Consider the following 56,207-nt stretch of genomic DNA (forward strand, 5'->3'; position numbering starts at 1 on the left):
CGCCTTCGTGCTTGGTCACGACGGTTTCGATCTCGGGCACATCGACCAGCGCATCAAGCACATCGAGATAGCTTTCGCCGGGAACGCAGAAGATGCGTTCCACGCCTTGCAGCCGCAGCGCGTCTACAAGGACGCGTCCGCCCGAGCGTGGCGCCGGAGTTCCGCCGGCCAGGATAGGTTTCATTGCATGGGTGTCGGGATGGTTCATAAGTAGGCAGTAGAAAGTTGGCTGTGAGGGTTTGGGTACGGGCCGGACAGGTAGCGATAGCGTACTCCGCTGTCCGCATTGTTGCAAAAACCGGCAGCAGCTAGTGACTGCATTCCTGCATTTCTGCTATGTGAAAGATGCATGGCGGCGCTTGTCTTACAACATCGCATTTGGCGTATATTTTCTCCATTCCGGGCCACGATACCGGCGACTATAAAACTGGAGACACAATCATGAAGACAAGCAAGTATTTGTCGGCTTGGGCATGCGGCATCTTCTTGGCGGCTACGGCCTTGAATGCGTCGGCGCAGGAGAAATGGCCGTCCAGGAACATCTCGTATGTCGTTCCCTTCGCCGCCGGCGGCACAACCGACGTGCTGGGCCGCCTGATTGCCAGCAAACTGGGCCCGGCGCTCGGCACGGTGGTGGTTGTCGAAAACCGGCCTGGTGCCGGCGGCAACATCGGTTCGGATTTCGTTGCAAAGGCGGCACCCGATGGCCATACGCTGGTCGGCGGTACCATCAGCTCGCATTCGATCAATACCAGCCTGTATTCCAAGATGCCCTACGATCCGGTAAAGCACTTCCAGCCGGTAACGCTGATCGGCACCTTGCCGAATGTACTGGTGGTCAATGCCAACAGCCCGCATCGCAGCGTGCAGGACGTGATAGCTGCGGCCAAGGCCAAACCGGAATCCGTCAACTATGGGTCATCCGGCAACGGCACCTCCCAGCATCTGTCAGGCGCACTGTTCCAGTCCATTACCGGCACCAAGATGGTCCACGTGCCTTATAAAGGCAGCGCACCTGCGATGCAGGCGCTGATGGGCGGAGAAGTCGACCTGGTTTTCGAAAACATTCTCGCCGCCGTGCCGCTGATCCAGTCCGGCAAGATCCGGGCGCTCGGGGTCACTTCGGCCAAGCGGGCGTCGCAACTCCCCGATACGCCGGCGCTCGCGGAAGCTGGCGTGCCCGGCTATGAAATCGTGTCCTGGCAAGCGGTATTCGCGCCGGCCGGCACGCCGCAGCCGGTGGTGCAGCGCCTGTCCACGGAAATCGGGAAGATCATCCAGGACCCGGAGATCAAGGCCAGGCTGTCGGCGCTGGGCGTCGAGCCGTCGGGCGCGGGTCCGGCGGAACTTGGCAGCTTCCAGAAATCCGAAGTCGCCAAGTGGGCGCAACTCATCAAGAGCGCCAACATCAAGACGGAATGAACAGGAAGGAATCAACAAGGCGCGTGCCTCAAGTGCGCGTCGCATCCCCATCTAACGAATGAAGTTTATCCATGAGTGAATGTCTGATTCCAACCCCGGCACTGAGGCAATGGGTCATCGACCTCTGGCTGGCCGCCGGCTCGAGCCGGCAGGAAGCCGAACTGACGGCCGCGCACCTGGTCGGCGCCAATCTTGCCGGCCATGACTCCCACGGCGTCGGCATGGTGCCGCGCTACGTGAATTCCTGGCTGGCCAACGAGCTGCAGCTCAACCAGCATGCCGAGACCGTCACCGACGGCGGCACCATGCTGATGCTGGATGGCAGGCGCGGCATGGGCCAGGCAGTGACCCACGAAGCAATGGAACTGGCCATTGCCCGTGCGCGCGAACACGGCGTCTGCGTGATGGGCCTGCGCAATTCGCACCATCTGGGCAGGGTAGGGCACTGGGCGGAGCAGGCGGTGGCGGCGGGCATGATCTCGGTGCATTTCACCAACGCGGTGAGCAAGCCGATCGTCGCTCCGCATGGGGGCACGCAAGGCCGCTTCGTCACCAATCCGTTTACGGTCGGCGTGCCGGTCAAGGGCCGCGAGCCGGTGGTCCTCGATTTCGCCACCAGCGCCATCGCGCTGGGCAAGGTGCGCGTGGCGCACAACAAGAAAGTCAGCGTGCCGCCGGCATCCCTGCTCGACGCGCAAGGCCTGCCTACCGACGATCCCGGCGTGATGTTTCCGGCCGCCGGCGCGGCGCCGGGTGCGTTGCTGCCGTTCGGCGGCCACAAGGGCTATGCGCTGGCAATGGTGTGCGAACTGCTGGGCGCCGCGCTGGTCGGCGGCGAAACCACCCGTCCGCAGCACCTGACGATGAAGCATGCAATCTGGAACAACATGCTTGCCATCGTGTTCGATCCCGCCAGGATGGGGACCGGAGAAGTGTTCGGCGATGAATTCAATGCGTTCGTCGAATGGGTGAAGTCGGCGCCGCTGCAGCAGGGCAGCGATGCCATCCTGATGCCGGGCGAGCCGGAGAAAGCCATGCGCGCTGCGCGCGCGGATGCCGTGCCGATGGATGCGGAAACGCTCGCGCAGATGGATCAGTCCGCCGCCCTGGTGCGGGCACATCGCGGCACTGCGCCGGGACCGCTGTCCGAAATCGCAATGCGCTGAACCTTGCTCATTGATGGGTCTTAAGGAGGATCATCCGGCTGGAACGTCGAAGTGGAGCGGGATGCCTCGGCAAGTTCGGCGGAATGGATCAGCTCTGCGTCAGGCCAGTCTCCGGCAGTCACGCAGTCGACCACTTCGCCGCGTATGGTCTGGATGACGTTCCAGAGCTGCGCCACCGGCGGCCTGTTCTTGGCGGTCGCGATCGCGACGTCGCGCACTACTTCCGGATTGACGAGCCGCGCGGTGCGCAGGCGGCCCTGGGCCACCTCGGCGGCGACGGCGGCCAGCGGCAGGATGGTGCAGCCGCAACGCTCTTCCACCAGGCGCTTGGTGACGCTGGTCGAGCCGTCGCATTCAAGCGCGATGTTCAGCACGGCGCCGGCCCTGGATGCCAGTGATTCCGCCAGCAGGCGCAGGCCGTGCGGCGTGCTCGGCAAAATTAGCGGCAGCTCGCCCAGGCGGGCGGTATCGAAGGTGTCTCCTTCGTTCGCGTAATGCGCCGGCATGACCAGCCGCACCGGTTCCCGCAGCAGCATGTCTACCTTCAGGCCGCCGGCATGCGCGGGCATGTAGAGAATGGCGATGTCGATTTCACCGCTGGCAAGCCATTCAAGGATATGCGTGCCCAGTCCCTCCACGAAGCGTACCCGCGTCTCCGGGAACTGCGCCTTCAATGCGCGCCCCACGCGCCCGAACGACATCCGGGCAATCGTCGGCTGCGCAGCGATCACGACCTGGCGCGGCCCCTTCGACGCGAATCCATGCAAGGCATGGCGCGCCTGCTGCAGGCTGGCAGCCACCTGCCTGGCCTGTTCCAGCAGCACCATGCCTGCTTCCGTCAGAACCACTCCCCGCCCGCTGCGATGGAACAGTCGCGCATGATAGGCGCCTTCCAGACGCGCCATGTGCCGGCTCAGCGTCGAAGGATCGGTACCGAGTTCCAGCGCGGCGCGCGAAAAACTGCCGGTCGAGGCGACGCGGATGAAGTACTCAAGATCGTCGGAATTGATAGTCATGGAGCGTGCGGCATGGCGGCAATGGACAGGCACCATGATAGCCTGCATTGCCGCTCCGCTGCGCCTCACGCGGCATCAGCTTTCCACGCCGGCCGCTTCAGCTGCTTCAGTTGCTTGAGCGGCTTCAGACATGGCCGGAACCGGACGGGAAGATACTAGCTCCAGCGCAATATCGGAACGGGAATGAAAACGCCCATCCTTGTCGAGTCTCTTGACGGTCTCGTAGACCTTGTTCCTGCAGTCGTCGGCATTGGATGCAAATCCTGTCACGCACGCCAGGCGACCCGGGCCGCTGCCGATGCCATGGTCCTTCGATGTCCTTAAAATCGATCCGAAGCACATCACGTCTTCGCCCTGCGGGAAGGGAAAGTGCGCCGGCGTTTCGATCACGGTTTCGGGATAGCCTGGAGGCGCTACCGCAATGCTGATGGCGCATCCTTCACGCCATTTCAATCGCAAATCCTTCAAGCTGCCCTTCGCGGCTCGATTGACCACGTCCGAAAAATCGTCGTCGAGCAGCATGAGTATGGTTTCCGCTTCAGTGTCGCCCATGCGCGTGTTGTACTCGAGTACCCACGGGTCGCCCTGTCGGTCAACCATGATGCCGATATAAAGGAACCCGCGATACTGCAAGCCTTCCGCTTGCAAGCCGCGCATCGTCGGCAGCACGATCTGGTCCTTGATCTTGTTTTCAATGTCCGCGGTAAGCCACGGTACCGGGGAATAACTCCCCATGCCGCCGGTGTTCGGGCCTTCGTCGTTGTCGCGCACCCGCTTGTAATCCCTGACGGCGGCCAATGGAACCCAATCGGTTCCATCCATGAGAATGGTATAGCTGACCTCCCTGCCTGCAACAAATTCTTCAAGCACGACAGGCGGGCATTCTATGTCCTTTGCTCTCTGCGCAAGAAAGATGTCGGCGTACGCACTTGCGGCATCGATCTTGTTCATGGACACCACGGCGCTCTTGTCGCTCGAGATACGCAGGTCGGACTTGAGAACGACAGGGTAACTGGCGTCTTCCAGATACTTCTGGCACTCCAACGGGCTGGCACAGACAGAATGGCGCGGAGTGCGAATTCCATGCCTATGCATGAAGCTTTTGCCGAACAGCTTCGATCCTTCCAGAGCGGCAGCCGCCTGGGATGCGCCAAGAATCGCCAGTCCACTTTTCAAGAAGAGATCTGCGATTCCGGATTCCATGAACGAAGTGTCGCCCACGATGGTGCAATCTATCTGGTGGTCGAAGGCAAACTGCGCGAGCTCTTCATACGACCGTTCTGAAACGAAATGCACCTTTTCCGAAGCTCCCATGGCGACGTTGCCGGTATGGACGTATACCGCGTCCACCTTGGGCGATTGTGCAAGCTTCCATACAATCGCATGATCTCTGGCTTCATAGCCCACAATAAGATACCGTCTTGACATTGGTCTCGCTCTCATTTGATTTTTCGACGGGCAATCCCTCTCGCTGTCCGAATCGCATCAGGAAGCGGACCCGAGATTGGAAATCGTCTTGTTCAGGAGTAGCCGGCGGACGTCCGTCATGCCGCCAGCCATCTCGGTTTTTCGTTTTTAGACAGGTACTTGCGGAGGGGCTCCTTGCGGATCGCCAATCTTATCCGGGCTGATGCTCTGGCTGGAGGGATCATTACCTCCTCCCAAAGCCGCCTTCAGTTTTTGCTCTTCCTCCGGCGTCAGCGGCTCTCCTTTAGCAAGCTTTTCCAGGATCTTCTTCAGGTCCTCATCCAGGGAACTGCTTCCGGTTGATGAAGGCTTTTCCGCGCCGCCGGCCTTCTCGCCCTTCTCGGCCCCCTTTTCGCCTTTCTCGCCCTTCTCGCCCTTCTCGCCTTTCTCAGGTCCGCCTCCTAAACGTTCAGTGAGTTCGGCAACGGCATTTTTCTTGTCGATATCCGAGCCTGTCTTGGAAAGGTTGACAAGCTGATCGTTGCTCATCTTGTCGATCGCCTGCTGGCTCATCGAGCCGCCTTCCTGGAATCCTGGCACCTGACCGTTGCCGGTGCCTTGTACGCTAGGTGTACCCATATTCTTTTCCTTTCAAATCACAATTGGAATTGCTGCTCCTGCGCATGTTGGCAGTGACTATGGGTGGCGACGTGAAAGAAAATGGTTCCCGGGGAGAATAGGGCGGTACGGGAGACAACTCTGGCGTCGGCTTGAGGCAGGTTGTACGCGCCAATAAAAAAGGCGGCCCAAGGGCCGCCAAACTGCTTTCAGGAGTGTATTTTTGACCGGCTCAGTCCGGATCAGCGCTGCTGGATGCCTGCGCGGTTGCCGCTGCCGACCTGGTTGATGTAAGCCTGATGGCCATAGTTGCGCTGCGAAACAGAGGCGACATTGCGATCGTAACCGGTGCCGATCTGGTTGACATAGGCCAGGTGGCTATTGCCGGTCTGGCTTACCAGTGCGTAGTCGTTGAAACCGGCCTGGGTCACGTAAGCCTGATTGCCGCTGCCGTCCTGGCGAACGATGGCTTCCTGGTTATAGCCGGTCTGGAAGGTGATGGCATTGTTGTGCGAACCGTCCTGGGTGATGGATGCCGACAGGTTGCGGCCATATTGCTGCATCGCGGTCGCGCTGTTGTTGTTGCCTTCCTGGGACACGGTGGCACTGGACATGTCGGCATTTGCCTGCAGGACGCCCGCGCGGTTCTGGCTGCCGATCTGCGTCACGCTCGCAACGCTGGACTCGCTGCGCTGGATCTGCTCGATCATCGCGCTGTTGCTTGTGCCGAACTGATATACGTTAGCGTTGACATAGCTGCTGTTGTCCTGGCGCACGCGTGCATAGTTGTTGTCGATATCCTGGTGAATCGTTGCGCTCGAATAGCGGACGTCATCCTGTGTAATGGCGCCGTCGTTGCCCGAACCATGCTGCAGCACGGTGCCGGTCGTGCTGCGCGAATCGGTCTGGGTCAGCGCGGCGAGGTTGTTCGAGCCGATCTGTTCGATATAGGCCGTCACGTTGGTGTTGTCTTCCTGGCGGATGCCGCCGGTGCCATTTGCCTGATTGCCGGCGCGGTTGCCGTTGCCGACCTGGTTGGTGGTGGCAATTGCGCCGCTGTTGTCGATCTGCGAGGTGAAGGCGTTGTTGTCGACGCCTGTCTGGTTGATCGTTGCCACATCTGCGTGGGCTGCTGTAGTGCCGAAGGCGAGGGCGATGGCGAAGGCTGCGGATGTCATTGTGAATTTCATTGTAATTACCCTTTCGTTTTTGTGATGGGGGAGGCGAGTGTATGACTGAGTCAGCGCCCCTTATCGCTGGCTCATTGATGCATTCATGTTGTTCCCGTTAAGAGAGATGGATCCTTTCAGGCCGTTGCCCGCCTGCTGGATTTCCGCCTTGTTGTTGGCGCCGGATTGACTGACGAAGGCATTGTTTCCACTGCCGGCCTGCAGGATCACGGAGTCGTTCTGCCGGCCGTTCTGCGCGGCGGCGGCCAGATTGTTCGAGCCGCTCTGCATGATCAATGCGTTGTTGTCCATCCCCTGCTGCCAGAGCGATGCCTGATTACCCCGTCCCTGCTGATCGATGCGGGCATTGTTGGCGACTTCGCTCTGGCGTATCAATGCGCTGTTGGCGAGGCCGGACTGTGAAATGCCGGCGGTATTGCGGCTACCGGCCTGGTTGATGCCTGCGATGCTGCCGGCCGCGCCGGACAGGTCGAAATCCCCCCGTGGAAATTCACTGCCGGCAAGATCGCTCGCGGCGACCGCAAGCAGGGGAAGCAGGCAGGCAAGCGCGGCATAGATGTTGAACGGTTTCATTTCAGCGATTTCCTCTGTGATGCCGCCACGGCCACTCTGGCCGGCTCGACCCGTTCGCCCGCCCAGTCGGCGTCGCCACTCGAAGCTTCCACCAGTTCCATGTCTTTCGGGCTGAGGCGATGTTCCTGTTCAGCCAGATACTTCGCGAGCACCGGATTCGACATCTCGCCTTCGCTCTTGAGCGCCCAGGATTTGCTCTTGATCCCATTGGCGATCAGGTGAAGCACCGCCGCTTCGATCGCTTCGGCCACGCACATCTGGGCGGGTTCGTTGCGGGTCATGCCGGCTTCTATCTCCACCAGGTCCTTCACGTTGACGAACTTGAAGATGCTGGGACGGATCTCGTACGAATAAATGGTCTTGGTGGTGGAGATGCTGTGCAGGATCTCTCCGTTACGGCTATCGACCGTGCGAAGATTCACGGTGACCTGGTCGACACGGTACTGGGTCGACAAGCCGATGCCGAGATACTTCGCCCCCGCGCCGCCGGTGCGCACATTGCTCTCGTAAGCAACGACGCCGCCCTCGATCAGCAGGGATGCCGACAGCAGCGCGGGAACATTCGCCCTTGGCGTCTCGGCGGGCTGCGGCGTTTCGAGCGCGCGTATGATCTTGCGCTCGGTCAGCAGATTCTGAAGATTCTCGCGCTCCACCGGGATGAACCAGCCTGAATCCTTCAGAGTCTTGATGAGCAGCGAGGTGCTGCCCTGCGTCACTGCCGTGGAAAACGAGCTGTCAGGCGAGGGCTTGTACTGTCCGGTCTGATCCCGGAAGCCGTACACCGCGACGGCAATCTTGCCGGCAGGCGCGGGAAGGCGCGCCAGGTCGCGCGACATCGGCGTCGCGGGAGTCAGCTGCGCTTCGGCAGTCACGCCGGACGGCGGATGGCTGACGGCACAGCCGGATAACAGCAGCATGGCGGCGGCACAGATCGGGCCCACCAGGGTTTTGCGCGCACTCATTTGCCCACCATGAAGGAAGACGAGGCGCCGGTAACCTTGTCGGTCGTGGTCACGGTCAGGGAGCCGCCGCCCGAGTCGACCACATTGATACGAAAGTTGCCGGTCTCTATGGCGCCGGGCACGAGCTGGCCGTTGACAAGAATCTTCGAGGTTGCCGAGGAAGCCAGCTGGCTTAATACGGCCCGCTCCAGCGTTTCATTGAATTGCTTTAATGGATCCTGGCCCGCACCGCCAAGCCCGGAGGAATCCGCTTCCTTGTGCTTGGTGGTGGCCTGCGCCGATCCAAGCAGAACGCTTCCATAAAGGGGGCTTCCGCCGAACGACGGATTGATGGGAACGTAAACGAGTTCGGTGGCTTGTGCCGTAAGAGTGGAAAGGGCGGCAAGCGCGCAGCCGATCCCCACCATGCCTTTAATGCATGTCGGTTTCATGACTTCTCCCTGGTGATGCTTTTAAGCTTTTAGATTTCTTCTTTTGCAAGGTCGATGTCGACCAGTGTGGCTTGTTCTACTTCTGCATTGACAACTGCTTCCTGAACCACGGATGCGGCATCGTTGCCCATCCTCTTAATGTTTTCCCGCGACGGCGGAAGATTAGCCTGGAATACTTTCTTCTGACTGAATTCAATCCACACCAGGTTTCCCAGTCGTGCGGATGGCTGCTCCCTGACAATAACGATGACTCTCTCACTAAGCGGCGAATCGCGCCATGCGGAAGAAAAGTGGCGGAAGAAATCCTGTCCGCCTACCGTTACAGTCTGGTTAAGAACGACTCCCGAGCTCGGGTCCTGCGCGGGTTTCGCGGCGTCGGCGGCCTGCACCAGACACGGCCATGCTGCTGCAAATGCAATGGCGACGGCCTGTAGGCCAGCTCCTGCGCTGCGGATCATCACGCCTCCCTTGCGTTCTTAGTTATATCTCGTAACTTAAATTTACAATTAGTTACTTAGGTGATCCGTATAGTCACATTTCCAGCTGTAACCAAATTGACGAAAATCAGATCGGTTTCGTTTTCTAAAAGACAATTTTTTATTGCCTCAAGGCAAAATATTTAATAAATAATTACCTGGTTGAAATAGTGTATTAAAGCAATGCTTCATTCGGGATGGAGATCCAAAAGATATAAATAAAATTAATAATTAGGCTGAAATTCAAGATGCTTGAGTTGGCTTGGACAGATCCACCTCTATAGAGTGGAGAGGCTGGAAGGAATGAATGACTCTGACATGTCATGCACGTAAAGGGGCGGCGGTTCGCGCGGGAGGCGCCGATACGATATGTGATCGGCGTGCAAGACGCTTGTGTTCGTTCTTAATAATTAATTATTAAAATACATTTTGCCTTGCTAATGACATATATCTTCTTCTATTAAATTATTATTAATTAATAAATTAATTATGTGCGAATGAGTTCTCTGCTGCCTTCTGCTTTCTTGCATGCGGAAGGAAAGCCTGCCGCTGCCACTCATGAAGCGGGCGGTAAGCACTAGCGCTTCGAAGCGTTTGAAGCCGGTGCGGCGTCAGGCAGGATAATTTCGCGGTATTCCTGATAGATGCCGCCGCTTGAAACACTGCCGCTGACCGTTCCTTCGCCCAGGGTGCGTCGCCTGCACAATTCCTGGTCGGCTAGCGGCAATGCCTGGCAACGAGCAAGCGCATTGCGCTGATAGACCGCAGCATCTTCGACAGGCTGTCCCGACCGCATTTCCGCGTATGCGGCCGCTGCATCGCGCAGGCAGGCAGAACGTGATTCGGGTTCGGAAATCGATGCGCATGCGGCGCGCTCGGATTCGTAGCGCGAGGCCACAGGGTCGTGTTGGCCGGATTGAGCACCCGCGCTCAGGGCGGCGGCCAAACCGGACAGCGTCAGCAGGAAACGGAACTTGCGGCAAGACATGATGGCGACTCCCAGCCGTTAAGGATGATTCCAGTCCTATGGTAGTGCGCTTTCATGCCTTTGCCTTGACCTTCGCCATGTCTTCCAGCGTATGGCTCCCCGCAATGCCATATGCATCCAGCGCATCAGTTCACGGGGAGCATAAACCGGCCAACTTTCTTTGAGGTATCCTTTAGGTGCAGCGATCACTCCGCCTACGGCCTCGAAGCTGCCGCCGGGCATCAAGGATAGGCTGGCTTTCGCTCCCGAATCTGTTGAGCGGCGAACCATATGACAACCACTGAACAACGATTGGGGCAAAGCCTATGACACTCGACCTTCCACGCGGCACCAAAGCCGCGCTCCTCATCGCCGTCGCATCGGCGGTTGCCGGCTGTGCCGGACTGCAGCGGGAACAGCAGGCACAGCACGGTGCGCCGCTCAAGGAGGCTATCCATGCGGTCACATCTTCCAACCAACTGGTTAAATTCAACGCCGGTCAGCCCGGCAAAATCCTTTCCAGCCTGCCGCTCGCCGGCCTGCAGAAAGGCGAAGTCCTGCTTGGCATCGATTACAGGGTTGCGAAGGGCTGGCTGTACGGCTTGGGAAGCAGTGGCAGGCTCTACCGCATCAATACCGGCAATGGCGCCGTGACAATGGTAGGCAGCGCCCCGGTCGCGATCATGCCGACCGGCCCGGAGGTCGGTTTCGACTTCAATCCGACGGTCGATCGCATACGCGTGGTGAGCAACAGCAAGGGCGAAAACATGCGCCTGCATCCGGATACCGGTGCCGTGGTCGACGGCGATCCGAATGCGCCGGGAGTGCAGGTTGACGGTACGCTGTCCTATGCGCCGGGCGATACTCATGCGGGGAAGGTGCCGGCAATCGTGGCAGCGGGCTACAGCTACAACAAGCAGGATGAAAAGATCACAACGAATTTCGCGATCGATGCGCAGCACCGCGCACTGGTAACACAAGGCAGCCGGGAAGGCGTGTCGCCGGCGGTCTCGCCCAATACCGGCCGCCTGTACACGGTTGGCGCACTCGGCACCGGCCCGATGGAAAAAGTGTCTTTCGACATCGCCGATGTGTCGGGCGCCGCATTCATGGCGGCCAGCGGGCCGGGCGAGCCGCAATCCTCGTGGTACGTTATCAATCTTGACAACGGCAAGGCGACCCGGATCGGTACGATAGCCACAACGGAACGCGTCGTGGGATTCGCCGTCGAGCCCTGATCCTTCGCTGCGGCATAGCCGCATAACGTCATAACGGCATATGCACCTAGCGGGCGATCACCCTGGAACGCTTCACCTTCCGTTGCAGCTGCAGGATGCCGTAGATCAGCGCCTCGGCCGTCGGCGGGCAGCCGGGAACGTAGACGTCCACCGGAATGATGCGGTCGCAACCGCGCACGACCGAGTAGGAGTAGTGGTAGTATCCGCCCCCGTTGGCACAGGTGCCCATCGAGATCACGTATTTCGGCTCGGGCATCTGGTCATAGACCTTGCGCAGCGCCGGTGCCATCTTGTTGGTCAGCGTGCCGGCCACGATCATCAGGTCCGCCTGGCGAGGGCTGGCACGCGGCATGATGCCGAAGCGGTCCATGTCATAGCGCGATGCCGCCGCCTGCATCATCTCCACGGCGCAGCATGCCAGTCCGAATGACAGGTACCAGATGCTGTTGCTGCGCGCGCCGGCGAGAACCGCGTCAACGGAGGTCAGCAGGTAGCCGTCGGCTTCCAGCGAAGGAGCATTCATGTCGGTATCCTTTATCGAGATTGGAAACCTTAACCGCAATGCCGGGCAAAAGATTGTACCGACACGACATGCGGTGCGTCAGTCGAGAAAGGACGGCAGTTCCGACGAGTTAAACTGCCACAGGCTGTAGATGGAGCCTTCCTCTTGCCTCGCCTTTAGGAAGCGGCCCGGAGTGTCGCCGACGAACTGGCGGAAGTCTCGAATGAAATGCGCCTGGTCGACGTAATGAGCCTCCGCGGCGATGCGGGCCATGTTCAGGCTGGCCGGCGTGCCGGCCAGCAGTTGCGCAAGCACGGATGAGAAGCGGGCAAGCCGGCGGAAGTCGCGCAGCGGCATGCCATAGTTGACAAGGAAGCGGCGCTCCAGCTGGCGCGTGCCGAGCGACAGCTCGTCGGCAAGCGCGGCCGCCGGCAGCAGCAGCCGTTCCAGTGCGAGGGCAGGCAGTCCTCCATCGCGCCTGCGCCCGTCAAGCAGACATCGCAGCAGGAATTCCTCCGCTGTCCTGACGGCCGCACTCATCTGCGCCGCCTCGCGGAGCTCGTCCATCAGCTGCGCGGCGACGCCATGCGGCAGGGCATCTTCCAGATCGACGGTACGGTCGCAAAACAGGTTGGCCGGCAATCCGAAGCAGGCGGAGAAACCGGATGGCCGGAACGTGATGCCCACGAATCTGCTGCCGGCCTCCACATGAAACTTGCGGGGTGCCAGGCACGGTCCGGTAATGAAGGCCAGCGGCAGCGCCTCTTCCGATGACCGCCCGATCAATGCAGCCCGGCCGCGCAGGTAGATCACCAGCTGTACGTCAGGCGTGGCAGGCAGGTGGCTGCCCGTGCTGGAAAATTCCCCGAGCATGATGTTGCGCACATGAGGCCGCAGCGGCGGCGACGGCAGAACGACGTGACGCTTCATGTGTCCCGCATCTTCTGGTACTGCGGCAGCCGGTCGGCCAGGCTGACCCACCTCAGCCGGCTGCGGACATACGTATGGTCCCTGGGCGGAAGCCGATCCGGCTCATCAACGCTGGCGATGGTGACATCGATCTCGTCGGGCATGTCGCTGTTCTCGAAAGTGAGCTGGGTGCCGCAATGCGGACAGAAGCTGCGTGTGCCGCTGGCGGTCGACCGGAAGCGCGCGGGATTGCCGGCGACCAGGCGGAAACCGGGGCGCGGCACGCTGAACCAGGCCACCATGGGTGCTCCTGATGTGCGCCGGCAAATGTCGCAATGGCAGTTGGTCTCGTGGAAGGGGGTGCCATCTGCCTCATATCGCACTGCACCGCAGAAACATCCTCCGCTCAGCATGGAAGACTCGCGCTAACAGCGCCCGCGAAGGCAGCGGATTTCGCATGCAATCCGGCTATGCTTTGCGGAGAAGGCGGCGGCGATGTGCTACGGATTTGAAACCCTGCCATGTTCAGTCTCCTCGATATGCTGCGGTTGGGCCTCGGTGATGGGCCATGATGAAAGCGACTATGGAATTGTACACAAGCGCACACATGCGCTTTCCCGACTGCAGCGGCTCAAGATTTCTGCAATGCAATCATAAAAATCCGAAAGCCTTACTGAGAAGTAATGAATGAATTATTGCCGCAGGTTTGGAACAGGCGAGCGTCTTCTCATGCCGATAGGCTGATACAGCCTATAAATTCAAGGTCCTGGTGAGGCGTAGGCATGCAGGCCGCTTCCAATATTTTTTCAGCTGCTGCTTGTGAATCGAATTTCGTGTGCTAGTATTTTTCAAAGTTACCCGCGAGTAGATAAAATAAACGGCCGCGGGAAGCAGCCACAATTCGGAAGAAACATCGATGCACTGCATAAAAAGAGGAGACAAACTTGCAGGCAGTAGCGAATGATTCCATTCTCGACGTGCGCGGCGTCACGCTTCAGTTCGGCGGCGTCAAGGCGTTGAGCGACGTCAGCTTCAACGTTGCCGAAGGCAGCATCACTTCCGTAATCGGTCCTAACGGAGCGGGCAAGACTTCGGTGTTCAATACCATCTCCGGTTTCTACAAACCCGCCGCGGGCGACATCCTGTTCCGCGGCAAGAGCCTGTCAGGCATGGCGCCGCCGCAGAGGGCCGCACTCGGCCTGGCCCGTAGCTTCCAGAACATTGCGCTGTTTCGCGGCATGACAGTGCTCGACAATATCAAGCTGGGCCGGCACTGCCACCTGAAGACCGGTCCGCTCGGTGCGCTGTTCTTCACACCTCGCGCCCGCCGCGAGGAGGAGCGGCTGCGGCAGGAGATCGAGGAGCGCATCATTGACTTTCTGGAGATCGATCACATCCGCAAGGCGCCGGTGGCTTCGCTTTCCTATGGCTTGCAGAAGCGGGTCGAACTGGCGCGCGCGCTCGCAATGAAGCCCCAGATCCTGCTGCTCGATGAGCCGGTGGCCGGCATGAACCGCGAAGAAACCGAAGACATGGCTCGCTTCATCCTTGAGGTGCGGCGCGAGTGGGGCGTCACCATCCTGATGGTCGAGCATGACATGAGCATGGTGATGGACCTGTCGGATCATGTCGTGGTGCTCAACTTCGGCCAGGTGATCGCCAGCGGCATTCCCGCCGAGGTGCAGGCCAACCCGGAAGTAATCCGCGCCTACCTTGGCTCCGGCGACGTGCATGCGCTGCGCGCCAGGTACAAGCGTACGGCGCCCGCAAGCGAGAAGCCCGGCTTCCGGAGCGCGGCATGAATTTCGACTGGCTTTTTCTCCTGGAAATTTCGCTGGCCGGCCTCGGCACCGGCGGCCTCTACGGCTTGACCGGGCTGGCCTTCGTCATTATCTACAAGGCCACGCGCGTGGTTAACCTTGCGCTCGGCGACATGCTGATGGCGGGTGCCTATCTGTTCTTCGCCTTTTCCGCGGGCGCCGGTCTGCCGATCTGGCTGGCGGTGCCGGCGGCGCTGGCGGCCATGGGAGTTCTCGGCATGGTGCTGGAGCGCACGGTGATCCGGCCCATGCTGGGCGAATCGCCAATCGCATCCTTCATGGTGACGGTCGGTTTGTCATCGATACTCGTCGGTCTGGTGGAACTGATCTGGACCGCCGACCAGCGACGCTTGCCGGAATTCTTTCCCTCGGCGCCAATACGGCTCGGGGAAGCGTTTCTCGCGCCGAAGATCTTTTACGGTTTCTGGATAGCGGTCGCGCTGATTGCGATCGTGCTGCTGACCTTTCGTTACTGGCGCGGCGGCGTTGCGCTGCGCGCGACGGCGTCGGACCAGGCGGCCGCCTATTCGATGGGCATCAATGTGCCGCGCATGTTTTCGCTGGCCTGGAGTTTCGCGGCGGTGATCGCCGGCGTCGCTGGCATCGTAGTGGGCGCCATCGGCGGCATCTCGTCGACGATGGGCGTGTTCGGCCTGTCGGTGCTGGTGGTGGTGATCTTCGGCGGACTCGACAGCGTGGCAGGCGCGCTGGTCGGCGGCCTCATCATCGGCCTGATCGAAGCCTGGGCCGGCGCTTATCTCGGCGGCGAATACAAGCTGCTTGCCACCTTCATTCTGCTGGTCGCCATCCTGCTGATCCGGCCCTATGGCTTGTTCGGCACCCATGAAATCGAGAGGCTGTAATGCGCATCGGATCCGCCAAGGAAAGCTATGCCGCCGATGAAGCACTGTTCGACAGCGCCACGCAACGCGCCTGGTTCGTGCTGCTGCTCATCCTGCTTGTGGCATTTCCCTTTTTCGCCGGCGAATACTGGCTGTACCTGGCCTGCCTGGTGGCCATCAATATTGCCAGCACCACCGGCCTGAATCTGCTGACCGGCTATACCGGGCTGGTCAGCCTGGGACAGGCGGCCTTCATGGGGCTGGGAGCCTATACGGTCGCCATCCTGCAGATACGTTTTGGATCTCCCTTCCTGCTTAACCTGCTGGCTGGCGGCGTGGTGGCGATGATAGGCGGCATCATCGTCGGCCTGCCTTCGCTGCGGGTCAAGGGACTGTATCTGGCCATCGCCACCATCGCGGCGGGTTTCATTACCCACTTCGCCTTTTCGCACTGGGCCAGCCTGACTGGCGGCACCGGCGGCCTTGCGGTGCCACCAGCGCAATTCTTCGGATTCGCGCTCGACACCTCGTTCCGCCTGTACTGGATCATCATGCCGCTCACCGTCCTGATGCTGTTCGGCGCGGCCAATCTTTTCCGTACCCGCATCGGCCGCGCCTTCATCGCCATCCGCGACCGGGACATCTCTGCCGGCGTGCTCGGTATTCCGCTGCTGCGCTACAAGCTGATGTCGTTCGCACTGTCGTCGTTTTATGCCGGCGTGGCCGGCGGCATGTTCGCCTACTTCTTCCGCATCGTCACGCCCGAAAGCTTCCCGCTCATCATGTCGATCTTCTTTCTCGCCGCCGTCATCGTCGGCGGCATGGGCACGATATGCGGCGGCATTTTCGGCGCCGTGTTCATGACCATGGTGCCGGAGCTGCTCAAGATCGTCATCGGCTGGCTGCCGATCTCCAGCAATACCACCCTGATCCTGTCGCCGGTCCGCACCATCGTGTTCGGCCTGCTGATCGTTCTGTTCCTGATCTTCGAACCGCACGGACTGGCCGAAATCTGGCGCCGCGTCCGCCGCACTTTCCACCTGTGGCCATTCCGGACATAGGACATAACAAGAGGAGACGACACATGTTTGGAAACCCGATCAAGAAATGGCTTGCCGCGCTGGCAGCGGCCGGTACCTTGGGCTTCGCGGCGAATGCCTCGGCACAGCAGGGCGCCCAGCAGGGAGACATCGTGCTGGGCGGCTCGATCCCGATGACCGGCGTGTTCGCCTTCGCCGGCATCGGCATCGACGCCGGCATCAAGGACTACCTGAAGATCGTCAACGATGCCGGTGGCATCAAGGGACGCAAGATCCAGTATGTCCCGGAAGACACCGGCTACAAGGTCGATGTCTCGATGGCGGCGTTCAAGAAAATCACCAGCCAGCACAAGGTGAACCTCTACTATGCGGACTCGACCGGTTTCTCCAAGACCGTCAACCCCGAGCTCGAGCGAGCCGGCAACATGCTGATGACCGGCGCCTCCTTCGCCAAGGAACTCAACGACCCGCAGAAATATCCGCTGCAGTTCATGGTCGGCCCCGACTACACCGAGATGGTCGGCATTCTGCTCAATTACATCGCCAAGACCAAGCCGGGCGCGAAGGTGGCGCTGGTGTATTCCGATACCGAGTTCGGACGCGACCCGGTTGAAGGCACGCGCGCCGCCACCAAGAAGCTGGGGCTGAACCTGGTGAGTGAAATCGTGACGCCGCCGTCGAGCGTCGATGTATCCGCCGAAGTGATCAAGCTGCGCCGCGCCGATCCCGACTACACCATCTTCCACGGCTACGTTCTGGCGCCGATCCCGGAATTCATCAATCAGGCGAAATCCATGGGCATGAAGTCGGCCTTCATGGGGACTTTCTGGACCATGGACAATTCCACCGTGATGCGCATGGGCGATGCCGCCGACGGCTTTATGGGAGTGATGCCCTACCGCTACCACTACGATACCGAGGGCAAGTCGCCGATGATGGAAAAGATCCGGCAGATGCGCCCGGAATATCAGAGCACCGCCTACATGCAGGGCTTCCTCGCCGCCATGCTGATGACGGAAGCGGTCAAGCGCACGCTGGACGCCGGCAAGCCGCTGGACGGCAAGAACCTGAAGGCATCGCTGAACTCGATCCAGAATTTCGACACCGGCGGCATCATCGGCACGCCGATTTCGATCAAGGGCAATTCCATTCCGGTGGGCCGCATCTACAAGGCAGACATGAAGCAGAAGAAGATGCTGCCGGCGTCCGACTGGATCACGCTGGGCCAGTAAGCGAGCCAGAAAAACACCGGGAGCCGCGATGAGCATGGGAACAGGCGGGGACATGGTCCTCGAAGTCAACAATATCGAGGTGGTCTACAACAAGGCGGTGCAGGTGCTGCGCGGCCTGTCGCTTGCTGTCCCGCGCGGCAAGATCGTCGCGCTCCTCGGGAGCAACGGCGCCGGCAAATCGACCATGCTCAAGGCAATTTCGAACCTGCTGCCGCTGGAAGACGGCGCGGTCACGCGCGGCGAAGTGCGCTTCCAGGGCAGCGCCACCACCCATGCCCATCCGTTTGAACTGGTGCGCTCGGGCCTGTTCCATGTGATGGAAGGTCGGCGCGTGTTCGAGGATTTGAGTGTCGAGGAAAATCTCGTTGCCGCCAGCTATGCGCTTCAGGATGGCAAGAAGCCCGACTTCGACCTGGTGTATGAATATTTTCCGCGCCTGCATGAGCGGCGCAACGGTTTGGCCGGTTACCTGTCCGGCGGCGAGCAGCAGATGCTGGCCATCGGCCGCGCATTGATCGCGCAGCCCAAGCTGATGCTGCTCGACGAACCCTCGCTGGGTCTGTCGCCGGTGCTGGTGGAAACCATCTTCGACATCATCGCGCGCATCAATGCCGAACGCGGGGTGTCGATGCTGCTGGTGGAGCAGAATGCTTCGATCGCGCTTGCGGTCGCCGATTACGGCTACATCATGGAAACCGGCAAGGTCGTCATCGACGGCAGCGCGGAAAAGCTGGCGTCCGACCCCGATGTGCGCGAGTTCTATCTCGGCGTGGGAGCGGAGGGGACGACCAGGGGTTTCCGCGAACTAAAACATTACAAGCGCCGCAAGCGCTGGCTGTCCTGACATCAAGACATAGACATCGCGCCATGGAAACGATCGATTTCTCCAAAACCCAGCCGCAGATGCTGCGCGAACATGCCCGCCTGCGGCCGCACAGCGTCGCCATCCGCCAGAAGGAGTACGGCATCTGGCGGCCGCTGACCTGGAGCGTGTATTACCGCCGCGCGCGTCATATCGGCCTCGGCTACCGCGCACTCGGCCTGCCGCCCGGCGGGCATATCGCCGTGATTTCCGAAAACCGCACCGAATGGGTACTGTCGCAGCTCGGCGCCGGTCTGGTCGGCGGCGTCACCGTCGGCGTCTATCCGACCAGCCCGGTCAATGAAATCGCGTATGTACTGAATCATTCCGACGCGCAAATCATCATTTGCGAAGACCAGGAGCAGGCAGACAAGGTGCTCGAAGCCGGCGACCAGCTGCCCATGCTGAAGACCATCGTGGTCATCGAGAAGAAGGGCTTTGCCGATACCCGGGCGCGCGATCCGGCACGGGTCGTCAGCTTTGCCGAGCTTGAAAAACTGGGCCAGGCGCATGAGCGCGATCACGGCGAGCTGGTCGATCAATGCCTGGATGCCCAGGTGATGGACGATACCGCGCTGATCATTTATACCTCGGGCTCCACCGGCAAGCCCAAGGGCGCGATGATCAGCTATGCCAATATCGCCGCAATGGCGCCCGGCGTGATCGAACGCCTTGGATTGCGCCCGGATACCACCCACCTGTCCTATCTGCCGCTGTGCCATGTGGCCGAGCAGATGCTGACCGCCTTCGTGCCGCTGTACCTCGGTTCGCGGGTCGACTTCGGCGAATCGATCCGTACCGTGCAGGAAGACTTGCGCGAAGTCGCGCCCAGCATGTTCCTTGGCGTGCCGCGCATCTGGGAGAAGCTGCATTCCGCCATTTCGATCAAGATGCAGGAGTCCGGCGCCTTGCAGCAATGGCTGTTCACGCAGGGGATGCGCCATTGCCAGCCGTTCGCTGAAAAGGCAAGCCATCAGCGCGGCATACGCGAACGCACGCTCTACGGCCTGTATTACCTGCTGATCTTCCGGGCGCTGCAAAACTTCATCGGCTTGCGCCGTGCCCGCATCGCGCTGACCGGCGCGGCGCCGATCTCTCCCGCCATCGTGCAATTCTTCCGTACCATGGGAGTGCCGCTGATCGAGGTTTATGGCATGACCGAGTCGAGCGGCATGGTGCTCGGCCAGAGGGCGGATGCGGTCAGCCTCGGCAATGTCGGCGTGCCTACCGTCGGCGTCGAGGTCCGGCTGTCGGAGCAGGGCGAACTGCAATTGCGCGGGCCTGTGGTGTTCAAGGGCTACTACAAGAATCCGGAGGCTACGGCGGCAACCATCGTCGACGGCTGGCTGCATACCGGCGACGTGGTGCGAGAGGAAAACGGCGTGCTGAAGATCGTCGATCGACTCAAGGACATCATGATCACCGCCGGCGGCAAGAACCTGACGCCGTCGGAGATCGAAAATACGATGAAGGCCAGCCGTTACGTCAAGGAATGCATCGTGGTCGCCGATGCCCGCAAGTATGTTTCGGCGCTGATCCAGATCGATTATGATGCGGTGGCCCAATGGGCGGAAGCGCGCAATATTGCCTTTACCCATTTCCGTTCGCTGGTCGAAGCGCCGGAAGTGCGTGAGCTGATCCAGTCGGAAATAGACAGCGGCAATGCACGGCTGGCGCAGGTATCGCAGGTGCGCCGCTTTCATCTGCTGACCAAGGAACTCGATCACGACGATGGCGAAGTGACCGCCACCATGAAAGTGCGGCGCGCCAGCATCTACAAAACCTATGCGCAGGAAATCGAGGCCTTGTACGCCTGATGCCCTCCTTAACCGAAAACGGATTGATGACTTCAAGGAAAACAGCAGCAGTACCCAAGACCGGCGCGGCGGTAGCCGCCGGCAACACGGCGGTGGTATCGCCATGGAAGAAAACCCGGGACCTAGCCAGCGAACGTGAAGCCAAGCGCGACGCTGTGCTGCGCACCGCCGCGCAGATGTTCAACGAGAGAGGATTTCATGCCACCTCGCTCGATGAGGTGGCGGAACGCCTGCACATCACCAAGCCGACGCTGTACTACTACGTCAAGAACAAGGATGACATCCTGTTCCAGTGCGTCAGCCGCGGACTGGTCCTGCTGCAGGATGCCATACGCGAGGTCGCGCAATCGGGCGGCACCGCGAAGGACAAGCTGTTCGCGGCAATGCGCCAGTATGCGGAAATCGTGACCATGGATTTCGGCATGTGCGTAATCCGTGTCGGTGAAGATCCGCTGCCGCTCGAAAGCCGCAAGAAATTGCGTGCGATGAAGCGCCAACTCGACATGGAGTTCCGGCAGCTCATCCAGCAAGGCATAGAGGAAGGATCGATGGCGCCTTGCGATCCGAAAATGGCGGCATTCACGATTGCCGGCGCACTCAGCTGGATCGGACGCTGGTACTCGCCGGACGGGCCGCTGAGCGCCGATGACATCGCGCGCCAGATGATAGCGCTGCTGTCGCTGGGCGTGTGCCGTGCCGACCCGGCGCCGCTGAAGACGCCGAAGGCATTAAGGAAAGACAAGCAGAGCACACCGTTGCCGGCCCGCAAGCGAGCTGGAAAGGCGGCCTGAACACGGAGTCCAACCAGGAGACGAATCATGGCTCACGCAGACGGTCCCGTATTACTGAGGCGCGAAGGCGCCGTTGCCCAACTGGTGCTGAATCGGCCGCGCAATCACAATGCGCTCGATGTGGAGGCCGCTCAGGCGCTCCATGCCTGCTGCAGCGAGCTTTCCGGCGATCCGGGGGTGCGCGCCGTGATCATCCGGGGCGAGGGCGCGTCCTTCGGCGTGGGCGGGGATCTCGCCTCGCTGCGGCATGACGCGCCTGCCACCGCCATGGCGCTGATCGAACCGTTGCATGCATCAATCAAGATGCTGGCAGCGCTGGATGCGCCCGTCATCGCCAGCCTGCGCGGCAATGTGGCCGGGGGCAGCATGAGCCTGGCGATGGCTTGCGACCTGGCCATCGCGGCCGACGATGCGCGTTTCAATCTTGCCTATATCAATGTCGCGGCCAGCTGCGACCTGTCGGGTTCCTGGCACTTGCCGCGCCTGGTCGGCCTGCGCAACGCGATGGCGATTGCGCTGCTCGGGGAAAGTCTGGATGTCCGGGAAGCGTTACGCCTGGGCCTTGTGAACCGGGTCGTACCGGCGGCGGAACTGGATGCGGCAACCGATGCGCTGGCGAGCAGGATCGCCGCCGGACCGACCCTGGCCTACGGCAGGATGAAGCGCCTGATGCGGCAATCCTTCGACAACGACCTGCCGGCGCAGCTCGATGCGGAACGCGACAATTTCCGGGCAAGCGCATCGACCGAGGATTTTCGCGAGGCGCTGGATGCGTTTTTTGGGAAGCGGGCGCCACGGTTTGTCGGGCGATGATGCGTAAATATGGAAGCGTAACGAACAGGAACCCCTGCCCCTCTTCCGCGAGCGGGAGAGGGGCAGGGGTGAGGGCGGCTGCAATAGGACTTAGGGTCTTGGTAAATCCCCCATCCCGGCCCTGGCCCGCCTGATGGATAAAGAGCAATCCGGATCGAGTAAATGTTGAAAATATACTTTCTTAAATTGACAGACGAATCAAGGAACCAACATGCCTGAAGCCTATATCGTTGCCGCCGTCCGGACCGCCGGAGGAAAACGCGGCGGTCGCCTGTCCGGATGGCATCCGGTCGATCTCGCGGCCAAAGTATTGAATGAACTCGTGGACCGCAGCGGCATCGACCCCGCGCAGATCGACGACGTGATTATGGGTTGCGTCGGTCAGGCGGGCGAGCAATCCACCAATGTCGCCCGCAATGCGGTGCTGGCGTCTAAGCTGCCGGAGTCGGTGCCAGGCACCTCGGTCGACCGGCAGTGCGGTTCCTCGCAGCAGGCGCTGCATTTCGCCGCACAGGCAGTCATGTCGGGCACCATGGATGTGGTAATCGCGGCCGGCGTCGAAAGCATGAGCCGCGTACCGATGGGGTCGCCCTCCATCCTGCCGAGGAAGAACGGCATGGGTTACTACATGAGCCCGGCCATTCATGACCGTTACCCGGATGTGCCCGATTTCAGCCAGTTCATGGGCGCGGAAATGGTGGCGAAGAAATACGGCCTGGACAAGGAGGCTCTCGACGAGTATGCCTACCGCAGCCACCAGCGTGCCATCGCCGCCACGCGCGACGGGCATTTCAGCGAGGAGATCCTGCCGCTGGAAGTGCGCGCCGCCGACGGCAGCGCCGTCACCGCCGGCAACGAGATGCATGCCGTGGATGAAGGCATCCGTTTCGATGCAACGGTCGAAGGCATTGGGAGCGTCAAGCTGCTGCAGGAAGGCGGCGTGATCACTGCCGCCAATGCCAGCCAGATCTGCGACGGCGCAACCGGCGTGATGGTGGTCAGCGAAAGGGCCTTGAAGGCGCATGGACTGCAGCCGCTCGCCCGCATCCATCACATGAGCGTGCTGGGCCACGACCCGGTCATCATGCTGGAAGCGCCGATCCCGGCAACGCTGCGCGCCTTGCAGAAGGCCGGCATGAAAATCGACGATATCGACCTGTTCGAAGTCAATGAAGCCTTCGCGCCGATTCCGCTGGCATGGTTGCAAGCCACCGGCGCCGATCCCGAACGGCTCAACGTCAACGGCGGCGCAATCGCACTCGGCCATCCGCTCGGCGCTTCCGGCACCAAGCTGATGACGACGCTGTTGCATGCGCTGAAGCGGCGCAACAAGCGCTACGGCCTGCAGACCATGTGCGAAGGTGGCGGCATGGCGAATGTGACGATTGTCGAACGGCTGTAGGCGCTATGCCATGTTCGGATATCCGGCTTGAACGGAACATAAAGTCCAAGGAGGTGTGGTGAGCAGCGCGAGAGACATCGCCAGCACCTTCCTCCATGTCGGGGAATCTGGAAAGATCGATGAGATCCCGGTCTCGGAATCTTTCTGGTCCGACCTCGCGAACAATGCATTTCCCCAACTGGAGCAGGGCAGGCTGATGTCTGCCTTCACGTTCAGCGAGCCATGGTCCGCTTGGGAGCGTCATCCGGCGGGCGAGGAGCTGGTCCTGTTGATATCGGGCGCCGCCACGCTGGTACTGGAAGAAGCCGGCGTGGAGCGCGCGGTCAGCCTGAGCGCGCCCGGGGCCTATGTGCTGGTCCCGCGAAACGTCTGGCACACGGCAAGGACCAGCGAGCCGACGACGATGGTGTTTCTTACGCCGGGCGCCGGTACGGAACACAAGCCGGTAGCAAGGTAGACAACACGGCCGGTGTCTCTTGCCATTTTGCGTATTGACGCCATCCGTGAGACCGCTATAATGCCGGCTCGATTCCCTGATAGCTCAGCCGGTAGAGCGACGGACTGTTAATCCGCAGGTCCCTGGTTCGAGTCCAGGTCGGGGAGCCACGTGCCGCCTTAGCTCATTTGGTAGAGCAGTTGACTTGTAATCATCAGGTGGTCTGTTCGAATCAGACAGGCGGCACCAAGAACACTATACCGGTAGTACCGCATAAGGCCTCAAACCTAGTAAATACAAAGGTTTGAGGCCTTTTTGCATTTGAGCGGCGAAGTCGAAATGGTCCAGGTTCGATCAGGACCTTCATGGCAAAAACAACTTGAAAACAGCGCCGCGGGTAAGCACGCGATAGATATCGATTCCGATAAAAGTTGACTCCCTCGGGCGATACCTAGTGGGCGGCAAATGATTCAGCCTGATACCCAAGCCATGTCCCAAGTCGGCAAATTCCGCCGTGCCCGCCACTGTGCCGACGACATCTTCCGCCGTGACCTCACAAAGTCTGTCGCCGCCGGGATCTTCAACTGACCGACTGCCAGCACGACCCAAGGTCAAGTTCCGTGGGTGATTAAAGACAGCTGTCCCCGTTCTGTTAATCAATCTGGCAATTGATATATCTACAGAAAGTTTGAGTTTGATCAGTTTTGCATCCCATGAGTATGGGTTACATCAATCCCTTTGGGTTATTAAGATACTTCGATTATTTCGAAGCGGCGTGTAGAGGTGACAGGTGTCAAGCAGAGTCGGTGCGATGACAATTGCGCATGTTAACTCTACGCCGAAATCCCATAATGCAGACAATTCTAAAAAACATATTACGCCCCTTCGTTCCCGAGTTCGTAAAGGCATTGCGCAGGAGACAAAGCGCGCCTGTTGCACCATCGTTTTCCTCGTGGGAGCACCAACCTCCGTTGCCTGTCCCGCCCGGCCATACGCCAGATGGAATACTTCAAGCACTTGTGTCCATATCGATCGATGGCAGCAGGAAGGGCGAGTTGAGCGCATATGCTACAGCTGACCTGGAGCGGTTCCTGAGGACGCTTGACCTTGTTCCGAAGGGAGCCCGCAAAGCCCTGGAAATCGGAGCCAACCCGTATTTCAATACGCTTCTCATGCGCCAGTTTCGACCCGGGATCGATCTGACCTTGACGAATTACTTTAATGGCGACGTAAGCGTACAGCGCCAGGAGATTAATTTTTCGGGTTTCAACGGCGCGGAGGAGACGTTCAACGTCGACTTCCACAACATGAATATCGAATGTCATCCATTCCCATTCGAGGATGCCAGTTTCGATACCGTCGTGTTTTGCGAGGTCCTTGAACACATGACGAATGATCCGATGGCTGCATTGAGGGAAATCCATCGCGTGCTGGTGCCGGGCGGCACGCTAGTCCTCACAACGCCCAATGCAGCTCGTCTCGAAAACGTGGTCGCCTTTCTTGAGGGGCGGAATATCTATGACCCGTATTCCGCATATGGACCGTATGGACGCCATAATCGGGAGTACACAAGGCATGAGCTTCATCTCTTGCTGCAACATGCCGGATTCAAGGAAGAAGGCAGCTATACGGCAAATGTTCATCCCGACATTCCTTCCGCCCACATATCCCAGGAAGATCTGGCGATCCTTGGGAAAGTGAAGAACCGACAATACGATCTCGGGCAGTATCTCTTCACAAGATGGAGGAAAGACAGGGAATGCGAAGAACGGCTTCCGGGATGGCTATACCGGAGTTATCCCGAAGACCGAATCGCGATGTAGTGGTGCCGGACTCTTCGCGAGTCACGGTATCCGCCGTGCGATCAGGGAGCGTGGCGGAGGACTTGCTTGCCCCTCCGCCCGGTAACCGCCTACGTCTTCTCACGGCAGCGCTCGCTGTCGAGATACGGTGACCAACGAAGCTTCTCACGGGCACGACGGCATCAGCCTCCGCGACACATCGATCGCCGTCGAGTCATCCTGTCCGGCATTGTTGCGGGTGAACGTACAGCCGTAAGCCGGGTTGGCCACGACGGCAGGCGTGAGCACATCGTCGCCTGCCGGTTTCACGCCAGTCTGGTGCCAGGTCGCCATGGCCTGAAAGGCCTCCACCTGCTCGGCGACCGTGAAGTCGCAATGCCCGGGCGCGCGGATGGCCCGCTGCACCAGCCACTGGTCGCTGCCGTTGGCCTGGGCGCGGCGCTTGTAGATCTGCTCCATGCTGAACGGCACGAACAAATCGCCCAGCCCATGCAGCGTCACCACCGGCACATCGAACTGGCCGTTCACCTTCGGCACCCAGCGCAGGCCGACGGCGCGCGGCGGATTGGCGTCCGGCGCCGGGGTCACGCGCAGGATATTGGCATTCATTGCCTGCTCCGCGACGGATTGCGCGGGGTCGTCGTCGAGCTGATACACGAAGCTTCGCGTGTCGACCACGTTCCTGTTGAGCACGCCGTCGAGCGTGCCGTCGTTATTGAAGCGTCGCCATACGCCTTCCTGCAGCGGCTTGAGCCTGAAGCTGTCTTCGGCGATGGGGCGGGGGCCGCCGGTCAGGTTGACGAAGGCCGAACGCAGCTGGCGTCCCTTGTCGGTGAGTATCGATGGATACAGCACCCAGAGCTCCTTCTTGATGTCCTCTTCCTTGCTGTCGAAGTCGGCAACCGGATAGCTGGTCGCGGGCTGTCCGGCGATGTATTGCGCGGCGAGCTGGTAGGCGGTCGCATAATTGAAGAGTTCGGTATCGCCGACCACGCCGCACATTGCGACTGCGCCGTTGTACGCCACCTTGTTCCTGGCCGTTGCCATGGTCTCGCGCTCGACGGCGGCGGCGGCCACATGCCCGCCCATCGAGGCGCCGACGATGTACATGTTCCTCGGTGCCGCCAGAGGTCGATTGTTCTGCGCGGCGATGGTGGTGAATGCCAGCGCCAGCGCATTGGTGTCCTCGATGCCGGCCTGCGCGTCGTAGCCGTTCTTGCTGAAGCTCGATGCCGCCCAGGCGTAGCCGTTCTCGATCAGATAGCGGCGGATGGGAATATCGGAAACCTTCAACCCCGGATCCGTGCCCTCGTAGCCGTGCGCGTACATGACGAGGTGGCCATTCCAGTTGCGCGGCACCTCGATCCGGTAGCCGCTGCCGTTGAGCACGCCGGACCAGCGGTCAGTCTCCGCGGTCGTGCCCGCGAGCGGTCCGAAAGGCAGTGACGCCGGATCGAGCGTAAAGACGAGGGAGTCGTGCAGGCGGGTATCTCCGGAAGGCGGATTGGCGGCCGGCGCGGATGCGGCTGGCGGCGGGCTGGTGTTTCCGGCGGCCGGAGCATCGTTGTCGCTGCCGCCGCAGCCGGCCAGCAGCAGCGCCGCAGGCACGACTGCCTTGGCCATCACATGCGTGAAAGAGCGTGGAAGGAGGGAAGACTTGTTCATTGTTCTGCCTTTTTCTTGCTTGTCCGAATGGCGGGCACGAGATGTCTTGAGGCAAGACGAGGTGCGCAACGGCTGAGCTCAGGCTACGGCAATGTGGGCATAGTGCCGTCATTTGGGTCTTCTGGCAAAAGCAGCTGAAGGGAAACACCCGAAGCGCGACCGCTCGTGTAATTCAGGTATGTCCTATTGAGCGAATGCACGAGATTTCTATCCGCGAACTCGCGCCGTGCATGAGAACAATCAAATTTCGACAGAGAGGGTTCGTCTCGTCCTGGCACGTTGCACAAGGGTATGTAATGAAAGACAAATCCCGGCGAGGCCGGCAAATTTCGATTGACTTCGAAATATGATGGTCATAATATGACGTTCATCATATTAAATCCTCGAAGAGCTAGCAGATGTCCCAGCCCGCCAAGCCAAGCCGCAAGGAGCTTTCCCACGACCGCATTCTCGATGCGGCCTCTCGCGCGATCCGTCGGCACGGTTTCGACGGCGTCAGCGTGGCCGACGTGATGAAGGAGGCGGGCCTGACGCATGGCGGTTTCTACGCGCATTTCGGCACGCGCGAAGACATGGTGGCGGAAGCGATCGAATATGGCGCAAGGCAGAGTGCGGAGTCGCTGGACCGCGGTGTAGCCGCACGCTGCAGGCGCGGCGCCACGCCGTTTCGGGCGTTGGTCGAGTCCTATCTGTCCGAACCGCATATCGAGGCGAAGGAGGGCGGCTGCGTCGTCGCGGCGCTGGGTTCGGAAATGTCGCGCCAGACGCCCAAGGTGCATGAAGCCTCGGCGGCACGCATCACTGGACTTGTCAGGCGGATTGAAGCAACGCTGGCCCCGGAGGTTCCAAAAGAGCGAGCCATGGCCATTGCCGGCACCATGGTCGGCGCGCTGCAAATGGCGCGCGCACTGGGCGGCAGGCAAGGCAAGGACATGCTCGCCGCGAGCCGTGAAGCATTGCTGGAGCAGTACGACAAGGCTGATTCTTCGGCCACGCCGGACAAGAACGTGGAGTGACGCGTGGAGTGATGTGATGGCGTCCTGCCGCGACACATTTTTTTTTGCGCCATAAATATGATGATCATCATATTCAAATTTGCGGCTGGCGACCGGACCTGCCGCTTCGTGCTGCGGCTAATGGAAACCCAAAGGAAACGATATGAAACTGCAAGGAGCAACCGTATTGATCACCGGCGCCAATCGCGGGCTTGGGCTGGCATTCGCCCGCGAGGCGCTGGTACGCGGTGCGCGCAAGGTCTATGCCGCAGCCCGCGATCCGTCGCAGGTCACGCTGCCCGGCGTAACGCCGGTGCGCCTGGATGTGACGAAACCGGATGAAGTCGAGAATGCCGCGCGCGAATGCCCCGATGTGACCGTGGTCATCAACAACGCCGGCATCGCGGGCTTCGACAGCGTGACCGGGGCTGATGCGGAAGAAGTGCTCAACCGGTATTTCGAGACAAACGTACTGGGCGTTGCGAGGGTCAGCCGCGCATTTGCGCCCGTGCTCAAGCGCAACGGCGGCGGCGCGCTGCTGAATGTGCTCTCCGTTGCGAGCTGGAAAAGCTCGCCCATGCTCGGTGCCTATTCGGTATCGAAGGCTGCCGCATGGGGACTGACCAACGCCTTGCGCAACGACCTCAGGCTGCAGAACACCCAGGTGACCGGACTGCATGTGGGTTTGATCGATACCGATCTGACGCGCGACATCGATGCACCCAAGTCATCGCCGGACACCATCGTTTCACGCGCACTCGACGCGTTCGAGCAGGGTGCCGGCGAAGTGCTGGCAGATGACGTGACGCGCCAGGTGAAGCTTGGCCTGAGCCTTGAACCTGCCGTCTACCTCGGCTAACCAAACCTTGAGAACGCCATGACAACTCCACTCAACGCGGCCGTTCCTGCTGCTGCCGCCGCCGATACCGCTGACGTCGCCGCCGCACTGGCGCGCCCCTCGCCCTGGCCCACGTTCTGGATCGCCAGCATCTCGGTGCTTCTGGTTTCCATTGATACCACGGTGCTGTATGCCGCATTCGGCGCATTGCGACAGGCATTTCCCGCAGATTCGACGGCGAACCTGTCGTGGGTGCTCAATGCCTACACCGTCATTTATGCGGCAATGCTGATTCCCGCCGGCGGACTGGCCGATCTGCACGGGCGCAAGCGCATGTTCCTGCTCGGCACGGCGCTGTTTCTCATCGCGTCGGCTGCTTGCGGCGCCGCCGGCAGCGTGGCATCGCTGGTGGCGGCGCGCGTGCTGCAGGCGATCGGTGCAGCGCTGCTGACACCGGCTTCGCTGTCGCTCATTCTCGAGGCCTTTCCCAAGGAGAAGCGTGCAGTGGCGGTCAGCCTGTGGGGGGCGGTAGGTGGACTGGCGGCGGCCATCGGTCCCAGCGTCGGTTCGCTGATCGTCGACATGATGGGATGGTCCTGGGCGTTCTATATCAATCTGCCCTTCGGCGCCGTCTCGCTCGCGGCCGGCGTATATGTGCTCAAGGAATCGCGCGGCAACCCGGGCGTGGCGGGCAAGCGCTCGCTGGACCTGGTCGGCATGCTGCTGCTGGTCCTGAGCGTGGGCGGCATCGCATTGGCCATCACCCAGCTCGAATCGGGGACCTGGGCGCGGCGGAACGTGCTTGCCGTCGGCGCGGCTTCCATCGCCGGCCTGCTGGCATTCGTGGCCTGGGCGCGGGTTGCGAAACGGCCGCTGGTCGACCTGGCCCTGTTCCGCAACCGCACTTACAGCGCGGTCAATCTCGCCACGCTGTCATTCGCGATTGCCTTTGCCATGATGTTCTTCGCCTTCTTTTCCTACATGATGGAAATCTGGCATTACAGCCTGCCGATGGCCGGTATCGCGGTGACCCCCGGTCCGCTGATGGTGGTGCCCACCGCCATCGTCACCGGCCGCATCGCCGGGCGGATCGGCCACCGCAAGCCGCTCGTGATCGGCTCGCTGATCTATGCTTTCAGTGGCCTGTGGCTGGCGCTGGTGCCGGGCGTCGAGCCGCAATACCTGACGCACTGGCTGCCCGCGCTGATACTGAGCGGCATCGGCGTCGGCATGGTGCTGCCTTCACTGTCGGGCGCGGCCGCCGCCGGGCTGCCGCCGGAGCAGTACGCGGTCGGCAGCGCGGTCAATCAGGCCGTGCGGCAGATCGGATCGGTGATGGGCGTCGCGCTCACAGTCATGTTCCTCGGCCACGAGGAAGTCGTGCGTGCCGATTTCGCGACGCTCTACGGCATGCATGTCGCCCTGGCGCTGCTGACAGGCGCGCTGTGCCTGGGCGTCAATACCCGGCCGAAGACTTCCTGAGCGCTTCCTGACCGGCCCTGTCGCGGCTCAGTCGTGCGTGTCTCCGCTGTAATCGGTGGCCCGCATCGACGGCCGCTCGACGAAGCGCTCGTACCAGCGGGCCAGCCTGGGCCGCCCCGCCTTGAACTGCGCCACCGCGCGGAACTCGATCCAGCTCAGCGCGGTGGCCGCGGCAACCTGGCCGAGGTCGGGAGCGCCGTCGAGGGTGACATCCTCTTCGAGATAGTCGAAGGCGGCGTTCAGCTTCTCCAGCTGGCCGTCCGCATAGGTTTGCCAGCGCAGCGCCGGCGGCCGGCGCTCGGTGTCCCAGCGCGCAAGGATGCCCGCGTCGGCGATGCCCTGCGCCACCGCCTGCATGCGCAGGCACAGCCAGCGTGCGCGGCCTTCGGTCGGGAGATAGCGGCGACCGCGATGCAGGCCGTCGAGATATTCCGCGATGACGTTCGAATCGAACAGGGTCAAGCCGTTTGCACAGATGAGCACCGGTACCTTTCCGAGCGGGTTGACGCCGAATACCTCCTCGTTGCGATTTGTCGGACTGGTTTCATGATGAATGACGTCGATATCCTCGGCAATTCCGAGTTCGTGTGCCAGCACCAATACCTTGCGGGCATAGGGGGAATGCGTCTGATAGAAGAGTTTCATGGTCGCGGTCGAGGGTTGCAAAGCTGATGCATGAAATGTTAATGCGCAGCCATGTCAAAATTGGCTCTCAATCTGGTCTGCGGGCGCAATAAAATTGCGTTTGGAGCGGCAGCGGCAAGCCGATCGCTTCCTGACGAGGTTGGCATGCGGGTTCAAGCCATACTTTTCCCTGCCTGTTCGCGCCCGCGGCAATCTGTCCGGGATCCGCAGGCAGGTCAGGGTGAAACCGCTCTAACAATCAGCAATGCTCGATATGCAAGTTACTCAGCCGGCTTTCTTCCTCGCTGCGGGAAGCGTGTCGCCGGAACTGCGCAGCCATGAAACGATCAGCGCGCCGAGCGCCGCGGCGGAGGCGGCGGCCGACGAACGCTTGCGCAGCATGCCGTGCGCCAGCGCCTCGCCGGCGCCGATGATGCCGACACAGCGCAGGCGCAGTTCCTTGCGCGGCAGGCTGCAATAAGGCTGCAGCGCATTGCAGTAAAGCTCCACATAGCCGTCGAGCAGTTCCTGCTGAAACGATTCCATTTCCTCGTCCCCCTTGAGCGCCGCCGAAATCGCGTGCCATTCCGGCCCGGCGGAGCGGTAGCACCGCATGTAGGCTTCGCCCATGGTGCGTGCCACGTCCTCCAGGGTTTTCGGCGTCCTGTCGAGCGCTTCCAGCAGGACATTGACCTGCTTCTCGTCGATTCCGCGATACAGCGCGATCAGCAGTCCCGACCGTGTGCCGAAATGCTCATAGGCGATCGGCTTGCTGACGCCGGCGCGTTCGGCAAGGTAGCCCAGCGTCAGCACATCGGTCCCTTCTTCACGAACGATCTCGCGCGCGGTCTCGAGCAACTGGTCGCGCCGCAACTCCTTCGGCAATCGTTTGGCTACAGGCGCATTCATTGCGGCTACCTCGATTCATCGTCTGTCGGGAAGCCGGGAATTATATGCCATGCCAATACGCGCGGCCTCCTCAGAGCGTGCGAAGTTCGACACCCAGGCTGGTGAGCCGTTGCGTTACGTATGCCGCATCGAGCAGGCTTTCCGGCTGGTGCAGGCCGGGTGCGGCGGGCCCGCTGCCGCTTAATCCGAGCATGCGCTCGGCCGCCAGCGCGGCGCCATAGGCACTGAGGGCGGAGTAGGGATTCCGGTCGAGCATGCCGTAGCGCCTGAGCGCAGTCGCACCCGACCGCAGCTCCCCTTCGATTTCTATGACCACCTGGTGGGAAGGGCCGTCCTGTGCGGCGGATTCTTCGCGCACCGCCAGGTCCACCCGCACCGAGCGGGCGCCGGTGGCGGCGGACAGGCTGACCACATCCAGCAGCGGATAGGCCATGCCCGTTCGCGGCTTGCCGTCGATGTCGATGAAGCTGCGCTGAGCCTGTTGCGGGTCCAGCCATACATAATCGCCGTCCAGCCGGACGAGCGGCCGCAGGCCTTCGTTTTCCAGCCTGCCGATATCCTCCTGTGCCATCGGGCCGCCCAGATCGTCGGCATCGAGCAGCCCGCCAATGGCAATCGCCTGTACGCGGCGGAATTCGGCGGCGAAATGGAGCGTGGCCATCGCGGCCACTCCGCCGAGATATTGGCCGAGCAGCATGACGGCGCTCGCCTGCGGATGCTGTGCGAACAGTGCAACCTCCGGTCCCACGTCGGGCGTGAAGGAGGCGAACGAAATGTATGGCAGCTTGCGGTCCTGCGCGAACTTCATGCTGTTAAGCGTCGTGTCCCGAAGCAGGACCAGCACGCCGCTGTAGCCGTCCTGGGGGGACAGTCCGAGGTCGCGCCGTTCGAGGTCGATTGCCAGTGCCTGGGCATTGCCGGATTCACCGGCCAGCGCCGATGCTTTCTGCAGGTTTCTTGCGCCGATGGCAATCGGCAGGGCCGGCTGCAGCCGGCGCAATGCCTTGACGGCGCGGCTGCCGACGGCGCCGGTACCGCCGACGACCAGGAGAGGAGCCTTGTTGGTTGACATGGTTATTTTCTTTCCGGGAAGAGAATTGATGCGGATCAGTTGCGGGTCTCTATGCGCAAGCGCCAGTCAGGCGGCAAGGCGGATGCTTGCGCCGAACTGCTCCATGCGTTCGATCATGTAGGATGGCTCGATCAGCGTATCGGGCAGGTAAAGGCCGGCGGCCGGAGCCGCGCCTTTCAGGCCCGCGAGGCGCTCCATCATGAGTGCGACTCCAAGCGCGGTGAGCGGCGCCTGGCCTTCGGGATGCACGATTTCATGACGACTGCTCACGCTTTCCCCGCTGTGCGATGTTCCGGTGATCGTAATGATGATCTCCGTGGAAAACGGTGAGCCATGGCGGCGGGAGGCAGATTCGCCGACAGCAAGATCAAGCCGCACCGAGCGTGCATCGGTTGCCGCCGCTAGACTCATGATGTCGAGCGGGGAATACGGCTGCGAGTCAACCATGACGCCGTCGACGCTTTTGAACCGCCGGCCTTCGCGATCGGCGCGTATCCAGCGCCAGTGCCCGTTCTCCAGCACCGGCATGCTCGGCGATGCGGCGGTGATCCGATCGTAGTCAGCGTAGGCGGCCGGACCTCCCATGTCCTGCTCGTCCAGCAGGGCATCGATGCGTATGGATTCGATTGCCGAGAAGTCGCGTGCGAAATGCAGGGCGGGAAGCGTGGCGGCGCCCGCCAGCCATTGGCTTCCCATTACGAAAGCAATGCGGTCCGGCCGCTGCGTGAACTGCGCGACTTCCGGTGCAATCTCGAATGCGCCGCTGGAGATGCCGATATAGGGAACCCGGTGCTCCTGTGCGAAGCGCAATGCATTGAGCTGCGTATCCTTAACATGGACCGCCATCACCGAAAAAGCGCCGGAAGGCATGCCTAGGTCGGGCCGCTCCAGGTCGACTTTTACCGCGGAAGCATTGCCGAGGCTGCGGGCAAGCGACGCGGCCTTGTCCAGGTTGCGGCCGCCGATGCCGATATGCAGATCGGGATGCAGGCGCCGCAGTAGTCGGGCCGTGTACGATCCTACGATGCCCGACGCGCCGATAATGAGTGCGGAGGCGGTGTTTGATGTCATGGAAGTTGCTCCTTGGTCTTGAAATGAAAGGCATCTGAACGGAGCCCATCGGAGCTGATGGATACATGGAAAGCGCCATGCACATACTCCGTTAAGATACTCAATAAGCCGTATAAGCTACATAAGGTAACTTACGGAGGGTAGCTTAGCATGGTTTGAAACGTATGCAATGACCGGTGAACGCGGAGAAAGACTGGCCGGGCGGCATCGAAACGCCGCAAAGCCGCGCCGAGTAAGGGCTGCGGACCGGAAATGCCGATGTGCGGAGGATTGTTCCAATATTTGAATAGAGAACTCAGGAATACCGACTTCTTTGCGCACTGCCGGTGTGCTAACGTTCGACGGCAAGAAGGCTCCCGCATGCCTCGACAGGATTGTGCTTCAGTGCCTGTCAAGAATTGGTTCTTCAACGAAATGGCGGCGCCGATGCGCTGATGCGGGAACATTCGCTGCGCGGGCAAATGCCCGCCGCCAGACGTGTCCGCCGGCGCATCGGTCCATCCGATGATCGCTCCGGCGTTTCATTGCTTCAGCGTTTCAGCGTTTCTACATGAGGGCTTGCATGGAAGATCGGATCAGTTCCTTATTTCCGCATGAGCAGGCGGCATTGATCGATGCCCTGCGCAGGGACATCAGCAGCGAGGCGGAAAAAGCGCTTGCAGGCGGCGAGTGGGTCGGCTATCACCAGCGCAATGTGAAGATGGTGACCCGTATCCTGCGGCACTTGCAGGATAACGAGGTCCACGGGGGCCATTACCGCGACAGCGTGTACGCCCCCTTCTGACGTCTAGCCGTCGATGCGCTCCAGGTGTTGACGTATCAAGACGGCGGCCTGTTGCAGATGAGTCTCCAGCAGCCAGTGCCCGCTGTCGATGAAATGCAGATCGGCGCGGGGAAGGTCGCGCAGATACGCGCGGCCCGAGGCCTCGGGCATATAGCCGTCCTGGGGGCCCCACAGGATGAGGGTGGGCGGCTGGTGCTCTTTCAGATAAGCCTGATACTTCGGAAACCATGCCAGATTGTCTTTGAGCTGCTCCATGAGCTTGAGCATGATGCCTTCCCGCTGCGGCGTCATTTGCGACCATGACAATCGCCACAGATCGGGCGGTATGCGATCGGCCAGTTCGGGCCTGACCTCGCCGATGAACTCATGGCGGAAGCCTTCCTCGCTCACCGCCTGCCTCAGCTTCGCCCAAGTGTCTTCGTTCGGGTTGCGCCAATGTTGCTTCAGCCCGCCGTACTTCGGGCCCAGCACATCCTCGTAGATGTCGCCGTTCTGGATGATCAGGCCCCTGACACGTTCAGGCGCCCTGATCGCCAGGCGCAAGCCGATCTGCGAACCGTAGTCGTGGAGGTACAGCACATAGCTTGACACGCCGAGCTGCCGGGTAAATCGGTCAAGGAATTCGCAGTAGCCGTCGAAGCCGTAATTGAAGGAAGCCGGCGTATCGCTGTAGCCGAATCCCGGATAGTCGGGCGCCAGCAGGTGCCAGCGGTCGGACAGCAGCGGCATCAGGTTCCGGTATTGATACGACGAGCAGGGATAGCCGTGCGGCAGCAGCACGACCGGTGCGCCCGGCGTGCCGGCTTCACGGTAGAACACGCGCATGCCATCGAGCGATAGAAACTTGTGAGCAGTGGAAGCGGGCTGCGGTCGTCTGTTATCAGTAGAATTGGTCGGATGCATTTCGTCTTCTCCTTGATAATATTTCTGCAACGAGTCGAGTATGCAATTCCGATCACGCCCCAATCCATAAATTCCTTGTTTGGCGGCATCCGGTTTTGAATTCACCGTTCACATTTCTAAACAATCGCAATGTGTGGCTTTTGGACAAGCTGAAAAGCTGTTGCTTGTCTACCGGCTTCAAGATATGCGCAAGTATTGCGGAAACGAGTGATGATTCGGTCAGGCTTTTTCGCACCGCCTTTACGGCGCTTGACGGACATGCCTTCTTCAAAAGGCATGTCCGAATACAAAAGCCTTTCATGTGGCTGTCAAATTAACCGCCAGTGTAGGCAACCCGATAAATCACTCCATTGGTGTCGTCAGCAATGAGCAGCGAGCCATCGATATGCTGGGCAATGCCGGCAATACGCCCAAAATGGGCCTGATTATTATTGGTCAGCCAACTGCCCACGAAGTCTTCGAAACGCACGGGGCGGCCTTGGCTATCGTACTTGACGCGAATGACCTTGTAGCCGGCAGGCTCCGAACGGTTCCATGATCCGCGCATCGTGACGAAGGCGTCGTTGCGATACTCGGCAGGAAACTGCTCGCCGGTGTAGAACACCAGCCCGAGAGGCGACGCGTGAGCCGTATAAAGCTGGACGGGAGGGGTGGTTTTGGATGCATACTCCGCGAAAGTCATGCCGGGAGGCGCCTCTTCCGCCACATTGAACTTGCCGGATTCGAAGATGTACGGCCAGCCATAGTCGGCGCCTTCCTTGAGAAGATTCAATTCTTCTCGCTGCTGTTCATCGCCAAGCCAGTCGATGCCATGGTCAAACCCATACATCTCCTTCGTAAGCGGATGCCAGTCAAAGCCAATCGTGTTGCGCAGGCCCTTGGCAAAGATGCGCCGCCCCGAGCCATCGGTGTTTATTTGCACGATGGTTGCACTTTCCGGGTTGGGTTCATCGCAGGCATTGCAGGTGCTTCCAATGGACAAATAGAGCTTTTTGTCCGGACCGAAGCGAAGCGTGCGGTTGGGATGTTGCCCGGCGTCCGGCAGATCGCTATATAAAACCTTCAACTCGCTTAGTGTGCCGTCACCCTGTATGTCGGCGACATACAGTTCTCGAATGGCCGCAATGTAAAGCTTGCCATCCATGATTGCCAGTCCATGAAGATCCGCCGCGCGTGCCACTTCAATAGCCGCTCCGCCCTTGCCTGTACCTTGCGCATGGCGGAGCAAAGTCACCGTGCCTTTTTCTCTGTCGGAAACATACACGTCGCCGTTGGGTGCCACTGCCAGCATGCGCGGTTTGCCCATATTTTCCGCATACTTCGTGACCGCGAAACCGCCAGGCGCGCGCAAGGCCGATACGCGGGCGTCGGTAGCTTCCACCTTTGCGGGCCGAAAGACATTGCCCTCATATGTTGCCCTGGCGGGCTCGGCTGATTCTTGTGCAAAAGCCTGTGTCCCCGAGCCGAGGATGACAGCGACAACCAATCCGGAAAATGTTTTCATGATAGTAGAAGAAAAATGAAAGCCGGTTAGAACAGCTGAAGTAAAGATAGTGGCTTTCGGAGCATACGGAAAAAGTGTTCTTTTTGAGGCAGAACAAATCCATACACGGCATAGCGTCCGGCCGAACTTAACGATAGCTATCTGTTGCCGGAAGGCGTGGGATGTCTTTTCCCGAAAAGTGGAAAGTCACAGGTGGCAGGTGAACAAACTTAAGCCAATATCGTCAACTTTATATAGGCAGTCATTTCAATATAGAAAGCAGAGACGCTGGTGGCTATGTCGCCTTATGAATTCATGGCGGTAGATTCATGTCGGCGGATTAACGACTGAGGAAGCTGAAATGAGCGATGAAGGACGCAAGAAACTTGACAGGGCGTATGAAGGGCTCGAGCATGAAACGCCCGACAGGGTATCGCGCATGATTCGTTGGCTGCGTAGTCCCGCGTCGAAATGGATACGGCTGCCTTTAGGGATATTGCTCATCGCGGGCGGCGTCTTCGGCTTCCTGCCAGTGCTTGGTTTTGAGTTCATACCGCTCGGATTGCTGCTGATCGCGCAGGACGTCCCTTTCCTGCGCAAGCCGGTTGGAGAACTGACCCTCTGGCTTGAGCATCAATGGATTGCTCTCAAACACTGGTGGCAAAGCAGGCACCGTCATTAAGATGCTTGCGCACAATGTTCCCATGGTGCTCCGGACGCAGCTGCATGCAGCTGCGGCGAGGCAAGGCCATGCTTGCTTTCGCGCCGGAGTTTAGAGGGCGGCTAGCCACCATTTCATCGCAACAGTATGTGCTGTCCGGTCTGGTCTGATCTGTTACGAGACGAACGAAGATCCGCTACGCGCCGGTCTTGAGCACCACCTTTGTCCAGCCTTCCTCGCGGGCGTCGAAGCTAGCATAGCCCTCTGCCGCCTTATCAAGCGGCAGCTCATGCGAAACGATGAAAGACGGGTTCGCCTTTCCCTGCTGGATCAGATGCATGAGCTTCCGGTTATAGGCTTTGACATTCGCCTGGCCGGTACCCATGCGTTGCCCTTTGGTAAAGAAGGTCCCGAAATCGAACGCGAGCTTTCCCTGCTTCGCGAGTTCGTCCGACGCACCGGGGTCTTCCGGCATGAATACCCCGACCACGCCGATTCCGCCGGTAGCCTTCACCGACTTCACAAGGTTGTTCATGGTGAGATTCGGTACTTCATGGCCGGGGTGGTCATGGCATTGATAGCCGACGCATTCGCAGCCGCAGTCGGCGCCGCGTCCGTTGGTCAACTTCAGAACCTCGTCGACGCAAGACTCGTCAACTTTATTGATTGGAATGGCGCCGATTTTTTCCGCCAGTGCCAAGCGGTCTTCATGCATGTCCACGACCATGACCTTGGCGGCACCCTTGATCAGTGCCGAGTGCGCAGCCATTAGCCCGACGGGGCCCGCGCCGTAGATAACGACAGAATCGCCCGGTTTGACGCCGGCCAGTTCGGTAGCGTGGTAACCGGTGGGGAAGATATCCGATAGCATCACGTAGTCATTTTCTTTTTCCTCGGCATCCGGCGGCAGCACCAGGCAATTGAAGTCGGCATAGGGCACCCGCAGATATTCGGCCTGGCCTCCGCTGTAGGGACCCATTTCGGCATAGCCATAGGCAGCGCCGGCGTTGCCTGGATTGGCGATCAGGCAGAAAGCGGTCTGGCCGCGCTCGCAGTTTTCGCAGAAGCCGCAGGAGATGTTGAACGGCAGGCACACCCGGTCTCCCACCTTCACGCGTTCCACCGCACTGCCAGCCTCGATCACGATGCCCAGGTTTTCGTGGCCGAGAATCTTGCCTGCTTCCACGCTGGTGCGCCCTTCGTACATATGCAGGTCGGAGCCGCAAATGTTCGAAGTTGTGATCTTGACGAGCACATCGGTCGGTTTCTCAATCTTGGCATCCGGCACATTGTTGATCACCACGTCGCGCGGTCCTTTGTAAACGAGAGCTTTCATCGGCGTGTCCTTTCATTGGGGAAGGCTGAACCTGACCGGGCTGTTGGCCGCTCAGAACGAGCTAGGTACATCATGCGCGAACCGTGCTTCCGGGAAGGGCCTTGATGCCGTTGACGAATCGAACCAGGTCGCGACTGCGATTGAACTTCTTACCACCGCTATGAATGACTGACCAAGGCAAAGTTCATTGAGAATTTGATCATTCGCTTGCGGATGCGGCGACCTTAAAGGAAGTGATGGCAGTGTGAAATTTTCAGGAAAGCTTTCGGCGTTCGGGATGTAAAAGTCGAAAGTAATTAGCAGCGGCACTTTCATACAAGGGACCTCGGTTGTTGCTCGAAACTGTTGCCGGCTTAGCGGCTGCGATGATCTGCGCGGCCGTTCGATCACCGAAATCAGGATGTGGCGCGATGCTTGGCAATTATCTATATGGTGAATTGAATGCCGGAAATGACTTGCCCACGTCACTATAATGAAGGCTACGTTCAGCTGAAAACTTTGCGCTAGGCGGGTTGACGCGCAAAATTTCATCGCATACGATGCAGCTTATTCACCAAATGGTGAATAAGAATTGGATCTGAGCTGTATTTCGTGCAATATTCCCCGACAACAATTATCTGGAGACATCATGAAATCCGTTCGCATGATTGGCCTCGCCGCCCTGGCTGCGGCAGCAGGCCTGGTTCATCTGCCATCCGCCGCCCGGGGTGCCGCTTACCCGACCAAACCGATCCGCGTGGTCGTTCCCTTTACCGCAGGCAGCACCACTGACGTAATCGCGCGCTCCATCACCGACAAGCTAAGCGCCAGCCTCGGCCAGCAGTTCATCGTCGAAAACCGCGGCGGCGCGGGCGGCACGCTCGGCGCCGGGCAGGTTGCGAATGCGGCGCCGGACGGCTATACCATCCTGATCCATTCCTCGTCCCACACGGTCAGCCCTTCAACCTATCTGAAGCTGCCATTCGACACGATCAACGACTTCGCCGGTGTCACGCCGATCGTCACCTTGCCCAATGCGCTGGTGGTGTCGCCGTCGAAGAACATGAAAACGCTCAAGGACCTGCTCGACCAGGCCAAGGCCAAGCCGGGACAGCTGAACTATGCGTCGGCCGGGCAGGGCAGCGCGACGCACTTGAACGCCGAAAAGTTCAGGACCCAGGCGAAGATCGACGCAATGCACATTCCCTTCAAGGGATCGCCGGAAGCGGTCACCGAAGTCATGGGAGGCCGTGTCGACTATTACTTCTCGCCGATCGCCCCGGTGCTGTCGCATATCCGGGACGGCCGCCTGGTGGCGCTGGCAGTTGGATCGCCTAAGCGCTCGACCGCGCTGCCCAACGTGCCGACCACCAGCGAAGCCGGTGTACCCAATTCGGAATTCAACTTCTGGATCGGCATGCTGGTGCCGGCAAAGACGCCGAAGGATATCGTCAACAAGCTCAACGCCGAGGTGCAGAAGGCGCTGGCCTCGGATGATGTCAAGGAGCGTTTTGCCAAGCTGGGCGCGGAGTCCTGGACCATGACACCGGACCAGTTCGACCGCTACATCAAGGACGACATTGCCGCCAATGCTAAGCTGGTCAAGGAAGCCGGCATTTCGCCGCAGTAAAGCAGCGCCATCAGGAATCCCAATACAAGCAAGCCAAGGAATCAAGCCATGACAACGCAAAGACTAGGACTCATCATGCACGGCGTCACGGGACGCATGGGCATGAACCAGCATCTCATCCGTTCCATCGTCGCCATCCGCAACCAGGGCGGCGTGGTCCTGTCCAACGGCGACAGGGTGATGCCAGATCCCATCCTGATCGGACGCAACGCGGACAAGATCGAGGCGCTGGCGAAGGCCCACAACATTGCCCGCTGGGGCACCAACCTGGACGAAGCAATGGCCAGCAAGGAAGACAGCATCTTTTTCGACGCCGGCACCACGCAGATGCGTCCGACCCTGCTGGCGCAGGCCATCCGCGCAGGCAAGCATGTCTATTGCGAAAAGCCGATCGCAACCAATCTCAACGAAGCGGTCGAAATCTGCCGGCTCGCGCAAAGCTCGGGCCTCAAGCACGGCGCGGTGCAGGACAAGCTGTTCCTGCCCGGCCTGCGCAAGCTCGACATGCTGCGCCAATCCGGCTTCTTCGGCCGCATGCTGGCGGTGCGCATCGAGTTCGGCTACTGGGTATTCGAAGGCGACCTGCAGCCGATACAGCGGCCGTCCTGGAACTACCGCAAGGAAGACGGCGGCGGCATGATCCTCGACATGATGTGCCACTGGCGTTATGTGCTCGACAACCTGTTCGGCGAAGTAAAGTCGGTGTCCTGTCTGGGCGCCACGCATATCCCGAAGCGCTGGGACGAGAGCGGCAAGCCCTACGAGGCAACCGCCGACGATGCCGCTTATGCCACGCTGGAACTGAAGGGGCACAACGGCGAACCCGTCATCGCACAGGTCAACAGTTCATGGGCCACCCGCGTCAAGCGCGACGACCTGGTCACTTTCCATGTCGACGGCACCCATGGTTCCGCAGTCGCCACGCTGACCGAATGCCGCTCGCAGTCACGCGTGAACACGCCGCGCCCGGTGTGGAATCCCGACCAGAAACAGACCATGGCATTCACCGAGCAATGGCAGGACGTGCCCGATACCCAGGTCTACGACAACGGCTTCAAGGTACAGTGGGAACAGTTCATCCGCCATGTGGCTGAAGACGCTCCCTACCGCTATACGCTGCCGGAAGGCGCCAAGGGCGTGCAGCTCGTCGAGAATGCCTTGCAGAGCTGGAAAGAGCGGCGCTGGGTCGATGTGGCGCCGCTGCCGGTTTGAGATTTGAAAGGCATTATTGGTGACGGTATGCGAACAGGTGACTATCGTTTTTACAGCTAGTTAAAAAGCTCCTCCCCCTTCAAGGGGGAGGTCGGGTGGGGGATGGGTTTTATCGGCACGCAATGCAGCAGCTGAGACCCATCCTCACCCCAACACTCTCCTTGAAGGAGAGGGAGCAGCAGAGAACGTCTGGACCGCCTGGCGCTCCACAATCATCGGCAACCATAGCAACCCATCTGCAAACTTCAGAAACCATCAGCAATCTTTGACGGGCTGAATTTACACTCCATTCAAGGACCAACATGAGCCTGACCCTGCAACTGCCTCTTGAAGACGGACGCCTGCAACGCTACGCGCTGAGCCAGCGGACGCCCGTCGAGCCCCCTGCCAAGCCGGCATTCAACCGCATCGCCTATTCCGCAGCCCACGTGGTCGCCAATCCGCTTGCGCCAGTCGATCCCTGGCTGGAAGCCGCGATCGATTGGGATGCCACCATCGCTTACCGCCGCCGCCTCTGGTCCATGGGACTGGGCGTGGCCGAGGCGATGGATACCGCGCAGCGCGGCATGGGCCTGGACTGGAATACCTCGCTGGAACTCATCCGCCGCTCGCTGGATGCGGCACGTGATTTTCCCGGCGCGCTGGTCGCGTCCGGCTGCGGCACCGATCACCTGACGCCGGATGCCGCGCGCAGCGTCGACGACGTCATCCGCGCCTACGAGGAGCAGATGGCCGCCATCGAAAAGCTGGGCGGCAAACTCATCCTGATGGCCAGCCGCGCGCTGGTGCGGGTGGCAAGCGGACCGGAGGACTACGAAAAAGTCTACGGCCGGCTGCTGCAGCAGGCGAAGCAGCCGGTGGTCCTGCACTGGCTGGGCGACATGTTCGATCCCGCGCTTGCCGGGTACTGGGGCACGACCGACCTGGACCGCGCGATGGACACCGCGCTCGGCATCATTGCAGCCAATGCGGACAAGGTGGACGGCATCAAGATTTCGCTGCTGGACAAGGACAAGGAAATCGCGATGCGCCGGCGCCTGCCCGCGGGCGTGCGCATGTACACCGGCGACGATTTCAACTATGCGGAGCTGATCGCCGGAGACGGCGAAGGCGCGCAGCCGAATCACCAGCAGAGCGATGCGCTGCTCGGCATCTTCGATGCGATCGCGCCGGCGGCCAGTGCCGCTCTGGCCGCGCTGGCGCAAGGGAATCTGAACCGTTTCCATGAGATTCTTGCGCCCACGGTGCCCCTGTCACGCCATATCTTCAAGTCGCCCACCCGCTTCTACAAGACCGGCGTGGTGTTCATGGCATGGATTAACGGCCATCAGGATCATTTCACGATGGTGGGCGGCCAGCAAAGCACCCGCTCGCTGCCGCATTTCGCCGAACTGTTCCGCCTGGCCGATGCGGCCGGCCTCATCGAGCAGCCCGAACTGGCGGCGCGGCGCATGAAGCACTTGCTGGCGCTGCATGGAATCGAGGGCTGACATGCGCGACTTTTCCCAGGATCATCGCTGGCTCTCGATCAATACGGCAACCGTGCGCGCGCAATGGAAGCTCGATGCCATCATCGACGAATGCGCGCGGCGCGGCATCACTGCCATCTCGCCCTGGCGAGACCAAGTCGCCGCGGTCGGCCTCGATCGCATCGCTGCGCAGGTGCGCAGCACGGGCATGAAACTGTCGGGCTACTGCCGCGGCGGCATGTTTCCCGCATCGACGCCGGAAGGGCGCCGTCTTGCGCTGGATGACAACCGGCGGGCGGTGGACGAGGCCAAGACCCTCGATGCCGCCTGCCTGGTGTTGGTGGTCGGCGGGCTGCCCGGTGCGCTCCAGGGCAAGGCCGAGCACAAGGATATCGCCGCCGCGCGCAATGACGTGCGGGACGGCATCGCGGCTACGTTGGAATATGCCCGCCAGGTTGGCATGCCGCTGGCAATCGAACCCCTGCATCCGATGTATGCCGGCGACCGGGCCTGCGTCAATACCATGGAGCAGGCGCTCGACCTGTGCGACCAGCTAGATCCGCAGCGTTCGGGCGCGCTCGGCGTCGCCGTGGACGTGTATCACGTATGGTGGGATCCCAAGCTCGAAGAGCAGATCCGCCGCGCAGGCAGGGAAAGATTGCTCGCCTTCCATGTCTGCGACTGGCTGCTGCCCACCCGCGACCTGCTCAACGACCGCGGCATGATGGGCGACGGCGTCATCGACATTCCCCGCATACGCGGCTGGGTGGAGCAGGCGGGATTTGCTGGCTACAGCGAAGTGGAAATTTTTTCCTCGGAAACCTGGTGGAAGCGCGACGGCGGCGAAGTGCTCGATACTTGCATCGCGCGTCATCGCAGCGCGGTTTGAAGCATCCTGCGCGGCTTCATCCAAAAACGTTTCCCGCTGAACGGTTTCTTGCCGTCGGATGCAAGGCATTGTTAGGACAGTCCTTATACAGGGATAATGACTGCAATTGAGGATCGGAACCACGCAATGACAGACAAGGAAACCAGCGCCGGCATGGCGGAGGACGCACCGAAGGAGACGCCGCCGGATACCGCGGCCGTCACCGGGCGCAATCCGGTGCGCACCCGCCAGGCCATTATCGAAGCGGCAACCGAGGAATTTTCCACGCTCGGCCTGGGCGGCGCGCGCATTGATGCGATCGCGGCGCGCGCCGGGCTGAACAAGCGCCTGCTTTACTATTATTTCGGCAACAAGGAAGCCCTGTTCCAGGCGGTGCTCGAGCGCGCGTATGAAAACATCCGTTCTGCCGAGCATGGCCTGCAACTGGATGAAGTCGATCCGGTCGAGGCGATCAGGCGTCTGGTGTCCTTCACGTGGCATTACTATATTCAGCATCCCGAATTCATCACGCTGCTCAACAGCGAAAACCTGCACCAGGCTTCCCACCTGAAGAAATCGCAGCGGATCCGCGAATTGAACTCACCGCTAATCGACACCCTGCACCGTGTGCTCGAACGCGGCCGCGCCGAAGGACTGTTCCGGGCCGGGGTCGACCCGCTCCAGCTGTATATCTCGATTGCCGGCCTGTCCTTCTTCTACCTGTCCAACCGGCACACCCTGTCCGCGGTATTCGGGCGAGATCTCAGGCAGCCGAAAGCCGAGGCGGAACGGCTGTCGCACATGACCGAGCTGGTGCTCGGCTATCTGCTGCGCTGATCCGGGTTAATTCTGATCCGTCAGGAATGGCAAGGCGCGCGCAATCAGCAGTTCAGGCGCCTCCTCGGGAATGTAGTGGCCGCAGGGAAGCGCTTCGCCGCTGACATCGGCGGCGACGTTGCGCCATTCCTGCAAGGGTTCGAAGCAGCGATGAACCACGCCCTGCTGTCCCCACAGAACGAGCAGCGGCATTTGGAGCCTGCGGCCCTGGTCAATGTCAGCCCGGTCATGTTCAAGATCGACTCCGGCGGAGGCCCGGTAATCTTCGCACAATCCTTGGGCAGCCCCGGGAAGCGAGAGGCAGCGCGTGTATTCCTGCAATGCGCGCGGATCGAACGGCGCCAATCCTGCGCTCCTGCGTCCCATCACGTCCCGGATATATGCCGCGGGATCGGCCTCGATCAGCCGTTCGGGAAGCGGGGCGGGCTGGATCAGAAAGAACCAGTGCCAGTAGGCGCGGGCAAACGCCTCCGTGGTTTTCGAGTACATGGCCAGGGTCGGGGCGATGTCCAGCAGCACCATCCGCCGCACGGCGTCGGGGTGGTCTGCCGCCAGCCGGTGGGCGACGCGCGCACCCCGGTCGTGGGCCATCACGTGAAATTGCGCAAAGCCCAGCGACTGCATGACGTGCAGCATGTCTCCGGCCATGGCGCGCTTGCTGTAATTGGCGTGCCCGCTCTCTCCCGCGGGCTTCGAAGAATCTCCATAGCCGCGCAGATCGCATGCAACGATGGTGAAATGCTTGCCCAGGGCCGGCGCGACGCGGTGCCAGATGGCATGTGTCTGCGGATGGCCGTGCAGCAGCAGCAGCGGGGGACCGTCCCCGCCGATGACCGCATGTATTTTCACTTCGGACGAAACCTCTATGTCCACCGAACGAAATCCGGGAAAGAGCTGGTTGCTTGCCATGGTTGCTTCGTGATGACAATAAATGAAGGTTGGACAATTTAGCGCTTCGAACCTTTAGTCGGAGCTTCGAAGGTCCGTCCTAGTGTACCTCTGGCAGGCGATCAATCCTGGCACGCGCGGCAGATGCCACGTCCTTCAACCAGGGATTGGCTTCCTGCCACCGGCTTGCGAACGCCTTGATGGCCGGCAGGTGCAGCAGCGACGCGCCAAGCATGTCGAGCCCGTTCATGAACATCTGCCGATGGCGGCCGCTCAGCGAGAAGCCGGCCCTGACCGTCGCGCTGGAAAGCTGGAGATTCTCGACGTCGATGCGCACCTGCATCGGCGACGCGGAAGAGGATGCTTCCTCAAGGAGGCGCCGCAGGTCGTCTTCCGAAACCGTGGCCAGCAGCAGGCCGTTGTTCATCGCATTTGAATAAAAAATTTCGCCGAAGCTCGACGCGATGATAGCGCGCACTCCAAACTGTTGCAGTCCCCAGACCGCGTGTTCCCGGCTGGAACCGCATCCGAAGTTCGCGCCGCCCAGGATGACGGGCGCGCGCGCATATGCGGGCTGGTTGAGGATGAAATCCTTGCGCGGGGACCCGTGTTCGTCGAAGCGCAGGTCGTAAAGCACGCCGCGGTCCAGTCCCGCCTTGTCGATGCCGCGCAGGAATTGCTTGGGCATGATCTGGTCGGTGTCCAGGTTGGCGATGGGAAGCGGCGCCGCGATTCCCTCGATGATGGTGTTCTTATCCATGATGTGCCGAATTTTCCAAAAGCTTTCTGACGTCGGTGATTTTTCCGGTGACCGCGGCGGCGGCGGCCATTGCGGGGCTCATCAGGTGGGTGATGGCACCCCGGCCCTGGCGGCCCTCGAAATTCCGGTTCGTGGTGGAGGCGCAGCGTACGCCCGGCGCAAGCACGTCGTCATTCATGGCAAGACACATGGAGCAGCCGGGCTTGCGCCATTCGAATCCGGCCGCCACGAGTTTTGCAGCGAGTCCCTCCTGTTCCGCCTGATCCCTGACGGCCCCCGAACCGGGAACCACCATCGCCCGCACTCCGGGGGCCACCGTGCGGCCGGCGATTACGTCGACGACGGCGCGCAAGTCCTCGATGCGGCCGTTCGTGCAGGAACCGATGAACACATGCTGGATTTCGATGCCTTCGATCGGCATGCCGCTCGTCATCTTCGTGTACTGCAATGCCCTGGCATCCGAAGCATCCCGGGCCGCTGGAACCAGGTCCGTTATGGCCACCGCCTGATCCGGGCTGGTGCCCCAGGTAACCGTTGGAACCAGGCTGGATGCGTCGAAGCGATGCTCGGCGTCGAAGCTTGCTTCCGGATCGCTCTTCAGGCCGCGCCATTGGGAGAATGCGCTGTCGCGCAGCCGTTCGTCGTTCGCAAGGTCCGGGCAATGGGCCAGCACATACTGCAGCGTTGTGTCGTCCGGCGCGATCAGCGCACCCCGGGCTCCCGCCTCCACGGCCATATTGCAGAGCGTGAAGCGCGCCTCGGTGCTAAGCGATGCAATCGCGGACCCGCAGAATTCGACGACGTAGCCGCGCGCGCCCTGTGCGCCGATCCGTGCGATCACCATGAGCACCAGGTCCTTTGCCGTTGTCCCGGCCGGGAGCTTGCCGTCGATGCGAATCCGCATGTCCTTTGCCAGCCGGTACACCAGTGTCTGCGTCGCCAGCAGGTGCTCGACTTCCGTGGTGCCGATGCCGAAGCCGAGAGCGCCCAAGGCGCCGTAGGTGGTGGTGTGGCTGTCACCGCAGATGACGACCATGCCCGGCCTGATCATGCCATGCTCGGGTGCGATGACATGCTCGATGCCCTGCCAATGGTCGTTGGTGTCGAACAGGGGAATGCCGTGCCTGTCGCAGTTGCGCTTGAGGTTGCTTGCCTGAAGCGCGGAGTCCGCGTTCTTGATGATGCGAAACCTGTCCGGGTGGGTCGGAATGATGTGGCTGACGGTGGCCACGTTCTGTCCCGGATACAAGGTTTTCAATCCGCGTTCGTCCAGCCCGGCGAAGGCTTGCGGACTGGTGTACTCGTTCATCAGGTGCAGGTCGGCATACAGCAGGACATTGTCTTCGTCCAGTTGCACGACCGTGTGCGAGTCCACCAGCTTTCTGTAAAGGGTTTTGCTCATTTGGAGTTGTAGTAGGGATTATTCGGCACTGATGCCGCGTTCCTTGATCAGCTTGTTCCACGCAGGGAGCTCCTGTGCGAGCCGCGCCTGCGCTTGCGCCGGGGTCGAAGGAATCGGGTCGAAACCGTCCTTGATCAGCTTGTCCTTTAGCTCCGGCGAGGCGATTGCCTTGTTGAGCGCGGCATTGAGCTTGTCGATGACCGGCCTGGGCGTATTCGCCGGCGCGAACACCATGAACCAGGTTTCGAAGTTGTAGCCGGTGGCGCCGGATTCCTGCAGGGTCGGCACGTTCGGCAACAAGGCGGAGCGTTTCGGTCCGGTCACTCCGATGGCGCGCAGTTTGCCGCTCTGGAGATGAGGAACCGCTGCGGATAAGACGGGGAAACTCATGTCCACCATGCCCGCCATGGTATCAACCAGGGCAGGGCCGCCGCCTTTGTATGGAATATGCATGATGTCCACCTTGGTGACATCCTTGAACAGTTCAGCAGCCATATGGAATGTGCTTCCGGGTCCCGCCGAGCCGTAGTTGTACTTGCCGGGATTGGCCTTGGCGGTAGCCAGAAGTTCTTTTGTATCCTTGGCCGGGAATTTGGGATTCACCACGAGTACATGCTGGGATGCCGCAATCATGCCGATCGGCGCCAAGTCCTTGAGCGTGTCGTAGGGCATTTTTGCGAACAGCGCGGGGTTGATTGCCAGCGAGACGGTTTGCAGGCCGATCGTGTAGCCGTCCGCCGCGGCCTTGGCAACGGTGTCGACGCCAAGATTGCCGCCCGCGCCAGCCTTGTTTTCCACATAGATAGAGCCGCCGGCCGCCTTGGCCCATTCATCCGAAATGCGGCGGGCGACGATGTCCGCGCTACCGCCGGGGGCGTAAGGTACGACAAGCCGTATCGGCCGGGATGGATAATTGTCTGCACGGGCAACGCTCGATGCAAGGATAGCTGCCGCGAGCAGTGAAAGTTTAAGGTTCATGGTCTCCTCCGATTGTCTGAATGGAACTACGGGTGCGGGCGATGCCCGGTGCTATCGGTAGAAACATCATATTCAAAAACGTCAGCCGTATAATGCACCTTCCAGAACTTCATTCGGTCGTATAGGTTAATAATGGATGGGCTCTCCGATTTGTCATTTTTCGCATTGCTGGTCAGGCGCGGCACCCTTGCCGCGGCGGCGCAGGAACTGGGAATTACTCCACCCGCGGTCAGCAAGCGCCTGGCTTCGATTGAAGCGCGCTTGCGGGTCCGCCTGCTCAACCGCACGACGCGGCGAATGAGCCTCACGGCGGAAGGCGAAACCTATCTGGCGGAAGGCGAGCGGCTTGTTGCCGAACTCGACGCGCTTGAGCGGAAAATCTCCGGCGGCAGCGTCGTTCCACAGGGCTTGCTGAGAATCAATGCCACCCTGGGGTTCGGCCGCAAATACGTGACTCCCGAGCTGTCCCGGTTCGTATTGCAATACCCCGAAGTTGAAGTGCAGATGCATCTGAGCGACCGCCCGGTCAACCTGGTGGAACAGGCATTCGACCTTGCCATTCGTTTCGGCGAACAGCCGGATGCCCGGATCACCGCGCGCAAGCTGGCAAGCAATCGTCGCTTCCTGTGCGCGTCTCCCGCCTATATCGCGGCACGGGGCGTGCCGAGTTCGCCGCGCGACCTGCACAATCACAGTTGCATCGTATTGCGCGAAAGCGATGAAATTTACGGGAGCTGGCATTTTCGCTCGGGTACGAAACTCGAGACCGTCAAGGTAAGAGGGCCGCTCAGCACGAATGACGGAGAAGCCGCGCTGGCCTGGGCGCTCGATGGACACGGCATCGTGCTTCGCTCCGAGTGGGATGCGGCTCCCTACCTGCGTTCCGGGCGCCTTCGCCTGCTGCTCACCGACTGGGCTGCGCCGCCGGCCGACATCTACCTTCTGTTTCCCACCAAGAGCCATCTGCAGGCGAAGACCCGGGCAATGGTCGACTTCATGCTCGATGCATTCGCGGACAAGCGGACGACGGATCGTGTCAACGGCAATGGCGCCGAACTGCTGTGGTGAAGGGATCCGGCCCCACATATTTCCGGGCCGGATCCATAGCGGGAACTAATCAAACATCAGATCCGACAATGCCCTGGCCTGCTTGGTGACCGCTGCAGCCGCTTTCAATGCTCCGGGATTGGGCTCCGCGAAGAGTGCGTCGATTGCCGGCCGCAGCTTATAAAAGATGCGTCTTGCATGCGTCAGCTCTCCTGCATCGATCAATGCCGCCATCTTGACGAACAGGTCGAGGATGCTACGTTGACGGATGACGTCAAACGCATTAGCCTCGCTTTTTCCCTCCAAGCCGCGTAACGTGAACTGCAGCAATTGCCGTAACGGCTAAGACGGCTGCGACGGCTGCGACGGCCAAGTGCACCATTCTTCAACCCTGAAGGAGCCATGAAATGACCAGCAAGAACACGATCTGCCTGTGGTACGACGGCACCGCTGTCGATGCCGCAAACTTCTATGCCCAGACTTTTCCCGACAGCGCTGTCAGCGCCATTCATCGCGCACCTGGCGACTATCCTTCCGGCAAACAGGGTGACGTGCTCACGGTCGAATTCACCGTGGCCGGCATTCCCTGTCTCGGGCTGAACGGCGGCCCGCATTTCAGGCACAACGAAGCATTCTCTTTTCAAATCGCGACGGATGACCAGGCCGAAACCGACCGCTTGTGGAACGCCATTGTCGGCAACGGCGGACAGGAAAGCGCGTGCGGCTGGTGCAAGGATCGCTGGGGCTTGTCATGGCAGATCACCCCGCGTGCCCTTACCGCTGCGATAACCGATCCCGATCCTGCTGCCGCCAAGCGCGCGTTCGACGCCATGATGACCATGACGAAAATCGACATCGCCGCGATCGAAGCGGCACGGCGCGGCTGAAACAAACCCGGGAGTCAAAGGTTGCGGCGGAGATTGCGGCCGCTGCATGGCTCCTTCCCGGTCACTCCATGCAAGCCTGCTGCCGTCTCACTTCTCTCCAAGCATGCTGAGAACGTCGTTCAAACGGTAAGGCTTCGCGATGACTCTGACTTCCGGAAGGTCCACCCGGGTGTCGCTGTAGCCGGAAGCCAGAATGATGCGGATGGCATTCGATTTCGCCAGGATGGCTTTGGCCAGGCCAACACCATTGATCTTTCCCGGCATCATGACGTCCGAAAGAACGCTATGCACTTTCACGCCTGATTCAAGGATATCCAATGCCTCGTCCGCATTGGCCGCCGCAATGACGTCCATCCCTGCATTGGTGAGTGCGCGAACCATGGTCTCCCTGACCAGCGGGTCGTCTTCGACGAAAAGCAGCGTGCCGGCAGGGGTGGACATCCGCTCATCGTTTTCCCGTGCGTGATGGGCCTGCATGGGCTGGCCAGCCGCTCTGGGCAAATAGAATTCCACCATCGTTCCTTGCCCTTCGACGCTGTGAAGCGCAAGTGCGCCGTGCGACTGGCGAGCGAAACCGTAGGCCTGCGCCAAGCCGAGTCCCGTTCCCTTGCCAACCGGCTTGGTCGTGAAGAACGGCTCGAACGCTTTTGCCATCACCTCGGCGGACATTCCCGATCCGGTGTCAGTAATCTGAATGCAAACATAATCTCCGGCCGGAAGCCCCTGGTAAGGCTCGTTCAAGTGCCGGTTGCATGTTTCAACACTCAGTGTTCCACCGTTGGGCATCGCATCACGCGCATTGATCACGATATTCAGGAACGCCAGTTCAAACTGAAGCGTATCCACCGTCACCGGCCACGATACTTCGGAGAAGCGGATTTTGAAGTCAATGTTGCTGGGCAGGATTCCGGAGACCAATCCCTTGAACTCTTCGATCTGCTGGTTCAGCAGGACAGTCGACAGTTTTGCCTCCTGTGCCCTGCCGAACGCACTCAGCTGGCTGGTCAAGGCTGTCGCGCGGTCCACGGCCTTGATGCAAGTCTCCATGAGAGGCACCACATGTTCCGGCTTCGGCACGAGCTTCGCCAATTGCACCGCGCTGGAGATGGTTTGCAGGACGTTGTTGAATTCATGCGCAATGCCGCCGGTCAGGCGTCCCAATGCCTCGAGTTTCTGGCTTTGCTGCAGGGCTCGTTCAGCCCGTTCCGCCTTGATGGAAGCTTCCGCAACCCGCAGTTCCAGTTCCTGGGTAGCCTGCCGTATCCGGGCACTGGCATCGGACATGCGGCGCGCTACCGCGTCAAGTTCCTGGATGCCCTGCGGCTTATAAACAACCTCCTCGTTTCCCGCCATGCGCTCGGCCGCCGCGCCAAGGTCCTCAATCGTCCTGATGGCCCGGCTTGCGAGCCAGCTTGCGGCAACGACCGCTATCGCAAGAAGAAAAATCGAGGATGCCGCAAGAATGGAGGCCGCTTCAACGGCGGTCTGGCGCACCTCCGACTCCGGAATGCTGATCAGCACGTTCCATTCCGAGATTGGCACGCGGCTGTAGTATGCCTTGACCGGTATCTCATCCAACGTGACGCTGTAATAGATGCCGTTGCGCGATGAGGACAGAATCTGCTGCGTTCTCTTGCTGATTGTCTTGCCGACAAATTGCTCGGGATCGTGAGACCGTGCAAGGACGACGCCCCTCCTGTCCACGATGGTCGTGATCCAGTTCGATGGAAAGCGCTGCCGCATCAGAATGGACTGCAATTCGGATACATTGACACCCATTTCCAGGTAGCGGTTGGAATGGACGTTGTGTTTGACCGGAACCTGGATCGCGAAATCAAGCCGTTTTGCCACTTGCGATGCAAACAGGTCCGAGACGACCGTATCGGTCGGACTGGACGCACTTCTCAGTTCTGCAAGATTGGATGCGCTCTTTAAAGGAAGGACTTCGCCGTAAGGCCGCCGGGTGTTCATCAGCTGCCTGCCGGACGCGTGCCTGAGGATGATGGTTGATTCCGGCGTAGGCGCCATCGATTTGGCGAATTGATAGAACTCCCGGATATCGCCTTGCTCAAGCACCGTCGAGTTGGCAAGCGTGCGCAGGGTCGCTTCCCGGATTCTCAGGTCGTTGTCGACGACAGTCGCAAAACTGCGGGCCGTCTCAAGCAAATTTTTTTCCTGGCTTTTCTGCTCGTCGCTGTAGACGTACCATACGCCCCATGCCGATGCCAGGAAGGCGGGAATGAGTACGGATAGAACCAGCAGGAGGAGTTGGCTTCGGAAACGCATCGGATGTTTCTGTTATAGGTATGCAATTGTAACTCGTGCGGCTTTTACAGAATGCGTGTCGGAAATTCTCTTCGTCCCAGGCCCTGGTCCACTTACTCTCCACGCAGCGCACTGGGCGCAATTCCCAAGGCCGAGGATGAAAAATTTAATCTTGGAAACATTGGCATTCCAGTCGAATAATGCCTACAGCCGCATTTGTCGCACCCCGCCGCCAACGGCCTTGCCTGCCAGTGCCTAATCCTGCACCCCGGCTTGCAATTCGGCGCGATGACGATGATAAGGAACGCAGAAAGCGTAATCCGGTCGAACCACGCTTTGCTTTTTCATTCCGCGTCCTTTCTAGTCCGATCAAGCTGAACCGATGGACGATATGCAGGTCCCGGCATCATGTGCTGGCTACGTATGGCATCCAATTTCTTCCGAATTTCCTATCCTGTTCCCTTCGTTATTCTTCTGCTAAGCATCATGCCGGTCATGTGGGGATTCATCGCCTATGACCTGCAACGCTTGTGGGCGATCACCGACGCCAATTACCGCCAGCAGGCCGGAAGCCTGGCGCATGTGTTCAGCGAGCAGGTCAATTCTTCGATGAATGCCATCGACTATGCGCTGATCGAGCTGAGAGAAAAATGGGAAGAGGATGCGGCCGGCTTCTCGGGAGTCGTACGCCGCAGGCAACAATACCTGGAGACGAACGTCGGTTTTCAGGTCGCTGTGCTCGATGCCCAAGGCGTATTGCTTTTTTCCAGCGCCGACCCGGGTGCCAAGGGCAGCGTGTTCAGCGACCGCGAGCATTTCCTCGTGCATTCTCGCGCGCAGAGAGACGACTTATTCATTAGCAAGCCGCTGCTTGGCCGGGTGTCGAAGCGCTGGACAATCCAGTTCACCCGACCCATCCTTGACGAAAACGGCACCTTCAAGGGCGTCATCGTGCTTTCCGTTGCCCCGGAACATTTTTCCTCCCTGTCCAGAACCATCAAGCTGGGTGAAGACACCGAGATTCTGGTCCTCCGGCAGGCGGGCGAACTACTGGCCCGCTGGCCCGCGACGGGCGCGGCATTCGGCGCGCCCATCGACAGGCGAACGCTGCCGGACCTGGGCTCCGGATCCTCCGGCCTGTTCGAGGGCAACCTAGGCATGGACAATATCGACCGGCTCTACGCATGGCGCCGGACGGCCAAGGAACCCTTGCTCGTGTTCGTCGGCTTGTCGAAGGAAGCGCTTTTCGCGTCCTATCGCCAGCAGCGCAACGTGTACCTGGGCAGCGGTGCGGTGCTGTCGGTGTTATGGCTGATGTCAGCCGCCTTCTTGTTGAGCGCTTACCGGCGCCGGCAGCAGCAGGAGCAGGCGTTGCGCGAGTCGCATGACCGCCTCTCCGCCGAACAGCAGCGGATGAGGATCATTATTGAAAATTCCCACGATGCCTTCATTGCCGTCGATCCCCAGGAACGCATCACCGACTGGAATACCAAGGCCGAGCGCATGTTCGGATGGACGCGTTCCGAAGTCCTCGGCAAGGAAATGGGCGCGCTCATTGTTCCGGAGGAATTGCGCGCCGCGCACCGCGCCGGCTTTGCACGCTTTGCGGCAAGCGGACAAACCGGCGCGTTCAGCAGCGTGGTGGAGCTGGAAGCCTTGAACCGCAACAGCGAAAGGATTCCCATCGAGATGGCGGTTGCGGGCTGCCTGCATGGCCAGCAATATGCGGTCAGCGCTTTCATCCGGGATATCTCCCAGCGAAAAGCCGCCCAGCGGCAGGAAGTCGAGCGTTCACGGTCACTGGAAGAAGCCAGGCGGGCGCTCCAGCATGCGCAGAAACTCGAAGCGGTCGGCAAGCTGACGGGCGGCGTCGCCCACGATTTCAACAACGTGCTGCAGATCATCGCTGGCAACCTGCAGCTGCTTCAAAACCTCATCGATGACAATGAGCCCCTGCAGCGCCGCATCGCATCGGCCCTCGATGCCGTCGACCGCGGCGCGAAGCTGTCGTCGCAGCTTTTGTCCTTCGCCCGGCGGCAGTCGCTCAAGCCGGCAATCATCGACCTGCGGCTCATCATTGCCGGCATGGCCGATCTGCTGCAGCGCGCGGTCGGCGAGAATGTCCGCATCAGCACGCGGTGGCCCGAGGTGGCGTGGAATGCCTGCCTCGATCCTTCGCAACTGGAGAACGTCATTCTCAACCTTGTGCTGAATGCGCGCGATGCGATGCAGGGCCAGGGCAGCATCGCGATCGGTATCGACAACGTATCGCTCGCGGCCGATGATCCGGCTAGCCCCGCTGGCATGGCGCAAGGCGATTACGTGCTTCTCGTGGTGTCCGATACCGGAAGCGGCATGACGGCCGACGTAAGGGAGCGCGCGTTCGAACCGTTCTTCTCTACGAAGCCGGCCGGTGAAGGCACGGGCC

General features: G+C 60.5%; 55 protein-coding genes and 2 tRNA genes (2 of these 57 running past the window's edge). 29 read left to right on the forward strand and 28 right to left on the reverse strand.

Annotated elements, in window-relative coordinates; genetic code table 11:
• Positions 1-208: the start of a thiamine pyrophosphate-binding protein gene (locus tag RY831_RS12015; protein WP_326506583.1), read on the reverse strand. 1,517 nt of this gene lie to the left of the window's left edge; only the first 208 of its 1,725 coding nucleotides appear in the window; the start codon lies at positions 206-208; its stop codon lies off the left edge, out of view.
• A 233-nt stretch (positions 209-441) separates the two neighbouring features.
• Here RY831_RS12015 and RY831_RS12020 point away from each other — a divergent pair, with 233 nt between their 5' ends.
• Both RY831_RS12020 and RY831_RS12025 read left to right on the forward strand, forming a co-directional pair.
• Entirely contained in the window at positions 442-1,422 is a 981-nt protein-coding gene (locus tag RY831_RS12020; RefSeq protein ID WP_326506584.1) for a Bug family tripartite tricarboxylate transporter substrate binding protein, read from the forward strand.
• Positions 1,423-1,493: 71 nt separating this feature from the next.
• Positions 1,494-2,588 carry a malate/lactate/ureidoglycolate dehydrogenase gene (locus tag RY831_RS12025; RefSeq protein WP_326506585.1) on the forward strand — a complete coding sequence of 365 codons (1,095 nt, stop codon included), beginning with the start codon at positions 1,494-1,496 and terminating at the stop codon, positions 2,586-2,588.
• Between the two features lie 20 nt (positions 2,589-2,608).
• On the opposite strand, the gene RY831_RS12030 is transcribed toward RY831_RS12025, so the two are convergent.
• The 9 genes from RY831_RS12030 to RY831_RS12070 all read right to left on the reverse strand — a co-directional run bounded on the left by RY831_RS12030 (position 2,609) and on the right by RY831_RS12070 (position 10,249).
• Positions 2,609-3,604, reverse strand: coding sequence for a LysR family transcriptional regulator (locus tag RY831_RS12030; RefSeq protein ID WP_326506586.1), 996 nt, complete (start codon positions 3,602-3,604; stop codon positions 2,609-2,611).
• Between the two features lie 75 nt (positions 3,605-3,679).
• Positions 3,680-5,032 (reverse strand): phosphoribosylamine--glycine ligase, encoded by a 1,353-nt coding sequence (purD, locus tag RY831_RS12035; protein WP_326506587.1) that lies wholly within the window; start codon positions 5,030-5,032, stop codon positions 3,680-3,682.
• A 147-nt stretch (positions 5,033-5,179) separates the two neighbouring features.
• Positions 5,180-5,650, reverse strand: coding sequence for a hypothetical protein (locus tag RY831_RS12040; protein WP_326506588.1), 471 nt, complete (start codon positions 5,648-5,650; stop codon positions 5,180-5,182).
• A 221-nt stretch (positions 5,651-5,871) separates the two neighbouring features.
• Positions 5,872-6,807, reverse strand: a complete 936-nt coding sequence (locus RY831_RS12045) for a hypothetical protein (protein ID WP_326506589.1) — start codon at positions 6,805-6,807, stop codon at positions 5,872-5,874.
• A gap of 72 nt (positions 6,808-6,879) precedes the next feature.
• Positions 6,880-7,392 (reverse strand): hypothetical protein, encoded by a 513-nt coding sequence (locus tag RY831_RS12050; RefSeq protein ID WP_326506590.1) that lies wholly within the window; start codon positions 7,390-7,392, stop codon positions 6,880-6,882.
• Entirely contained in the window at positions 7,389-8,354 is a 966-nt protein-coding gene (locus RY831_RS12055; protein WP_326506591.1) for a CsgG/HfaB family protein, read from the reverse strand. Before RY831_RS12055 ends, RY831_RS12050 begins: the two co-directional genes overlap by 4 nt.
• Positions 8,351-8,785: a curli assembly protein CsgF gene (locus tag RY831_RS12060; protein WP_326506592.1), complete on the reverse strand. Its 435-nt coding sequence runs from the start codon at positions 8,783-8,785 to the stop codon at positions 8,351-8,353. The genes RY831_RS12055 and RY831_RS12060 overlap by 4 nt, the downstream gene beginning before the upstream one ends.
• A 29-nt stretch (positions 8,786-8,814) precedes the next feature.
• Entirely contained in the window at positions 8,815-9,243 is a 429-nt protein-coding gene (locus RY831_RS12065; RefSeq protein WP_326506593.1) for a CsgE family curli-type amyloid fiber assembly protein, read from the reverse strand.
• A gap of 595 nt (positions 9,244-9,838) precedes the next feature.
• Entirely contained in the window at positions 9,839-10,249 is a 411-nt protein-coding gene (locus tag RY831_RS12070) for a hypothetical protein (RefSeq protein WP_326506594.1), read from the reverse strand.
• 305 nt (positions 10,250-10,554) lie between these two features.
• Here RY831_RS12070 and RY831_RS12075 point away from each other — a divergent pair, with 305 nt between their 5' ends.
• Positions 10,555-11,466, forward strand: coding sequence for a DUF4394 domain-containing protein (locus RY831_RS12075; RefSeq protein ID WP_326506595.1), 912 nt, complete (start codon positions 10,555-10,557; stop codon positions 11,464-11,466).
• A 46-nt stretch (positions 11,467-11,512) separates the two neighbouring features.
• Here the strand turns inward: RY831_RS12075 and RY831_RS12080 are convergent, their stop codons facing one another.
• From RY831_RS12080 to RY831_RS12090, 3 genes are all read right to left on the reverse strand, one after another.
• A complete protein-coding gene (locus tag RY831_RS12080) occupies positions 11,513-11,989 on the reverse strand; it encodes a NuoB/complex I 20 kDa subunit family protein (RefSeq protein WP_326506596.1) in 477 nt (158 codons plus the stop codon).
• A 78-nt stretch (positions 11,990-12,067) separates the two neighbouring features.
• The gene (locus RY831_RS12085) at positions 12,068-12,898 is read right to left on the reverse strand and encodes a helix-turn-helix domain-containing protein (protein ID WP_326506597.1); all 831 of its coding nucleotides are present in this window, start codon (positions 12,896-12,898) and stop codon (positions 12,068-12,070) included.
• Positions 12,895-13,290, reverse strand: a complete 396-nt coding sequence (locus RY831_RS12090) for a GFA family protein (RefSeq protein ID WP_326506598.1) — start codon at positions 13,288-13,290, stop codon at positions 12,895-12,897. The genes RY831_RS12085 and RY831_RS12090 overlap by 4 nt, the downstream gene beginning before the upstream one ends.
• A 531-nt stretch (positions 13,291-13,821) precedes the next feature.
• Here RY831_RS12090 and RY831_RS12095 point away from each other — a divergent pair.
• The 13 genes from RY831_RS12095 (at position 13,822) to RY831_RS12155 (ending at position 25,755) form a co-directional block, all read left to right on the forward strand.
• The gene (locus RY831_RS12095) at positions 13,822-14,679 is read left to right on the forward strand and encodes an ABC transporter ATP-binding protein (RefSeq protein ID WP_326506599.1); all 858 of its coding nucleotides are present in this window, start codon (positions 13,822-13,824) and stop codon (positions 14,677-14,679) included.
• Positions 14,676-15,560: a branched-chain amino acid ABC transporter permease gene (locus RY831_RS12100; RefSeq protein ID WP_326506600.1), complete on the forward strand. Its 885-nt coding sequence runs from the start codon at positions 14,676-14,678 to the stop codon at positions 15,558-15,560. Before RY831_RS12095 ends, RY831_RS12100 begins: the two co-directional genes overlap by 4 nt.
• On the forward strand, positions 15,560-16,600 hold the full coding sequence (locus RY831_RS12105) for a branched-chain amino acid ABC transporter permease (RefSeq protein WP_326506601.1): 1,041 nt from the start codon (positions 15,560-15,562) through the stop codon (positions 16,598-16,600). Before RY831_RS12100 ends, RY831_RS12105 begins: the two co-directional genes overlap by 1 nt.
• Positions 16,601-16,623: 23 nt before the next feature.
• Positions 16,624-17,811 (forward strand): ABC transporter substrate-binding protein, encoded by a 1,188-nt coding sequence (locus RY831_RS12110; protein ID WP_326506602.1) that lies wholly within the window; start codon positions 16,624-16,626, stop codon positions 17,809-17,811.
• Between the two features lie 34 nt (positions 17,812-17,845).
• On the forward strand, positions 17,846-18,655 hold the full coding sequence (locus RY831_RS12115; RefSeq protein ID WP_326506650.1) for an ABC transporter ATP-binding protein: 810 nt from the start codon (positions 17,846-17,848) through the stop codon (positions 18,653-18,655).
• 23 nt (positions 18,656-18,678) lie between these two features.
• Positions 18,679-20,490 (forward strand): AMP-dependent synthetase/ligase, encoded by a 1,812-nt coding sequence (locus RY831_RS12120; RefSeq protein WP_326506603.1) that lies wholly within the window; start codon positions 18,679-18,681, stop codon positions 20,488-20,490.
• A gap of 26 nt (positions 20,491-20,516) precedes the next feature.
• Positions 20,517-21,281 carry a TetR/AcrR family transcriptional regulator gene (locus RY831_RS12125; protein ID WP_326506604.1) on the forward strand — a complete coding sequence of 255 codons (765 nt, stop codon included), beginning with the start codon at positions 20,517-20,519 and terminating at the stop codon, positions 21,279-21,281.
• A 27-nt stretch (positions 21,282-21,308) separates the two neighbouring features.
• Complete coding sequence (locus tag RY831_RS12130; protein WP_326506605.1) at positions 21,309-22,094, forward strand: enoyl-CoA hydratase/isomerase family protein; 786 nt, start codon at positions 21,309-21,311, stop codon at positions 22,092-22,094.
• A gap of 211 nt (positions 22,095-22,305) precedes the next feature.
• The gene (locus RY831_RS12135) at positions 22,306-23,496 is read left to right on the forward strand and encodes an acetyl-CoA C-acetyltransferase (protein WP_326506606.1); all 1,191 of its coding nucleotides are present in this window, start codon (positions 22,306-22,308) and stop codon (positions 23,494-23,496) included.
• Between the two features lie 58 nt (positions 23,497-23,554).
• Positions 23,555-23,953: a cupin domain-containing protein gene (locus RY831_RS12140; protein ID WP_326506607.1), complete on the forward strand. Its 399-nt coding sequence runs from the start codon at positions 23,555-23,557 to the stop codon at positions 23,951-23,953.
• 73 nt (positions 23,954-24,026) lie between these two features.
• Positions 24,027-24,102, forward strand: a tRNA-Asn gene (locus RY831_RS12145).
• A gap of 3 nt (positions 24,103-24,105) precedes the next feature.
• Positions 24,106-24,181: transfer RNA gene (locus RY831_RS12150), tRNA-Thr, on the forward strand.
• A gap of 770 nt (positions 24,182-24,951) precedes the next feature.
• Positions 24,952-25,755 (forward strand): class I SAM-dependent methyltransferase, encoded by an 804-nt coding sequence (locus tag RY831_RS12155; protein WP_326506608.1) that lies wholly within the window; start codon positions 24,952-24,954, stop codon positions 25,753-25,755.
• Positions 25,756-25,899: 144 nt separating this feature from the next.
• Here RY831_RS12155 and RY831_RS12160 read toward each other — a convergent pair whose 3' ends face one another.
• Positions 25,900-27,357 (reverse strand): alpha/beta hydrolase family protein, encoded by a 1,458-nt coding sequence (locus tag RY831_RS12160; RefSeq protein ID WP_437126263.1) that lies wholly within the window; start codon positions 27,355-27,357, stop codon positions 25,900-25,902.
• 440 nt (positions 27,358-27,797) lie between these two features.
• On the opposite strand from RY831_RS12160, the gene RY831_RS12165 reads away from it, so the two are divergent.
• The 3 genes from RY831_RS12165 (at position 27,798) to RY831_RS12175 (ending at position 30,714) form a co-directional block, all read left to right on the forward strand.
• Entirely contained in the window at positions 27,798-28,415 is a 618-nt protein-coding gene (locus RY831_RS12165; RefSeq protein ID WP_326506610.1) for a TetR/AcrR family transcriptional regulator, read from the forward strand.
• A gap of 142 nt (positions 28,416-28,557) precedes the next feature.
• On the forward strand, positions 28,558-29,253 hold the full coding sequence (locus tag RY831_RS12170) for an SDR family oxidoreductase (protein ID WP_326506611.1): 696 nt from the start codon (positions 28,558-28,560) through the stop codon (positions 29,251-29,253).
• Positions 29,254-29,271: 18 nt separating this feature from the next.
• Entirely contained in the window at positions 29,272-30,714 is a 1,443-nt protein-coding gene (locus RY831_RS12175; protein WP_326506612.1) for an MFS transporter, read from the forward strand.
• Positions 30,715-30,741: 27 nt separating this feature from the next.
• On the opposite strand, the gene RY831_RS12180 is transcribed toward RY831_RS12175, so the two are convergent.
• The 4 genes from RY831_RS12180 to RY831_RS12195 form a co-directional block, all read right to left on the reverse strand.
• A complete protein-coding gene (locus tag RY831_RS12180) occupies positions 30,742-31,359 on the reverse strand; it encodes a glutathione S-transferase family protein (RefSeq protein WP_326506613.1) in 618 nt (205 codons plus the stop codon).
• A 264-nt stretch (positions 31,360-31,623) separates the two neighbouring features.
• Complete coding sequence (locus RY831_RS12185; protein ID WP_326506614.1) at positions 31,624-32,247, reverse strand: TetR/AcrR family transcriptional regulator; 624 nt, start codon at positions 32,245-32,247, stop codon at positions 31,624-31,626.
• 70 nt (positions 32,248-32,317) lie between these two features.
• Positions 32,318-33,319 carry a hypothetical protein gene (locus RY831_RS12190; protein WP_326506615.1) on the reverse strand — a complete coding sequence of 334 codons (1,002 nt, stop codon included), beginning with the start codon at positions 33,317-33,319 and terminating at the stop codon, positions 32,318-32,320.
• A 66-nt stretch (positions 33,320-33,385) separates the two neighbouring features.
• Positions 33,386-34,390, reverse strand: coding sequence for a saccharopine dehydrogenase NADP-binding domain-containing protein (locus tag RY831_RS12195; protein ID WP_326506616.1), 1,005 nt, complete (start codon positions 34,388-34,390; stop codon positions 33,386-33,388).
• Positions 34,391-34,952: 562 nt separating this feature from the next.
• Between RY831_RS12195 and RY831_RS12200 the strand changes: the two genes are divergently transcribed.
• Positions 34,953-35,174 (forward strand): hypothetical protein, encoded by a 222-nt coding sequence (locus RY831_RS12200; RefSeq protein WP_326506617.1) that lies wholly within the window; start codon positions 34,953-34,955, stop codon positions 35,172-35,174.
• Between the two features lie 3 nt (positions 35,175-35,177).
• Here RY831_RS12200 and RY831_RS12205 read toward each other — a convergent pair whose 3' ends face one another.
• The 3 genes from RY831_RS12205 to RY831_RS12215 form a co-directional block, all read right to left on the reverse strand.
• Complete coding sequence (locus tag RY831_RS12205) at positions 35,178-36,077, reverse strand: alpha/beta fold hydrolase (RefSeq protein ID WP_326506618.1); 900 nt, start codon at positions 36,075-36,077, stop codon at positions 35,178-35,180.
• A gap of 116 nt (positions 36,078-36,193) precedes the next feature.
• Positions 36,194-36,355: a hypothetical protein gene (locus tag RY831_RS12210; RefSeq protein ID WP_326506619.1), complete on the reverse strand. Its 162-nt coding sequence runs from the start codon at positions 36,353-36,355 to the stop codon at positions 36,194-36,196.
• Positions 36,356-36,390: 35 nt separating this feature from the next.
• On the reverse strand, positions 36,391-37,581 hold the full coding sequence (locus RY831_RS12215; protein WP_326506620.1) for a PQQ-dependent sugar dehydrogenase: 1,191 nt from the start codon (positions 37,579-37,581) through the stop codon (positions 36,391-36,393).
• A gap of 340 nt (positions 37,582-37,921) precedes the next feature.
• Here RY831_RS12215 and RY831_RS12220 point away from each other — a divergent pair, with 340 nt between their 5' ends.
• Positions 37,922-38,242, forward strand: a complete 321-nt coding sequence (locus tag RY831_RS12220; RefSeq protein ID WP_326506621.1) for a hypothetical protein — start codon at positions 37,922-37,924, stop codon at positions 38,240-38,242.
• Between the two features lie 175 nt (positions 38,243-38,417).
• Here the strand turns inward: RY831_RS12220 and RY831_RS12225 are convergent, their stop codons facing one another.
• Complete coding sequence (locus RY831_RS12225; protein WP_326506622.1) at positions 38,418-39,557, reverse strand: glutathione-independent formaldehyde dehydrogenase; 1,140 nt, start codon at positions 39,555-39,557, stop codon at positions 38,418-38,420.
• A 628-nt stretch (positions 39,558-40,185) separates the two neighbouring features.
• Here RY831_RS12225 and RY831_RS12230 point away from each other — a divergent pair.
• The 5 genes from RY831_RS12230 to RY831_RS12250 all read left to right on the forward strand — a co-directional run bounded on the left by RY831_RS12230 (position 40,186) and on the right by RY831_RS12250 (position 45,552).
• Positions 40,186-41,166 carry a tripartite tricarboxylate transporter substrate binding protein gene (locus tag RY831_RS12230; RefSeq protein WP_326506623.1) on the forward strand — a complete coding sequence of 327 codons (981 nt, stop codon included), beginning with the start codon at positions 40,186-40,188 and terminating at the stop codon, positions 41,164-41,166.
• Positions 41,167-41,214: 48 nt separating this feature from the next.
• Entirely contained in the window at positions 41,215-42,378 is a 1,164-nt protein-coding gene (locus RY831_RS12235) for a Gfo/Idh/MocA family protein (protein ID WP_326506624.1), read from the forward strand.
• 302 nt (positions 42,379-42,680) lie between these two features.
• On the forward strand, positions 42,681-43,868 hold the full coding sequence (locus RY831_RS12240) for a dihydrodipicolinate synthase family protein (RefSeq protein ID WP_326506625.1): 1,188 nt from the start codon (positions 42,681-42,683) through the stop codon (positions 43,866-43,868).
• Position 43,869: 1 nt separating this feature from the next.
• On the forward strand, positions 43,870-44,736 hold the full coding sequence (locus RY831_RS12245; protein WP_326506626.1) for a sugar phosphate isomerase/epimerase family protein: 867 nt from the start codon (positions 43,870-43,872) through the stop codon (positions 44,734-44,736).
• Positions 44,737-44,862: 126 nt separating this feature from the next.
• Positions 44,863-45,552 carry a TetR/AcrR family transcriptional regulator gene (locus RY831_RS12250; RefSeq protein WP_437126259.1) on the forward strand — a complete coding sequence of 230 codons (690 nt, stop codon included), beginning with the start codon at positions 44,863-44,865 and terminating at the stop codon, positions 45,550-45,552.
• A 6-nt stretch (positions 45,553-45,558) separates the two neighbouring features.
• On the opposite strand, the gene RY831_RS12255 is transcribed toward RY831_RS12250, so the two are convergent.
• The 4 genes from RY831_RS12255 to RY831_RS12270 form a co-directional block, all read right to left on the reverse strand.
• On the reverse strand, positions 45,559-46,461 hold the full coding sequence (locus RY831_RS12255) for an alpha/beta fold hydrolase (protein ID WP_326506627.1): 903 nt from the start codon (positions 46,459-46,461) through the stop codon (positions 45,559-45,561).
• 79 nt (positions 46,462-46,540) lie between these two features.
• The gene (leuD, locus tag RY831_RS12260) at positions 46,541-47,200 is read right to left on the reverse strand and encodes a 3-isopropylmalate dehydratase small subunit (protein WP_326506628.1); all 660 of its coding nucleotides are present in this window, start codon (positions 47,198-47,200) and stop codon (positions 46,541-46,543) included.
• Positions 47,193-48,602: a 3-isopropylmalate dehydratase large subunit gene (leuC, locus tag RY831_RS12265; protein ID WP_326506629.1), complete on the reverse strand. Its 1,410-nt coding sequence runs from the start codon at positions 48,600-48,602 to the stop codon at positions 47,193-47,195. The genes leuD and leuC overlap by 8 nt, the downstream gene beginning before the upstream one ends.
• Positions 48,603-48,620: 18 nt before the next feature.
• A complete protein-coding gene (locus tag RY831_RS12270; protein ID WP_326506630.1) occupies positions 48,621-49,580 on the reverse strand; it encodes a tripartite tricarboxylate transporter substrate binding protein in 960 nt (319 codons plus the stop codon).
• Between the two features lie 132 nt (positions 49,581-49,712).
• Here RY831_RS12270 and RY831_RS12275 point away from each other — a divergent pair, with 132 nt between their 5' ends.
• On the forward strand, positions 49,713-50,648 hold the full coding sequence (locus tag RY831_RS12275) for a LysR family transcriptional regulator (RefSeq protein WP_326506631.1): 936 nt from the start codon (positions 49,713-49,715) through the stop codon (positions 50,646-50,648).
• Between the two features lie 45 nt (positions 50,649-50,693).
• Here the strand turns inward: RY831_RS12275 and RY831_RS12280 are convergent, their stop codons facing one another.
• A complete protein-coding gene (locus RY831_RS12280) occupies positions 50,694-50,933 on the reverse strand; it encodes a hypothetical protein (protein WP_326506632.1) in 240 nt (79 codons plus the stop codon).
• 101 nt (positions 50,934-51,034) lie between these two features.
• Between RY831_RS12280 and RY831_RS12285 the strand changes: the two genes are divergently transcribed.
• The gene (locus RY831_RS12285) at positions 51,035-51,514 is read left to right on the forward strand and encodes a VOC family protein (RefSeq protein WP_326506633.1); all 480 of its coding nucleotides are present in this window, start codon (positions 51,035-51,037) and stop codon (positions 51,512-51,514) included.
• Between the two features lie 87 nt (positions 51,515-51,601).
• On the opposite strand, the gene RY831_RS12290 is transcribed toward RY831_RS12285, so the two are convergent.
• Positions 51,602-53,800 carry a hybrid sensor histidine kinase/response regulator gene (locus RY831_RS12290; RefSeq protein WP_326506634.1) on the reverse strand — a complete coding sequence of 733 codons (2,199 nt, stop codon included), beginning with the start codon at positions 53,798-53,800 and terminating at the stop codon, positions 51,602-51,604.
• Between the two features lie 402 nt (positions 53,801-54,202).
• Here RY831_RS12290 and RY831_RS12295 point away from each other — a divergent pair, with 402 nt between their 5' ends.
• Positions 54,203-56,207 carry the 5' portion of an ATP-binding protein gene (locus RY831_RS12295; protein WP_326506635.1) on the forward strand. It continues 542 nt past the right edge of the window, so only the first 2,005 of its 2,547 coding nucleotides appear in the window; its start codon is at positions 54,203-54,205; the stop codon falls past the right edge of the window.

The sequence above is a fragment of the Noviherbaspirillum album genome, assembly GCF_035916955.1.
In the GTDB taxonomy this organism is placed as follows: Bacteria; Pseudomonadota; Gammaproteobacteria; order Burkholderiales; family Burkholderiaceae_D; genus Noviherbaspirillum; species Noviherbaspirillum album.

Excerpts from the sequence above, each read along its gene's own strand:
- RY831_RS12245 (WP_326506626.1), top strand. The coding sequence starts at position 43,870 with ATGCGCGACTTTTCCCAGGATCATCGCTGGCTCTCGATCAATACGGCA.
- RY831_RS12110 (WP_326506602.1), top strand. The coding sequence starts at position 16,624 with ATGTTTGGAAACCCGATCAAGAAATGGCTTGCCGCGCTGGCAGCGGCC.
- RY831_RS12020 (WP_326506584.1), top strand. The coding sequence starts at position 442 with ATGAAGACAAGCAAGTATTTGTCGGCTTGGGCATGCGGCATCTTCTTG.
- RY831_RS12100 (WP_326506600.1), top strand. The coding sequence starts at position 14,676 with ATGAATTTCGACTGGCTTTTTCTCCTGGAAATTTCGCTGGCCGGCCTC.
- RY831_RS12065 (WP_326506593.1), bottom strand. The coding sequence starts at position 9,243 with ATGATCCGCAGCGCAGGAGCTGGCCTACAGGCCGTCGCCATTGCATTT.
- RY831_RS12040 (WP_326506588.1), bottom strand. The coding sequence starts at position 5,650 with ATGGGTACACCTAGCGTACAAGGCACCGGCAACGGTCAGGTGCCAGGA.
- RY831_RS12195 (WP_326506616.1), bottom strand. The coding sequence starts at position 34,390 with ATGACATCAAACACCGCCTCCGCACTCATTATCGGCGCGTCGGGCATC.
- RY831_RS12190 (WP_326506615.1), bottom strand. The coding sequence starts at position 33,319 with ATGTCAACCAACAAGGCTCCTCTCCTGGTCGTCGGCGGTACCGGCGCC.
- RY831_RS12075 (WP_326506595.1), top strand. The coding sequence starts at position 10,555 with ATGACACTCGACCTTCCACGCGGCACCAAAGCCGCGCTCCTCATCGCC.
- RY831_RS12290 (WP_326506634.1), bottom strand. The coding sequence starts at position 53,800 with ATGCGTTTCCGAAGCCAACTCCTCCTGCTGGTTCTATCCGTACTCATT.
- purD (WP_326506587.1), bottom strand. The coding sequence starts at position 5,032 with ATGTCAAGACGGTATCTTATTGTGGGCTATGAAGCCAGAGATCATGCG.
- RY831_RS12270 (WP_326506630.1), bottom strand. The coding sequence starts at position 49,580 with ATGAACCTTAAACTTTCACTGCTCGCGGCAGCTATCCTTGCATCGAGC.
- RY831_RS12055 (WP_326506591.1), bottom strand. The coding sequence starts at position 8,354 with ATGAGTGCGCGCAAAACCCTGGTGGGCCCGATCTGTGCCGCCGCCATG.
- RY831_RS12125 (WP_326506604.1), top strand. The coding sequence starts at position 20,517 with ATGACTTCAAGGAAAACAGCAGCAGTACCCAAGACCGGCGCGGCGGTA.
- RY831_RS12085 (WP_326506597.1), bottom strand. The coding sequence starts at position 12,898 with ATGAAGCGTCACGTCGTTCTGCCGTCGCCGCCGCTGCGGCCTCATGTG.
- RY831_RS12225 (WP_326506622.1), bottom strand. The coding sequence starts at position 39,557 with ATGAAAGCTCTCGTTTACAAAGGACCGCGCGACGTGGTGATCAACAAT.
- RY831_RS12030 (WP_326506586.1), bottom strand. The coding sequence starts at position 3,604 with ATGACTATCAATTCCGACGATCTTGAGTACTTCATCCGCGTCGCCTCG.
- RY831_RS12130 (WP_326506605.1), top strand. The coding sequence starts at position 21,309 with ATGGCTCACGCAGACGGTCCCGTATTACTGAGGCGCGAAGGCGCCGTT.
- RY831_RS12235 (WP_326506624.1), top strand. The coding sequence starts at position 41,215 with ATGACAACGCAAAGACTAGGACTCATCATGCACGGCGTCACGGGACGC.
- RY831_RS12060 (WP_326506592.1), bottom strand. The coding sequence starts at position 8,785 with ATGAAACCGACATGCATTAAAGGCATGGTGGGGATCGGCTGCGCGCTT.
- RY831_RS12175 (WP_326506612.1), top strand. The coding sequence starts at position 29,272 with ATGACAACTCCACTCAACGCGGCCGTTCCTGCTGCTGCCGCCGCCGAT.
- RY831_RS12165 (WP_326506610.1), top strand. The coding sequence starts at position 27,798 with ATGTCCCAGCCCGCCAAGCCAAGCCGCAAGGAGCTTTCCCACGACCGC.
- RY831_RS12205 (WP_326506618.1), bottom strand. The coding sequence starts at position 36,077 with ATGCATCCGACCAATTCTACTGATAACAGACGACCGCAGCCCGCTTCC.
- RY831_RS12080 (WP_326506596.1), bottom strand. The coding sequence starts at position 11,989 with ATGAATGCTCCTTCGCTGGAAGCCGACGGCTACCTGCTGACCTCCGTT.
- RY831_RS12025 (WP_326506585.1), top strand. The coding sequence starts at position 1,494 with ATGAGTGAATGTCTGATTCCAACCCCGGCACTGAGGCAATGGGTCATC.
- RY831_RS12275 (WP_326506631.1), top strand. The coding sequence starts at position 49,713 with ATGGATGGGCTCTCCGATTTGTCATTTTTCGCATTGCTGGTCAGGCGC.
- RY831_RS12200 (WP_326506617.1), top strand. The coding sequence starts at position 34,953 with ATGGAAGATCGGATCAGTTCCTTATTTCCGCATGAGCAGGCGGCATTG.
- RY831_RS12185 (WP_326506614.1), bottom strand. The coding sequence starts at position 32,247 with ATGAATGCGCCTGTAGCCAAACGATTGCCGAAGGAGTTGCGGCGCGAC.
- leuD (WP_326506628.1), bottom strand. The coding sequence starts at position 47,200 with ATGGATAAGAACACCATCATCGAGGGAATCGCGGCGCCGCTTCCCATC.
- RY831_RS12045 (WP_326506589.1), bottom strand. The coding sequence starts at position 6,807 with ATGACATCCGCAGCCTTCGCCATCGCCCTCGCCTTCGGCACTACAGCA.
- RY831_RS12160 (WP_437126263.1), bottom strand. The coding sequence starts at position 27,357 with ATGGCCAAGGCAGTCGTGCCTGCGGCGCTGCTGCTGGCCGGCTGCGGC.
- RY831_RS12220 (WP_326506621.1), top strand. The coding sequence starts at position 37,922 with ATGAGCGATGAAGGACGCAAGAAACTTGACAGGGCGTATGAAGGGCTC.
- RY831_RS12170 (WP_326506611.1), top strand. The coding sequence starts at position 28,558 with ATGAAACTGCAAGGAGCAACCGTATTGATCACCGGCGCCAATCGCGGG.
- RY831_RS12255 (WP_326506627.1), bottom strand. The coding sequence starts at position 46,461 with ATGGCAAGCAACCAGCTCTTTCCCGGATTTCGTTCGGTGGACATAGAG.
- RY831_RS12285 (WP_326506633.1), top strand. The coding sequence starts at position 51,035 with ATGACCAGCAAGAACACGATCTGCCTGTGGTACGACGGCACCGCTGTC.
- RY831_RS12215 (WP_326506620.1), bottom strand. The coding sequence starts at position 37,581 with ATGAAAACATTTTCCGGATTGGTTGTCGCTGTCATCCTCGGCTCGGGG.
- RY831_RS12105 (WP_326506601.1), top strand. The coding sequence starts at position 15,560 with ATGCGCATCGGATCCGCCAAGGAAAGCTATGCCGCCGATGAAGCACTG.
- RY831_RS12115 (WP_326506650.1), top strand. The coding sequence starts at position 17,846 with ATGGGAACAGGCGGGGACATGGTCCTCGAAGTCAACAATATCGAGGTG.
- RY831_RS12050 (WP_326506590.1), bottom strand. The coding sequence starts at position 7,392 with ATGAAACCGTTCAACATCTATGCCGCGCTTGCCTGCCTGCTTCCCCTG.
- RY831_RS12230 (WP_326506623.1), top strand. The coding sequence starts at position 40,186 with ATGAAATCCGTTCGCATGATTGGCCTCGCCGCCCTGGCTGCGGCAGCA.
- RY831_RS12090 (WP_326506598.1), bottom strand. The coding sequence starts at position 13,290 with ATGCTGAGCGGAGGATGTTTCTGCGGTGCAGTGCGATATGAGGCAGAT.
- RY831_RS12070 (WP_326506594.1), bottom strand. The coding sequence starts at position 10,249 with ATGTCTTGCCGCAAGTTCCGTTTCCTGCTGACGCTGTCCGGTTTGGCC.
- leuC (WP_326506629.1), bottom strand. The coding sequence starts at position 48,602 with ATGAGCAAAACCCTTTACAGAAAGCTGGTGGACTCGCACACGGTCGTG.
- RY831_RS12210 (WP_326506619.1), bottom strand. The coding sequence starts at position 36,355 with ATGCCTTTTGAAGAAGGCATGTCCGTCAAGCGCCGTAAAGGCGGTGCG.
- RY831_RS12240 (WP_326506625.1), top strand. The coding sequence starts at position 42,681 with ATGAGCCTGACCCTGCAACTGCCTCTTGAAGACGGACGCCTGCAACGC.
- RY831_RS12250 (WP_437126259.1), top strand. The coding sequence starts at position 44,863 with ATGACAGACAAGGAAACCAGCGCCGGCATGGCGGAGGACGCACCGAAG.
- RY831_RS12135 (WP_326506606.1), top strand. The coding sequence starts at position 22,306 with ATGCCTGAAGCCTATATCGTTGCCGCCGTCCGGACCGCCGGAGGAAAA.
- RY831_RS12180 (WP_326506613.1), bottom strand. The coding sequence starts at position 31,359 with ATGAAACTCTTCTATCAGACGCATTCCCCCTATGCCCGCAAGGTATTG.
- RY831_RS12120 (WP_326506603.1), top strand. The coding sequence starts at position 18,679 with ATGGAAACGATCGATTTCTCCAAAACCCAGCCGCAGATGCTGCGCGAA.